Origin of the sequence: Hassallia byssoidea VB512170 (assembly GCF_000817785.2) — a bacterium.
GTDB classification, from domain to species: Bacteria; Cyanobacteriota; Cyanobacteriia; order Cyanobacteriales; family Nostocaceae; genus Hassallia; species Hassallia carrinoi.
The window spans coordinates 1-55072 of sequence record NZ_JTCM02000041.1 but is presented as its reverse complement, the minus strand read 5'-3'; the positions used below and the strand labels follow the sequence as shown (position 1 = coordinate 55072).

The following is a 55072-nucleotide window of genomic DNA, read 5'->3' as shown; positions in this document are numbered from 1 at the left end:
GCGATGCTTTGTCTCCCCTCCCCGCAAGCGGGGAGGGGATTAAGGGGTGGGGTTCTTTTGACTTTGGGAATCATAACTAATTACCCGGACATGATATAACTACTAACTACTAACTACTAACTACTAACTACTAACAACGCTTCTACTAACTACTAACTACTAACTACTAACTAAAAACCATGAGTGAAACTATTTCCCCACCACCTCACAAAATCATTGGTGTTGCCGTAATATCAAACGATCAAGGGCAAATATTAATCGATCGCCGTCGTCCTGAAGGCGCAATGGGCGGTTTGTGGGAATTTCCTGGAGGTAAAATCGAGAAAGGTGAAACCGTCGAAGAGTGTATCAAACGGGAAATTAACGAAGAATTGGGAATACTTATTGAAGTAGGAAAACATCTGATCACTATCGATCATACGTATACCCACTTGCGCGTCACCCTGACTGTACATCATTGCCGCCATCTTACGGGTATTCCTCAACCGCTGGAGTGCGATGAAATTCGCTGGGTGAATTTGGATGAACTCGATCGCTTTGCTTTTCCTCAGGCTAATATTCAAATTATTGCAGCTTTACGTGAAAGCGATCGCTCTCATCCTTAAAGCTTAATTAATTGTGGGTTTTGTTCGTACCAGTGCTTTCTAGTCTAAAGCTGAGGTGCGATCGCAAACAAAATAGTTCCTACTGTTGATATTGCGTGAGTAAGATAACTTATCCTAACCCCACTTACGTTTAGTAAACAACCACAACTGCGCCAGCAAAAAACAAGCAGCTGTAGCTAGAAAACTCCACAGCAAAGATAATACTAGGGGATGAATTGGGTACTTGAAATTTATCTCTGTGAAGGGTTTATCTATGTGTTGGGTGACGACACCGGAAACTATTGCACCGCCACCAAAGGCTATACCTATTTCTTGGATTTTGTTTTCTAAAGAGCGATCGCTCTCAGTTTGTTTTATTTCTACTATACCGCGAATTGTATCAACAAATTGTCCAAACAATTCTTGACCTGGAGTCAGATAGTTAATATCTGTTTGTATTTGTTCTTGCCATTTTTTACAGTCTTTATTAATAAAATCTTGCCAGGATTGGGGACTTTTTCCACTACCAATAGTTTGAATCTTCTCTAAACATATTCTGTAATTAGTAATATTAGTAGTAATTGCTGTGTGGTGTGTTTGTAAATCTTGCAAGCATCTGATGTAATCAAAGTTTTTTTGGGGTATTTCTCTCATTAAGCTTTTTAAGCCAGATAATTGTGTTTGATTTTCAAATATCAGGCTGTTAAATTTTTGGATTTTCTTTTCTAAATTACTATAAATTGTTCTCGCGTCTCGGTAGCGTTGACGCGCTAGTTGATAAATGTAAAGTATTTTATGGTAGCTACATAGTAAATTTAGCAACCAGTTATATGCTTCTGCTGCAAGTGTTGCTGTTGCAGCTTGACTATTATTAATGACTATTAAAATATGGCATTGTTTGGCAGGATTATCTGGTTCATCGGGGTCAAGTGCTTGGTATTCAAATAAAAGACTACCAAACAGTTCTCCTTGTTGCGATCGTATAGGATTTAAATTTGTGCCAGCTACTAAGGCTATGGCTAATTTTTTAGCTAGTGTATCACAATCTTCATTTGGATCGACTTCTCCATAAATCGATAATGTTTGTCCTAAAGATGCTTGAATATTAGATGGTAGTAGGGAACTTAATTTAAAATGTTGCAGTTGTGGTATGTCTATGGAAATGTTTGGTGATTCTGGAAACAGAGTTAAATCAACTGCGTAGGTGTCGTTAAGCAAAAAAGGCTGAAGATTAGCATTAATTTTAAAGCCTTCTGTTGTGGGGAGACTACCCAAATCTAAATCTTGAGCATCAATTAACCGTTCTGGTATTCTTCCTATTTCCCGCTTGGGTTCGTATTTACCATTTTGATAACAAATTAATTTTGAGCGTAAATCTTTCAACCCAACAAAAGTTAGCGAACTTTCACCCACTTTCACCAGATTTTCCCACAAGAGATTAGCATCTGTCACAACTTCACCGGGAAGTTCAGTTAGGGTGTGGCAAAGATGAAAAGCATAGAGGCTGAGGCTGAAATTCTTCACTATTTTGGCTAAGATTTTTATTGTAAATTGTAGCTTGGGTTAAGAGGATGTTTGAAAAGTCATGATTGATGTATAAAATTTTTTTTACCCCACCCTTGGAATGAAGGTGGACAAAAATGGACAGCCTTCTACCTAGATTGTCTGTGATGCCCCATGAATATTTCAAAACAAGGAACCGTCTCATTTTTGTCTATTCTTTGTGAATCCCTAACCCTCCCCTTATAAAGGCTACCGTGTACACACAAATCTTGGCGCATTGTATATGTCGTCCTGCCTCGGAATAAATTCCGAGTCTCATAGCGCAAGTCCTCTAAAGAGGACTCAACAAAAAATTCAATCTAGTCCACTTGAGTGGACTTTCGCTATTAGCCTGGAACTTTAGTTCTAGGCGGGAATAGGTTCAGCATGAAAATTTTCGACTTGTGTGTACACCGTAGCCTTATAAAGGGGAGGGAACTGGATTTTATTGTTTCCCCTCAATATATTGGAGGGATTAATTTTATTGTTTCCCCCCTTTATAAGGGGAGCCACTGCGTTGCGGTGAGTCCACTCGGCGGTGTCGGTTTCCGTCCCGTCGAAGTGGCGAACCCGAAGGGAGGTTCCCTCCGTTGTAGCAAGTGGCGTGGGATTAAGGGGGGTAATAATTTTTTCATGGTTTTGGTTGTGGTTTTTTATCGTCAGACAAAGGAGAGTTGTTTTTTATGGCGTTATCTACAAGTTCCTTTGATGATTCACTAGGTTGATTGACTGGAGTCTGTGATTTACTATTAGCGATTCCTATGTTTGCACTGACATTAATAGGTAATTTATCAGTGATTGATTCTAGGTTTTGCTTGTAAGCTTCTAGAACTTGATTACGGGATTCTGATTGCAACCAATTTTCTAAGATTTCTACAATTTCCTCATTGTCTTCTGGTAACTGACTCGATAGTTGCTGCAATTCATTCCAGTCTTGAGTCGGAATCAAATTTGATTGAGAGTCAAGCACTTGAATAAAAGCTTCGATGCTATTTCTAGAAATTGACATTTTCTAAACTCCTTTACCTATATTACAAAAAGCAGCCCAATAAAAAGGTGATTCAAATGGTTTGGTTAAGGCATTTTCATGATTAGCAGCAAAGTATTTATTTAAATATATTTTGCAACCCCAACTTAATGAGGAGTTAATCAGCCAATTTTGAAAGCCTTTGACTGTGGTATCCCTTAACCAACGTTGTGCTGTATTTAAAGCTAATACAATATTACTTTGCTGCTGTAGTTCTTCGTAAAATTTCATCATCAATAATGCTGTAGCTGTAGCACTGACAGTCCAAAGGCTACTGACTACATTGGTGCTACCAGCTAACAAAAATCCACTGGGTAAACCAATGTATTCATCACTCGTGCTTGTGGAATCTGTAACACCAGTTTCGCAAGCAGAGAGAGTGACTAGGCGACAGTTTTCTAGTTTGAAGTGAGTAATGATATCTGCTAAAGTCAGGTTTCCATCAGCTAACTGTAAACCAGAATCTTGGGGAGAAGCAAAGTTAAAGTATCCATGACAGAAGAAAAAAGCACAGTTAGCTTTCAGCAATTTTTCATGTAATGTGACATTGTGAATATTTTCATTAATGCCGAGCAGAATTGCTGACTTGTTAGCTTGGTCTTGCTTCAAAATCTCACGTTCAGTAAACTGTTTCTTGATGGCTGCAACTGCTCCTAAATCTTTTTCGTATAAATCTTCAGTGGGGTTTTGGATGGCAAATAAAGATTCAAAATTAGGACGTTGACGCAGTTGGACTTTTTGCAGAAGTTGACAACTGGGTGCATAGCCTACGCCGTTGGAGAATAAGTCAATTAAGTATGATTCCTTGACAGGTAAAGCATGGAGAGGAAACAGGTGTAGGTAGCGATGAGGAATGAGGATTAATCTCTCGTATTGTTTGGGTATTTGGTCTAATATTTCCTCAATATGCAGAATTTCTGCTAACTTTTTCAGGCGTTCTTCTAGCTGATTCTGCCATTGGATTTTATTTTCGTCTTCCGGGTTGTAGTAGTCATCTAGATATTCCTTTTTCCAATCGATTAAAGCATCTAAGTCTTGTTGACTAGAATGCCAGATAGCTGGCTTGTTGTTGCTGGTGATAATGAAAGCGCGAAAACAATCATAAAAAAGATACCATTCGATGATTGCAGTTTTGTTGTCTAAGAGGTTTTGAATTTCTCCAAATTGGATACTGCTACCAACCAAAGGCAAATTTTCTGGAGTTGTTAATGCTGCTTTGGTTAACAGTTCTACTAAATTTTGGGTTTTGCTACGTTCAATATATTCTATTGCTTCGGTGTCTCTTGCCAATGCTAGGCAAACTTCCACCATACATCTATAAAGTTGATTCCATTCTTCTGCTTGTTTACGCTTGGCTTCTTCGCCGGAAATAATATCTCCGCGCAAAGCTTCGACTGTAGCAATGGCAGAAACAAAGGTATTGTAAGCTAAATCAAATTGTTTTTCGTCTTGGTATAATCTGCCGAGATTTAACAAAGTTACTGCATTGTTTTGGGGAAAGGCACTGCGGGTTAATACAGACAGTGCTTCAGTATAAGCCTCGATCGCACTTTCAATATTCTCGGCTCGTTCTCCTAATATTCTGTCACCGTAAGCAATCCCCAGATTATTTTGCGTCGTTGCCCAATCAACAGGAAAGGCACTGCGGGTGTAAACAGTTAGGGCGATTTCGTAGCCAGCGATCGCAATTTCCATGTTGTTGGCTTTGCTACCCAAGGGGAACTGCTGAATCCGATTACTAAAAGTAACAATCACTGCGGCGATGGATGTTGCTGTATCTGCTTCTGCCTCTGCTAAGATATTTGTTGCCCAACGACGCAATAATTCAGCAAAAATATCATTAAGTTTATCGGTATTTGCTACCAGCAATGGGTAAATTACTTCAGCATCGCCGTTGCTTTCTGCTGTTGCTTGCAGTATTTCTAGTAAAAGTTGCCCGTAAGTGTCTATATCTTCTTGAGTGATGGGGGTAGTTTTTGGGGTAGTGAGATATGTTGCTAAGTTTCTCAACCACTCGGCAGTATTTTCCTCTCCCTGCTGGGCAAAATACTCTGCTGCTGCTACTACAACCTGCACAAAGTCAGCATCTAGCAATTCTGTATTCGCTGCTAATATCTCTGATTCTTCCCCGCTAGGGCAACTTAGCAGGGTTTGAATTAGCTGATTATAAGCCTGTAAACGCTGTTCGTTCATGAGCAGGTGTGAGTTAGACGCATCTTGATGAAGCTTCAACGATATTATCCTCAATTTCTGAAAAATGAGGTGTAAAAAGTTTTAGATCCTCTTTGTTGATTTGGGGTTCGCATTTATTGATTTGGGGTTCGCATTTATTGATTTGGGGTTCGCCTGAATCGATTTGGCGATCGCAAAAGCTATTTCAGCGAACGCAATTGTGATTTCGGCGATTGCAATTGTGATTTTGGCGATCGCCTGAATCGATTTGGCGAACGCAAAAGCTATTTCAGCGAACGCAATTGTGATTTTGGCGATTGCAATTGTGATTTTGGCGATTGCAATTGTGATTTCGGCGATCGCAATTGTGATTTTGGCGATCGCAATTGTGATTTTGGCGATCGCAATTATAGATTTTGCGAACGCAATTGTGATTTCGGCGTTTGCATTTATCGATATTGAATTTTGAATTATTATACTGCTGTCTGTTCGTCGCAGTTTTCGATGTAACGACGTAAAACAGTGTTGATTAAGGCTTTATATTCTCCGCTTTGAGCTTGAAACCACTTTAATATATCTGGTTCAATCTGTACCAATTGCTGTGCTTGAGGTGCGGGAATTCTGAGAGTAGCCTTCTCAAAAAACTCTTGTGTCAATGGTGGAATGTCAGAGTAATCAATTTCTTCATCGTTCATAGACTCCAGTGCTGTCCAGTTAGTACCAGAGGTATTGCTCAAGTCTTTGTCGTTCATACCGATTTGCCCTTCGTGCTGAAATGATCCGAATCAGATTATTTTTGCGTTCTGTCCAAACTACAACCACTACACCGTTACCGAGGAAACCTATACCGAACCAACGGTCTTCACCGTAATCAAAACGATCATCTAACTCAATTAGCATTGGACTTGCAAACATCTCAGGAATATCGGCGAAATCAATCTCATGTTTGCGAATATTCTCTAAATTTTTCGCCTCATCCCACTCAAACTGCATGAAAATTTAGACACGGTAATTAAACTGTCTCTATTATCCCGCATTATATCCCAATACGCTTGGTGTTAGAGATAAGAACCTGATAAGGTTTCATCTTGGATACATCCATAAAATTGAGGCAGGGGATATTCTGTTATTTCGGTTGGAGTTGCTGGTTGTAGGGACTCAATGAGGGTTTTTAGTAATCGAGTAAAGTCAAATTTTTCGGGTAATTCAGCCACGGTGGATTGACGGAATAATTCTGAGATTTTGCTTGTTTGCACAGGCTGGGTGTTGTTATTGTGTGTAGTCAGGCTTTGTGCCAGGAGTTGGATAATATACAATTTATCGTCAGGTGAAAGCTGAAGGAGTTGTTGTTCGAGTTCTGGGACAACCATGATGTAGCTCAGGTGAAGGATAATTTCATTTTACTTTCATAGTCAAGCGATTTTGTGACTGCAATTATTATTTCGGCGATCGCAATTGTTATTTCAGTGAACGCAATTGTGATTTCGGCAGTCGCCTGAATCGATTTGGCGATCGCAATTGTGATTTCGGTAGTCGCCTGAATCGATTTGGCGATCGCAATTGTGATTTCGGCAGTCGCCTGAATCGATTTGGCGATCGCAATTGTGATTTCGGCAGTCGCCTGAATCGATTTGGCGATCGCAATTGTGATTTTGGCGATCGCCTGAATCGATTTGGCGATCGCAATTGTGATTTCGGCAGTTGCATTTATCGATTTGGCGATCGCAATTGTGATTTCGGCAGTCGCCTGAATCGATTTGGCGACTGCATTTGTGATTTCGGTAGTCGCATTTATCGATTTGGCGATCGCAATTGTGATTTCGGCAGTTGCATTTATCGATTTGGCGATCGCAATTGTGATTTCGGCAGTCGCATTTATCGATTTGACGTTTGCAATTGTCATTTCGGCGATTACTGTTGCTGATTGCACTTATTCTAAAACAACAAATCGATATGAAAAATGAGTAAAAACACAGGCAACCTCGTAATTATTTCGTTGAACTTTTAATGAAATAAATCCACAAAACTACCCATCTCAGGCAAAAGGATATTCCACTATGTTGAAAAAGGAATTATTAAAAAAAAGGATATCTCATGTCTTTAAGAACTCGTGGTTCTGCTGCTGTTGACAAAGCCCAACTTCGTCTCGCCTTGCTTAAATCCATTGATGAAAGTCTGGATTTAGGACATGGGTTAACCATTGAAGCCTACAACCACCTAATCAACACTACCCGTGCTGTACTAGAAGCTCATAATACGCTGGTGTCCAATCTTGAAGAATCGCGTAAAACAATAATCCAGATGGATAAAGCCCTCTCCGAAATGTCTGAACGAATGCTAAGTGGAGTTGCAACTGTCTACGGCAGAAACAGTATAGAGTATTCCAAGGCTGGCGGCTCTAATCGAAAACGAAGTAAACAATCTAGTTCAAAAGTTACTCCAGTTGTAGCGGTTCTTACTACTCAACCTACTCAAGCTGCAATTGCCAATGCGTCAACTAACGGTAATGGCACAACTCCTTTGCTGCAATAATCCACCTGACTTGAAAATGGGAGTAGGGGTGTTAAATCAGTAGACCTCTTGCACTCATTCCCCCAAAACCCCACCACGCCACTTGCTACAACGCGACGCCAGTCCGCTCAACGGAGGGAACCTCCCTTCGGGTTCGCCACTTCGACGGGACGGAAACCGACACCGCCGAGTGGACTCACCGCACGCGGCTGGCTTGGGAACCCGCGCAACGCAGTGGCTCCCCAACCCCTCCCCGCCTGCGGGGAGGGGAGACGTTGACGTAAGTCAACGGCGGGGTGGGGTTCTTCTTTTTGATTAACGAAAAAGCAAACTCCAGTTTGCTTGCTGAATCTACTGAAATGAGAAAGCAATCAAGCATTTTGAGAAAGCAATATGGCTTTTTGCTTACAGAAAACGCCAAGAGGATGTTTAAAAAGTATTATATGAAGCACCCAAAGCCTCAGAACTTAACTAATCAGGTAAAAACTCTTCATCTAAACATTCATCCGCAGTAAACGGATCTACCCCAAAAGTATCAAGCGATAAACCAGTTTCATCACTAGCTTGCTTTCTTGCATCTTGATAACACTGTGGCAAAACTTCCTGGAAATATAATTTTAAACTAGGACTATCTACAAAAGCTTCTTTGAGCCTCCGACGATGTTCTCTAATACTTCCTTTCCAACTTAAGAAGCGTTTTTCTGGCTGATATTTATATTTTAACAAATGAATTAAGACAACTATCAAATTACTTTTTATTGCCTTTTTTTCACTTCTCCCCATGCATTCAATCTCTTCGATAAGATTTTCTAAATCAACTTCAGAAAATCTGCCTTCTTTTAATTGTTTAGCCGTCGTCTCTATCCACAGATAAAAATCTTGCTCGTAAAGATGAGATGTAAAGACTGTTGGTTGAGGCGCTGTCATCTGATTTTTCAACCTCCCAAAATCCAAGCAGTAAACTTAATTTAATCCCGCTCTGACTATGCTTGTTACTTATCTAAATAGATTGCGTTTGGGCGTATTCCAAGTGAAACTTGAGATGCGAGCAAGTAACAGGGTAACTATATAATAACAATTTAGACCAGGGCGAAAGCGCTATTAATATAATAGCTACCTGTATCACAACTATATTAATCTGTCACTGTACAACAAGAATATGTAAAACTTTAACTATTCAACAATACTTTGATTAAAGCCGATGACGGGATTTGAACCCGTGACCGCTCGATTACGAATCGAGTGCTCTACCACTGAGCCACATCGGCAAAAGCGATTCTAAATCATAGCATTAATAAGGTCATGGTACAACAAAATCCTAAAAATCGCGTTAACCCAGAACAATACGCCCGTCTAAAAGCAGAAATGGCAGCCCCCTATCGCGGCTTGCGGCAATTTATATATATTGCTTGCGGTGCTTCTGGTTTCATCGGCGCGATCGTCTTTTTTTCCCAACTGCTTGCTGGACGCGATGTTGATAGCGCTTTGCCTAACTTAGCACTTCAGGTAGGAGTCGTTACCTTAATGGTATTGCTTTGGCGATGGGAACAGCGTAGGCAAAAGCGCTCATAAATAAGTAGAACGAATAGCGGAATTACGGGAGAAATTCTCCCTTTTTGCAAGATTTACCTTTTATATCTGGTGACAGATGTCTTATTTAGTTAACTAACTTAACATAATTCTATAATCAGAAACATATATACAGAAAAAATTAAGAAATTATTAGGAAATCTGAAAACTTGAGATTTTCAGTAGAAACTAATAATACTTCAAACGGGGTCAGCCAATATAAAGACCCTGAATATCAAACCATAAATTTCAGTGGGGTCAACCAAATTTTAAAGACCCCAAAGTTAAAAAACTCAAAATATTTAAAGCGCCAAGACCTAACAATTGTTAAGCCTTGGCGCTTTGATTTATGCAAGGGGGATGGGGAGAGGGGGGAGACAAGGAAGACAAGGGAGAGGGGGGAGACAAGGAAGCCGAGGAGACAAACTCCCCCTTGTCCCCCTTGTCCCCCTTGTCCCCCTTGTCCCCTTGTCCCCTTGTCTCCTGATTACGGAGTTTGCACCAAATAAGGTGAGGGAATAGCTTGAGCACGTCCAGCACTAACTAGCGCTTGGTAAACAAAAGCAGCAACTTCTGCCCTAGTTGCCTCACGATTTGGATTTAGTTGCTTAACGGTAGGATAATTAATTACCAATTTCCTGGAAGTTGCCGCAGCAACAGAACCTGTAGCATATTTGGGAATCTGTGCCGCATCAGTATAGAAACCCAGAGCATTTTGAGTCTCAGCATTTAAACCCAGACCGTTGGCTAAGGATACTAACACCTGCACTCTAGGAATTTGCTGCTGTGGTTTAAACGTACCGTCGGGATAGCCAGAGACATATTGACCCTGGTAAGCAGATTGAATTGCTGCGTAAGCCCAGAAATTGCTTTGCAGATCCTTAAAGTCAATACCTGGGCGTTTGCTTGCTGGCGATAAAGCTTTATTGACGATAGTAGCAAATTGAGCGCGTGTTACAGGTTCATTCGGTCTAAAACTGCCATCGGGGAAGCCCGCAATAATATTCGCAGAGGCTAAAGCTTCAATGTATCCTTTTGCCCAATAACCCGCAGGTACATCTTTGAAAGCAGTTTGACCACCTGCGGGGGGTTCAACGCTGGCAGCAACAAAATCTACCTTGCCAGAAATTCGGGTAGGGTCAATATCATTACCAACAGCGACTATTGTATTTTGAGTGGTTGCATTTAATACGTCAAAAAGCTTTTTAGGGTCTTTTTTACCGTTATTGCGAATCAGATTTTTACCAGGATTTTCCTGAGTTCCCAAGTCTGGTGAAGATTTCTGAAGCGCAACTAATCCGTGATCTCGGTTATCCTGAATTACGTTGTTACGCAGCATCGGTTTGGCGCTACCAGTGACAACAATGCCGCCATAGTTTTGGATAATTTGATTATCAGTAATTAAAGGAGTTGCCAAATCGCTAACTGCAATACCAAAACCAGTTGATTGAAACAAGTTATTGCGAATTTCACCTGTGGCAGATTTAGCGACGGAAACCCCATTGCCCTTGTTTTCAGTAAAGACGTTATTTTCAATTTTAGGATTACCTGTACCCGTAACGAAAATACCTTCTCTTCCACTGTTGACAAATGTACTGTTTGTAATTGTGGGATTAGTCGATTCAACCCACACACCAGTACCGCGTTGATTGGGGTTGGTGACTGTAACGCCAGTGATGGTAGAATCTTTGTCAGCACGAATTGTCATGTTTTGCGCGGCAAAGGTGCGACTAGTATATGAACCACTACCTGTAATTAATATCGCCTGACCTTTGCTGGCATCATCACCGCGCAGTGTCACACCTTGTTGAATGAATAGTGGGAATTTTTCGCCACTTTCACTGTTATAAGTACCACCAGCAAGTTGAATGACGGTACCTGGTTGAGCCTTGCTGAGGGCGAAGGTGATAGTTTTATAGGGTGTTGCTTCAGAATTGCTAGCAGCGCTGTCTGTCCCGGTCGCTGGGTTAACGTAAATTGCTGTTGCTGTTGCTGTTGCAGGAACTTGCGCGGTTAGAGTTGGAGTAATACCTTCAGAGAGGGTAGCACCAGCATTTACTTGACCAAGCGATCGCATTGACCCAGCACAAACCAGTATCAAGGCGCTTAGTCCTGCTCGCAAGGGTAGAGTATATCTAGGGTGACTGCTAGAAAGAAGGCGAAAAGTTTTCGATTGAGGCTTGTGAAAACCCTGACGTTTCATCTTTTTTATATCTGTGATTTGAGTGAATTAAGGTAAGTTGAAAGAGGTGTCGATAGCAGCCATGTAGCTGTAAAACCCATGCAAAACTATACCGGAATAACAGCACCTTATCAGCCAAATTCTTGAATAAAAATCAACGCTAATGCTGTTGTATGTTACACTTTTAAAACTGTCAAGCTGAATTTAAGTTTGACCAAAAAGCCTCTTAAAGTAGTGTTTTTGGGCTGTGATTAAAAGCTATTGTACTTTCTAATACTTTTTATTGAGGTTTTAATGTTTAAGTTTATTATCTAAAAAACTAATAATTTAATATTTTTGTAATAAAAATATACGTTTGCTGTCGATTTGTTGCAAATCTCAAGTCAAATGGTATGACGTGAGGAAGATGTTGCAACTAATAAAAAGCAATTATCGTTAAAAGCACAGCCAAGCTTGGGGAAATGTGGGGAAATGCGTTGCCAGTTTTTGTCTGTGTATCGTGGGTTAGTTTTAGTAATAAGTATTTATTTTATACTTTCCGGTGTTCCTGCTTTTGCTGCGGAATCGGTGGTGTTGAAGTATCGCATCTTCCGAGAATCAGTTTCGGTAGAGGAGTTGTCTACTTTTGCCCAAACTGGTAAACTGTCAACTTCCTTAAGAGTGAATTTAGCTTTGGCTAGACAAAACCCTCAAGCAATTCGTCAGTACTTAACTGAACCTGTGAAAATTAACCCGGTGATTTTAGATAAGGTACTAAATAGCCGGATTGGTAATGTGATTTTAGATCAACTTACTCAGGTTATTCATACGCGATCGCGTAAAGCAGACAAACAAGCTTTACGTGCGGCTTTGGTAGTTTCTGCCAGTAAAGATAGGCAAATTACACTGATAGAAGTTATTCAAAATTATCCCACTCCGGAGATAGAAGTTGAAGGCGATCGCTTAGAAAGTGCCTACCGTCAACTTCGTCGCTTGCAGGGAAATCTACAAGATATTTTCGGTTTTTAAGTACTTTTTTGGTAATAAAACCAACTTATATTTATCCTAGCGCCAAATAGCCAATTGCCTTTGTGATATTAGCAATCAGCTATTCGGATTATTTTTTCTCGTCATTTATACTTAGCTACTTAGTAAGCTAAAGTTTCTAAAGTTTCCCGCAAATAGCGCTGTACTTGTTGCTCGAGCCTAAGCTTTTGTAATTGAGCATCGTGTTCTAGTTGCCAGCTTTGGAAGCCGGAACTTGCGGCGATCGCCGATATAAGATTATTCCAAATTTCCGCATCACTCTTATTTTCAATTCGAGCCATAATTACTCATTCCTCAGTTTTAACTTTGCCAGTCAACTGGGGCAAGATTTGATTAACCCGCACCCCTAAAATTGTAAAATCCTGCTTAATCTTTTCTAAAGATAACGGTTCTAAAGCTGCAAATTCTGTTTCCTTCGTCACCAAAACTCCTGCGACACTCAGGGGAATTTGCAAAAATAAATTACTCGCTAAAAAAAATAAACCAGCAAGCAGCAATGCTAAACCTCTCCATTGAGGTAAAAGCCGAGCAATGTTTGCTACCAGCGGAGTTGCTTGGTAAAGCAGCAGCAATATCAAAACTGATAATACAGCTCCTGCAACTGCTAGCAGGCGATTTAATTTTGTATTAACTAAACAGAGAATTTTACGCTGGGGTTCTGAGAGGATTTCTGGCTTGAGGGCTACTCCCAGAAGGGCAAATGTATAAAAAGGGCGGCGTAACTGCATCCACAACAGCGGTAGAATGCCAATTGCCGCAACTATAAGTAGTTCTAGCCAGGTTGGTAGTGAGCGATCGCCTACTGCCAAAAACAATAAACACAGCGGCAAAAAAATCGGCAGCGTTGCCAATCCAGCGATGTGAATCCACAAAATAGGTTCAGAGCGAAATGAGGACATAGTAAAAGAGTTAGGAGTTATGAGTTGAGAGTTAGGAGTTGAAAACCCATAACTCATAACTCCTAACTCATAGCTATTTTGCACTAGTGCCTTATCTTGTCGGAGTCAAAGTGCGGCGTTTCGTCACCATTTGGTAGGATTCGATGCTGTCACTTTCAGCCCAGTCGTTGAATTTATCAACGCCGATACCGCATTCATAGCCAGCATTCACTTCCTTAACGTCATCTTTCATCCGTTTCAGGGAGTCAAGAACACCTTCATAAATGACTTTGTTATTACGACGCACTCGGATTTTGCAGTTGCGAACTAGCTTGCCAGATTGCACGTAACAACCAGCAACCGCACCGCGTCCCACTGGGAAGACGGCACGCACTTCGGTGATCCCCAAGTGTTCTTCCACCAATTCTGGCTCTAATAGACCTTCCAGGGCTGCCTGGATGTCTTCTAGAAGTTTGTAGATGATGTTGTATTCTCTTACATCCACACCAGCTTCATCGGCGGCTTGTCTGGCACCACTGGCGAAGGTGGTATTGAAGCCAATGATTACGGCGTTACTGGCGGCAGCCAAGTCAATATCTGTCTCGGTGATTTCCCCAGCAGTAGCCAATAACATGCGAATTTGCACTTCGTTTTGCGGGATTTGTTTGAGCGATCCCACAATCGCTTCTACAGAACCTTGTACGTCTCCTTTGAGAATCAAGTTGAGTTCTTTCAACTCGCCTTCTTGTGCCTGAGCGGAAAGGGTTGTCAGGGTGACGCGTCCCTGTAATAGACGGGAGGCGCGTTGTTTGTCTGCCCGGTCTGAGGCGAGTGCGCGTGCTTGTTTTTCGTTCTCGAAAACCTCGAACTCGTCGCCTGCTGCTGGCACATCACTTAGACCCAACACCTCGACGGCAAAACTTGGACTTGCAACTTCAACTCTGGCTCCTCTGTCATCGACCATTGCTCTAACTTTACCAAAGGCAGAGCCAGCTACGAGCATATCGCCGACGTGGAGAGTACCATTCTGAATTAACAAAGTCGCAACTGCTCCCTTTGCTTTATCCAGATGAGCTTCAATCACAGTTCCTTTTGCAGTCCGATTTGGATTGGCAGAGAGTTCGCCTACCTCATCGACAATCAAAATCATTTCTAAGAGCGTATCTAGGTTTTCGCCCTTAATGGCGCTGACGGGAACCATGATTGTGTCACCGCCCCAATCTTCTGCGGTTAAACCATACTGGGTGAGTTCTTGTTTCACCCGCTCTGGCTGTGCCCCTTCTTTGTCAATTTTGTTAATTGCTACGACAATTGGCACTTCAGCGGCTTGGGCATGTCTAATAGCTTCAATGGTTTGGGGACGAACGCCATCATCCGCAGCTACTACTAACACAGCAATGTCTGTCACCCGCGCTCCCCGCGCCCGCATAGCTGTAAAAGCTTCGTGACCGGGGGTGTCAAGGAAGACGATTTGCTGCATCTTGCCTTCATGTTCCACATCGACGTGGTAAGCACCGATGTGTTGGGTAATACCACCAGCTTCCCCGGCTGCCACTTTGGTTTTGCGAATCGAGTCGAGCAGGGTAGTTTTGCCGTGGTCTACGTGACCCATAATTGTCACGACTGGCGGACGGCGCACGAGGTTTTCCAAGTCTTCGGCATCGATCATTTCCGTGACTTTGATTGCCTCGGATTCTAGTTCGGCGGTTTCGACTGGTACTTCTAGCTCGGTTGCGATTAGGGTAATGGTGGGAATATCCAGGTTTTGGGTGATGCTTACCGCCATGCCTTTCATGAACAGGATTTTCACAATCTCTGTATCGGCAATTGCTAAGGCTTCAGACAGTTCTTGCACGGTCATGGGACCTGTTACTACCAGTTTTTCTGGACGTTCGCGCTTTTGCTCTTGCTGCCGTCCGCCTTTTTGATCGCGATCGCGATCGCGATCGCGGCTGCTGGATTTTTTACTACCTTTAGCAGTTGGGATGCTAGTTGTTGGAGCTACTGTAGGTGAGGAAGGTCGGCTTGCCTTGGGTTTGGGAGGACGAGCGATCGAAAGGCTGACCTGAACGGTTGCTAGTGAATCTGAATCTTCATCATCAAGCAAGTCTTCTTCAAATTCATCATCCAGGATCGGCTTAACTCGCTTGCCTTTGGTGACTTGCTTGCCTGCTTTTTCTTTAACTTCGTCAATAATTTCCTCTTCTTGCCACTTTTTACCACCTTTGAGTAGGCGAGGTGGTGTGGGGCGTTTGAGGCCGAGCAAATCGGGTGCTACGGGATCGTCATCCGGAAGGTCTTGTTTTGCGGAAACGCCCGCAAGCCCTCTTGGTGGAGTTGCCACTGGCAGTGAGGCTGCGACTGGCTTTTCACTTGGACGTACCGGTCTTGTGGGTCGTTGCGGATCTCCTGAGGGTGTTGGCGTGCCTTGTCTATTACCTTTTTGCTCGGGTCTGGCTGGTGCGGGAGTGGGTCGTCCTGCTGGACGGGGTGCATCTGGTGCGGGCTGGTCGCTTGTTGGTCTGGCGATTTTCGGTTTTACCTGATCGCGATCGCGCTTCAGGATCGGTTTTTGTGTTTGAGTCAGCGATCGCGCTTCAATCGGCTCTCCCACTTCCACCAGAGGCTGTCCATCTGTAGAAGTCGCTGTTTCCGCAAGTGGTCTTGCGGGTGGCGCTGCTAGTTGCGGTCTCGGCGGTTTTTCCGGTTTTGGTCTCGGCGGTTTTTCCGGTTTTTCTGCGGCTGTTTTTTCTGGTGTTGGAGTACGATCGAGCGTTTGCTCGCCTTCAGTCACAAAAGGTTTTTGTGGGGTCTCAGACTGATTTTTGGGTATTGGTCGAGTTGGTGCCGTCGGCTTCATTGATGATGAGACTGGTGTGGCGAAGGGTCGTGGAGGTGAAGGAGGATTAGCCTCAGAAGAAGCAAATTCTGTACTAATAGCAACTGACGCCTCTTGGGCGTTGGAGGTAGTGTTTCTCAATATTTTGGGTTTGCGAATTTCCAAAATTTGTTGTTTGTGGGGTGCGGTTGGTCGGGAAGGTCCACCAATTTGTGGTGAATTTGCTTTATGACTGGTTGTAAGTTCTTTTTTTGGCATTACATTCGTCGCTGCGAGTTTTTCCGCTGCTGTCCGGATTTGTTCTGCCTCTGTTTCCGAAATTGTACTGCTATGGCTTTTGACCGCAATATCGAGCTGGTCGCAAATTGCTAGTAGCTCTTTGTTATCCAAATTCAATTCCTTTGATAATTCGTAAATTCTCACTTTGCCGTTGTTCATCCACTCTTCCCCAATAAGATTACAGTTTTAGCGGATGGCTGCCTGAAAGTGCGACATCTCCATCCTTTGACTGCTGTGTTTAGGTTGCCCAGATACGATTTTGCCGGTGCCTCCAATCAGGAAAGAGAGATGTTTCGGTTTACTGTTGGCATCTTTCCACCCAAGGATGGTTGATGCCACGCGATCGCGCTACCAGGTTGCCATATTGTTTTTTTTTGTTTTGCTGATTCTGATTCCACAACACAATCGAGTAAAACTTTTGGGAATGTTGCTTAGCCGCTCTGCAATAAAGTTGAGAAGCGAGCAAGCTGCCCTGCCTACACCCATTTACTATTTTGGCATTAACCCAAGCAATCAAGTCAGAATGTGATGATAGCGTATTAGTACGGCTGTCAGTACAATTGTCTGAGTGATTACCCCCAAACCCCGAATATTAGTAGGTATGGCTTTAGGCTAAACGTTGCCACAATGTTTGATACAGTGCTTCTGGCACTGATGCATGTAGCGATCGCCCTAATCTATTTTTTTTTTGAGCAGCACAAAGGCAGCTCGCTTGCGGACAAATGTAGGCAGAACGCCCCATGCCCTCATTTAATTGTACCTGTCTAGATGGAAAGACGCGGACAATCCGCCAAAACTCTTCTTTTAATTTGACTTGGCGGCAACTGATACAACGTCGGTAATTCTTTTTCATCTTGTTTCTCTTTCTTTCAAGGCAGTATTTTTTCTGAAATAACTCCTCAGTACTAATTTTTACATTTTGTTACGTTCTTCATTAAACCTTTATCAACTGGCTTCATGATAAATTAAGGTTTATTAAGTTATTTGTATTTTTACCCGGTTTGTTGCTGTTTTGCAACATTTAAGAATATTTATAGCTTGCGGATGCCAAGGTCAACCGATGCAACGATTTAGGATCGTAGGGCGATCGCGTAGCCGCGTGCCTCTAAAAGAGCGCAGCGTCTCCCTTTGGGAGAAGAGAAGCGTTGCCGTACTCGGCATCGCTTTTTTATTTTTCAAAAAGCTCGTTTGTTGGGTTTGGCTATTGCTCAAGCCAACAAACGATTAAAAAGTGAGCGGATATATGAAGGAATACTCAAACTACCAATAAAGACAAGATGCTTTGAAATGTAGCACCTTTTATTCCTAAAGCGTTAGTAAGTTTGGTTATAGCAAAAGGTGTATCAGAAGCCACAGCTAAATCGGCTAGGCGTTCTAAAAGCTGTTTTAGTGAACTTAAAGAACTTTTCAGCAACAATTGTCTAAAATCGTCTGCTAATTGCGATCTTTCTTCTATGAAATTTTGCAAAGCTACTTTTAAGTCAGATGGAAAATTCTCAACTGACTTCATAACTGTTTCTAACTTGTTTTGACATGCTTCTATTTCTTCATCTTGCTCATCTTGCTCATCTTGCTCATCTTGCTCATCTTGATACTCGTCGTATGTTTCTAATTCCTCGTACTCATCTGCTTGGTCTAGCTGTAGTTGCTCTATTTTTTCGAGTTCCTCAAACTCCCTTTCATCTTCTTCTTGTTGATGTTTTGCTCGGACAGCGACAAATTTTGCATCTTCTGCTGCGGGGTCATACTTCGCTTTGTCTTTGATGTCAATTTTCCAGCCAGTCAGACGAGCAGCTAAACGGACGTTTTGTCCTTCTTTACCAATAGCTAAACTAAGTTGATCTTCAGCTACTAAAACGTGAGTTTGGCGACTTTCGGGATCCATGAGGCGTACTTCATCGACTCGTGCGGGACTCAAGCCGTTAGCAATGTAAGTTGCGGGATCTGGCGACCAACGAATCACATCGATTTTTTCCCCGCGCAATTCATTGACCACCACTTGAATTCGCGATCCTCGCGCTCCAATACAAGCACCAACTGGATCGACATCGCGATCTAAAGTATCAACAGCAATTTTAGTTCGCGGTCCGACGTAACGCGAAGGCGGATTAGCTTCTCTGGCTACAGCAACAATTCGCACAACTTCATCTTCAATTTCCGGCACTTCGTTAGCAAACAAATATACTACTAAACCAGCATCTGCTCTGGAAACTAGTAACTGCGGTCCGCGTTGCTGTCCTTGAGAAACCTTTTTCAGATATACCTTAAATGTAGCATTTGCTCGGTAATTATCGTTGGGCAATTGTTCGCGCTTGGGTAATTCAGCTTCTACCTCTGGTTGACCGAAGCCACTGACAACTGCCATAATCACTGACTGTCTTTCAAAGCGCAGTACTCTTGCTTGCAGCACAGTTCCTTCTAAGTCTTGAAATTCTTCTTGCACCAACTGGCGCTGCTGATCTCGCAGTTTTTGCGCTAAAACTTGCTTGGTTTGCATCGCCGCCATGCGACCAAATTCTTCTTTATCAGGGGTAACATCTAGCACCACAGAGTCACCTAATTGTGCTTCCGGAGCTACTTCTTGAACTTCTTTTAAAGAAATTTGATGATCGGAATTGCTAACTTGTTCAACAATGCTTTTAGTGGAAAGAACGCGAAATCCTTGTTCGTCAACATCAAGTTCTACTTCAAAATTATTAAAGTACTCTTCATCAAATTGTCTTCGCTCTAAATTTTGGGCACGGCGATAACGTTCGTAACCTTTTAGTAGTGCTTCTCTGATAGCTGATTGAACTGCCAGACGCGGTAAATTCCGTTCGCGACTGATATTTTCGATTAAATCTTTTAATCCCGTTAATTTAACTGTAGACATAAATTTATCTCCTTTAATTATTATGCAGACACCCAGCATAAATTAGGAGAACGGAGTTAGGAGTTGTAAGTTATGAGTTAGGAGTTTTAAAAGAACTCAAAACTTAACTCTTAACTTTTAACTCCTAACTCCTAACTCCTAACTCCTAACTCCTAACTCCTAACTCCTAACTTTTATCTGCTCTCATTCAACTGCACCCTACTTATGAGAGTGCGAGGAATTTCGATTACACGACCTTTTTGGTTTAAGTAAACTGATATTTCATCCCGGCGAATCAACTGACCAATCCACTCTTGCTGTCCGTCGTAGGGTTGGGAAGTAAAGACAATTACAGGAAATCCTTTGAACGACAGGTATTCCCTGTCGGTTGTCAGTTGCCGCGAAATACCAGGACTTGACACCTCTAAAACGTAAGCATCTGGAATGATATCCGATCCATCTAAGGAGGCTTCTAAAGCACGGCTCATCCGCTCACAATCATTCAATCCAGTGTCCTGTTGGGGATTGCGGATATCTACCCGCAACACTGGCGGACGTTGGTTAGTATGAAAAACTACCCCAACGACTTCCAATCCCAGTTCTTCTGCTACTGGTGTCGCCAAATCAATAATTTGTGGGACTAAGGGATGAGTCATGCAATAATTCAATAAAAAAAGTGGGCATTGACCCACTTCCTGCGATAAGGATATCTTCCAAGAAGTATTGTGCCGAACCAAAAATGGTTCGACCTAAATTGAGTTTAGCGCATTTCTTTTGGGGGGAGAAGTGAGAAATTAATAATGGGGAGTGGGGAGTGGGGAGTGGGTAATGGGGGAATGGGTAATGGGTAATGGGTAATGGGTAATGGGTAATAGTTATTTTTGTCCTCCTTGTCCTCCTTGTCCTCCTTGTCCTCCTTGTCCCCTTGTCTCCCCATCCCCCCCTCTCCTACTCACCACTTGCCTTATTCCTAGTTTGTAGTAAAGCAGAGCTTTTAGTCACAACTGTGGTGACTGATGTTTGCGATCGCATTTGTCGAGTTTGTTGGATAATTTGCGCTATATCCTCGCGGGATAAGCGTTGGACGTAGTTAATCTTGACTTCTTCCAAAAAGTCAAACACTAAGCTTTGAATTTCTGAAAGTACTTGTTTTTTCTGCATTTCCACTCCCAAGGCTTCGCTAAAGCGTTCCAGTAATTGACTCGAAAGTTTTGCGGCTACTGGATCTTCGACGGCGCTAACTAAAGCGTTGTAAAGGTTTGTGGCGATTTGAGTTGATAATTGTTCGCTCAGTTGAGCCTGCATCTGTGCTACTCCGGGGAGGTTGTGCAGGTTGCGATAGATGGGGGATTGATTGAAGGCACCATCTATATTGTGATGCAATATGGCAACTATCTCTGGTTGGATTTTGGGTAGCACTTCATAAACGATCGCTTTGATAAAGATACCTGCGATCGCTTCCACTTCATTAATATTATTAATATCTACATACTCAGAATGATTCTCTTTTTGCAATAGCCAGCGCGTTAACTCTCCCTGCTTTATCGATCCTTGAATCTGGTTAATTAACCTAACTATGACAATTTCTGTGAGTTCTTCGGCAAAATTGGCGACAACTCCTTGATTAATTTGCTTTCTTACTGGTTGTAGATTCAATAAATGCGCTTTATCGAGGCGAACTAACACAGGTATTATTCGCAACCATCGCCAAAATGGAATCAGCAAAAATAAATCATACCAGCGCCATAAAACTGCATCTAACCAGCTAAAACCTGGATTGCGCCGTCTGATGTAAAAAGTCCGCGCCAGTAATTCTAAAGCAAAAAAAATCACAAATGGTAAATCTATTCGCCAAAAATTATCAGTAAATTCACCGTTTTCGCCAATTGTGCGGTAGTAGTCTGTAGCGATTAAAGGTTGAATTTTCTGGTTGAAAAAAGCAATTTCTTGATTCCACCCATTTTCAGTTAAATAAGCTTGACTCCAAAAAGTGTCAAACGCTTGTTTCGCAGATTTTACAGATGTGCGATCGCGCATTCTATTTTTGATTTTTTCCAGCGTCCCACCCTTATTTACTGCCGCAAAAGGATTACCGTCTATCATCTCAGTGCTAAGACGCCGCAATTCTTCAAGTTGGGTTGCACTTTCTGAGGATTTTAACCCTGTTTGGCTTACCTGTTCTTCTAGTAACTTGACATTTGCTAGATAGTTTTCTGTTTCTCGATGCGGTTCAATACCTTTTACTTTGTCATAAACCTTGGTAATTTGGGGAACTTTTCGCAAGTAGAAATCCCGCCAAGGAATATAACTTAAATCAAACAAACAAATGCATAAATTAATCAAAGCAATAATTGCCATTAAGCGCTCAAACCATAGGTTTCGCCGCTTGTCCAAGTTTATTTGAGCCATTCGCTGATAAGTGGATTTTAGAAATGTTCCTTATGACATAGGACTTACGCACTTCCTTCGTCATCAAAGCTTGAATTTACGTAGGGGCAATTCATGTAGCCGAAGGCTATTGCCTCTACAAAACTTTAGTTTTGCGGCAGTCCTATGACATCTCTAATTTATGTGCTTTATGCTGTTTTCAGTATATATCCACTTTTAATTTAAAATCAGTCTACAGAAAGATGACAAAAATTTATTTATAGTATCCACCTAATTTTATTTAGATATAACTTAATTTAATCAAAAATAATTAATAATGAGGTTAAATAAACTAAAGATCAGCTATTGACCCGAATATATAGCTGATTTAATCAAAAGGAGTTTCAACCATGTGGTGTGGGTTTGGAAAATCAAGCATTCCTGTTGCTGTTGTCTGCCTGATAACAGCTAGTGTAGTAATTTCAGATACAGCTAGTGCTGCTCGCCAACGTAATTATAGTCCACAACAATTCCGTGCAGTATTGCGGGGATTGGGCTATAGCGTTGACTTAACAAATACACCCTTAACGGATGCGAAAACTAAAAAAGCAATTCGTGAATTTCAAACAGGGTACAAATTAACACCAGCTGATGGCATAGCAGGACCAAAAACTCAAGATTTTGCCGCGAATATAATTCAAATTTTACAGGCAAACTTGAATGCAGTATTGAAGCCTAAAAATCCTCTACCCCGCGATCAGTTTTATGGTTCGCGGACGGAAGCAGCGGTTAAAGAAGCTCAAAAAAGATTTCAGTTACAAGAAACTGGAATTGCCGATCTAGCATTTCGCCAGAGATTGAACGAAGAAGCAAAGACAAGCGGAGGTCAGCCGAGTACTCAGCCAAGTCCTGCGCCGACATCTTCACCAACCCCAACAGCGACACCGACAACCAGACCAACTACAAGACCGACAACCAGACCGACAACCAGACCAAGAACAAGAACTACGCCAACACCAACGGCGACACCAACGGCGACACCAACGGCGACACCAACGGCGACACCAACGGCGACACCAACGGCGACACCAACGGCGACACCGACAACTTTACCTGAGGTGGTGCCTTCACCAACAGCTTCACCAACACCTTAGGTACAAGCAAAAAATGATGACATTATTAGCTCATTTCATCTGAGTGGGTTCTTCTAAGGGTCTGCCTTTAGGCACGGGTAGAATTGGGCGGCGATCGCTGTAAGGCATGGGTATGTATTGCACGCTGGGGCGTCCGCCTTGTGGTTGCGGATACATATCCATGAGATCGTAAATTGAACGGGGCAGTCCGACTGTTATGGGCAGCCCCATTTCTGTAGCTTCTTCAACTGTGATCGGATAATCGTGGGTGACGCGTCCTGTAGTCAAGGCATCAATGATAGATTCGATATTTTCTGGCTGAACTTTCTGTGTGGGAATATTGTCTTTCAGTAGAGTCCTGACAAATCGCTGCACTTGCTGGATTGCTTTGCGTGACAAATCCGCCATAATCAGGGTTTGGTCGTCAATTTCACCGATGGGTTTATCTTCCACAACTTTGATGATACTCGCAGCCGGAAAGTTACCTAATTGCGGATCGACTGGTCCCAAAACAGCGTTAGCATCCATGACGATTTCATCAGCAGCCAGAGCAAGCATTGTACCGCCACTCATGGCATAATGAGGTACAAAAACAGTTACTTTTGCCGGATGGCGAATTAAGGCTCTAGCGATTTGTTCGGTTGCTAAAACCAAACCGCCTGGAGTGTGCAAAATTAAGTCAATGGGGACATCTGGGGGGGTGAGACGAATTGCCCGCAGTATCTGTTCTGAGTCTTCGATGGTAATGTAGCGCGAAATAGGAATTCCTAATAAGCTGATAGACTCTTGACGGTGAATCAGCAATATCACTCGGCTTTTGCGTTCTTGCTGGAATTGTTGGAGAGAACTCACCCGACGATATTCAATCTGACGTCTTTGCCAGATAGGTTGCAGGGAAGACAAAAGCAGGAAAATCCAGAATAAATCTCCGATACCAAAGCCCATAATTCAAATTTTCAACTTCAAAATTTACAGCACAATCTTGGCAGACATTCCAGCTGCTTACTTTATGCAAGTAAAAACGTGTCAGCTAAGGATTGACTGCAAAAATAGGCGTTGTCGTCATTATTCTGACAATATTTTGCAAATCGCGAGTCTATCTGAAGGGTTAAAACTGACAGGATTGCAGTTTTGCAACTAGCGCCCGCATTCATCCAAAACGCTGATTGGAGGCAATGCAGGGAAAGTCAGAATTATAAATTATATCAGCTAACAAATTATGAAAAGCGATTATATCTTTATACAAACCGTTGCGTAAGTCCTATTATTTATAAAACTTTCAAAAAATCTGCTATATTTTTATACTACCAGTCTAGTATTATCCCTGAAAAAAGATAAAATATTTTTTCGTGTATCGGCTATGTCTAATAGTAAATCACTACTGCACATGAAGCCGCTGTACGGGCGTTTGTGTGTGGGATAATTTGTGATTTAAATAACATGAAGTTAAAAAAGCGATCGCGCTTCAACAGCACCAGAAAAATTTGGGTGTTTTGAAAAGGCGAATTTGCACAGTATAAGTTCAAAAAGGTAGGCTTAAACTCAGGAGAAGATAATGAGTAATTGGGCACCAGGACATCAACTAAAAGATAGTCGATATATTATTAGAAAAATTCTGGGAAAAGGAGGCTTTGGTATAGCATACTGGGTTTTAGATACAAAATTGAGTCGAGACGTTGTAATCAAAACTCTCAATCCAGAATTAAAAGCTCAAGCATACTTTGAGAAATTACAGCAAGATTTTTATCACGAAGCACGATGTTTAAGTCGATGTTCTCATCCTCATATTGTGCAAATATACGATTTTTTTTCCGAGTCAGGACTAGAATGTATTGTCATGCAATATATTCCCGGTGATAATCTCAACGATAGAGCATTTCGGGGAATAACACAACAGGAAGCATTAAATTATATCCATCAAATTAGTGCAGCCTTACAGGTTGTTCATAAAAATAACCTGGTGCATCGAGATGTGAAGCCAGCAAATATTATTATTCAACCAAGTAACAATGAAGCAGTATTAATTGATTTTGGAATTGCTCGTGAAGTTGATATCAAAATTAAAACTAGAGCCTTAACTGAATGTTTTGCACCTATTGAACAGTATTCTGTAGATGCTCCGCAAGAAGCTTATACAGATATTTATGCGTTGGCTGCAACGCTATATTTTTTGTTAACTAAACAAAAACCAGTAGATTCCCAAACGAGATACTTTCACATTAATCAAAGTGGAAAAGACCCTCTTATATCTCCACAGCAATTAAATCCCCGAATTAGTCCTTACACAAATAATGCCATTCTTCAAGGAATGAAAATCTTTGCTGCTGAACGACCCCAGTCAATTATAGAATGGTTAAATTTGCTTGATAAGGCTCAAAAGAAAGAGGTAAGCCCAATAAATTTAACTTCAGTTCTACAGACAACCTTGCCTCAAACAACAATACGTGAAAATACAACTTTATTTAATAATAGAGACAATCAACAGCAATTTAACTCGACATCCACAAATAGACAAATAACTAATTTGCCGTGGATTATTGCAGGAATTGCTACTTTAGCCCTTGCAGTAATTTTCATTGTACCTGACAAGCCGACAAATTATTGTCAAAAGCGGGGGATTTTAACAATATGTCGTCGCATCGCTGATGTTCCAAATGTTCCCGCACTTACACAAGTTCTCTATGGAGGTTCTACACTTTTTTCATTATTGAATAAGTTAGAAATTGCCCGTCTACAGAAATATCATCCTCAATTTAAATTAGAACATACGGACAAGTTTCCATCTGGAGAAAATCCTGGGTCTAGTACGGGAATAAAATGGTTGATTGAGGGTAAAATTAGTTTTGCCCAGACTGCATTAATGATGACAGAAGAACCAAAATTGTCAGCTAAAAATAAGGGTTTTACACTTCGAGAAGAACCTATTGCTTATGATGCTGAAGCTGTTTGTGTAAATTCGGGATTAACTTCCCAAATGTTGAAAAGTTTAACTTTGGAAGATTTACGGAATATATTTCAGGGTAAAGTCACAAATTGGCAGCAGTTGGGTGGACCCGATCTCAAAATTACTCCTTTTAGACTTAATCGGCAACAAAAACAAAGTTATGTACTAGTAAAATTTCAAGAAACTGTATTAAAGAAACAAGCTTATGGGACAAATGTTCAAGAGTTCGCTAACCCGACAGAACTCATAAAAGCTCTTGCTGAAACTCCTGGCAGTATCACTACGCTGACAGTCTCGCAAACTATCAACAAAAAAGAGATGCGCGTTTTACCTATTGCTAAAGATAAGAATTCTCTTGCGGTGTCTCCTTGCGCTGACGACAAATGTACTGCTGTGAATAAAAACCTGATTCATGAAAATTATTACCCGCAAGAATTAAACGGCAAACTATATGTAGTTATCAAACTTGATTCTGGATTTGATGAGCAGGCAGGTATTGCTTATGCCAACATAATATTAAGCGATGAAGGACAAAAAATGGTAGAAGAAGCGGGATTTGTACCATTTAGAAGAGTGACACGATAGCTTTGAGCGATTTGTATGGCACTTTTCTATTTTTTAATCACGCAAAGGTGTAAAGTGTTTCTTAACGCCTTTGCGCGAAATTTTACTCATCATCTTCATCTGGCATCATGCGATCGCCCAAACTGGCAACAATAGCGATCGCTACTCCCAAATCTATTGACTGCAAAAATAGGCGTTGTCGTCATTATTGTGACAATATTTTGTAAATACCGAGTCTACCTGAAGGTTTAAAAAATTTGTCAGAATAATCGGGAGAGTGTCAAATCTGTGTGTCAATATTATTTTCGTCGCCAAATCTTGATGGTGTCGTCATCACTACCGCTAACTAAGGTTCGCCCATCGGGACTGAAGGCAACGGTTCTGACATAGTTGAGATGACCAGTGAGAGTGCAGATTTCTTTAGCTGTGCTTGCGTGCCAAATTTTGATAGTTTTGTCCCAACTAGCACTAGCAAGAAGTTGCCCATCTGGACTAAAGGCGACTGACCAAACTGAGTCCAAATGCCCAGTGAGAGTGCGAAGTTCTTTACCTGTACTTACTTGCCAGAATTTGATAGTGTTGTCAGCACTACCACTAGCAAGCAATTGTCCATCTGGACTAAAGGCGACAGAGTTAACATAGAAAAAATGACTTGCAAAAGTGCAAATTTCTCTACCTGTGTGTACTTGCCAAAGTTTGATAGTGTAGTCAGCACTGCCACTTGCGAGAATTTCTCCATCTTGGCTAAAGGCGACTGACCCAACTAAGTCCAAATGACCTGTGAGAGTAGAGATTTGTCTGCCTGTCTTTATTTGCCATAATTTGATCGTGTGGTCAGCACTACCACTAGCAAGCATCTGTCCCTCTGGACTAAAGGCGACGGAATTAACCCAGTTAGAATGACCTGTGAAAGTAGAGATTTGTTTGCCTGTATTTACTTGCCATAATTTAATAGTGTCATCCCAACTGCCGCTGGCAAGAAGCTTTCCGTCTGGGCTAAAGGCGAGGGAATCAACCATGCTGGAATGACCGGAAAACCAACGATTAAAATTACGTAATAGTTTGCCGGTTGTTAGTTGCCATAACTTGATATTATTGTCATTACTACCACTGGCAATTAGTTGCCCATCAGGACTAATAGCGATCGCCTGAACCATGCTGGTATGACCTTTGAGGGTATGTACGCATTGCCACTCTAGTGAAGCTACTACAGCAGGTTTTGGGATTTGTGGATTAGGTGTTATCAGTTGGCTCTTAAGTGTTGATGGTACATCTTCTCCAACATCAGCAGCCAATAAATTCAACCACTCCTGCACGGATTGGGGGCGATAATTTGCCTGCAAATCCATAGCCTGCATAATTGCCTGATTTACTCTGTCACTAATATTGCGATTGAAGCGTTGCGGTGGTTGCAGGGGAATATTGTTGCGTCTGTCTTCTGCACTCGTGGGCACAACTCCGGTTAATAAGTTATATAAAGTGGCGGCGAGGGCGTAGATATCAATAAATTCTCCCCGTGGTGCAACTAAATCATACTGTTCTGGAGGGGCAAAACCAGGAGTGCGATATACTGTATGTTTTTGGACAACATTAGGGATAAAATCTCTCGCAATACCAAAGTCAATCAACACTGCTTCTGATTTGCCAGAACGAAGCATAATGTTACGCGGCTTGAGGTCACGATGCAGCAAGCCTTTATTGTGAATTACCATCAACGCATCACCAATTTGTCGAATATATAGTAGGGCTTCTGCTTCTGATAGCAACCTCACCCTTGCCAAACGCTTACCTAAATCTTCTCCTTCGACATACTCCATTACCATGCAAGGAAATTTGCCCTCATCGAAGATAGTTTCTACCTCCACTATATGAGGATGGCGACACACAGCTAAACGAACAGCTTCATCGCGAAAGTCTTGCCGTAATTTGTCGCGGTGCTGTTTCCAAACCGGGTGATTAAGAATTTCTTCTTTGAGGGTTTTAATTACTCGTAGTTCATTGCGTAGGTTTCTGGCAAGATAGGTAATGCCAATTCCACCTTCGCCTAGTTTGCTTTCGATAATGTAGCGCCCTCCAAATAAAGGCTGCCCCGGTTTCCACACCATTGTTAACAATTACCAAATGCTGCTATTTATTTTTGCAATATATCGTAGGGTAGAAAGGTAGATAATTTTTTAATTCTTTGGTATCATTTCACTTTCGGCTTACAATACTTAAATTATTCAATCTCTTTGAGGATAAGGATTTTATAGTCTAAAATCCACACATCCAAAATATCAAATTATATTAACTTTTCCCCCAATCTTAGTTACCGACTTCTCCAGGCATAGTACCGGAATCCTGCATTTCGCTTTTGTAGCTACATAAATTACTAAAAAAGGTAAGATGTAACGGACTGTAACTTCAACCACCTTTGGTAAGAGAAATTTAAATTGCAAGTGAGCCAGAATCATGTTAAAAAATCTCAACTTGAAACAACAATTTACAGCTCTGCTGATTATAATTCTTGCATTAGGTATGAGTTTAAGTGGATTTGCTCTGTCTTCTGTGCTGAAGCAGAATGCGAGGCTTGATATTACTTCAACCGCTCTCATGCTTATGGAAACGATGACTTCTGTACGTGATTACACTAATACTCAAGTTAAGCCACTTTTGGATAATCAACTAGAAGCTGAGTTTTTGCCGCAAAGTGTGCCTGCGTACTCTGCACGGGAGATTTTTGATCATCTGCGAATGAATCCGAAGTACAGGGACTTTTTCTATAAAGAAGCCACGCTTAATCCCACTAATCTTCGAGATAAAGCTGATAATTTTGAAACTACAATTATAAACAATTTCAAAAAGAAACGCGATCTCAAACAATTAAGCGGATTTCGCTCAATGCCAAGTGGGGATATCTTCTATATGGCTCGTCCGCTGACCATTACTGAAGAAAGCTGCCTCAAGTGTCATACCTCACCGGATATGGCACCTAAAAGTATGATTGAGCGTTATGGCACAGCTAATGGATTTGGCTGGCGCATAAATGAAATTATTGGCTCTCAAATTATCTCAATACCAGCAAGTAAAGTAATTAGCAAAGCTAATCAAGCTTCTTTTGTTATTCTCGTAATTATATCAACTGTTTTTCTTACTGTTATCTTTTTAGTCAACCTCTTTTTGAATCAAAAAGTTGTTCGTCCTCTCAAACGGATAACTCGCGTAGCGGAAGAAGTCAGTACGGGGCATATGGATGTAGAATTTGAGCAATTATCTAATGATGAAATCGGTCAACTTGCCAGAGCATTCAGACGGATGCAGTTAAGTTTGGAAATGGCAATGAAAAGAATTAAACGTCGTTCGGAAAATACAGGTAATTAATATAGCAACCCGAAAAAATTTCTGATTTTTAGTGTTTAAACTGTTTTTTCATTGATTATTAATAATCCAAACAAAATGATTGTTTAAATTCAAATGCTGCCTGCAAATCAGGAATTTCTTGAGCTAATAATTTCACAAATTCATCGGGCGAAATATCAGGATTTTCAGCTAATGTCTCTTCTATAATCAAACTTGCTATTGGTCCGATGTGGTAAGCTAGCTGTTGCTGACAACGCCTAATGAATGCAGGTTTGAGTGAGTTTACTGGTCGAATTGGGGAAACTTGTGGAGTAATAGGCATATTAAATTGGCTGACGGTATCTGGGGTTTTTAACTCAGAAGAGTAAAGTTCAGTAACAAATACCTCAGAAGGTAAATTATTCATCGTTCCTTGTAACTCTTCAGGTTTTAAAGACTGCAAATCGGTGAGAACTTCCTTTGCTCTTTGGTATCGCTTCTGAGGCGTATCTGCCAACATCTTATCAAGTACTTGAGCAAAAGCATCGCTGACGTGGCTGTAGAGACGCCATTTCCATTCTAGAGAATACCGATCCATTAGTAGAGATGGATCTCTACCTGTTAGCAGTACAACAGCTGTTACTCCCAAAGCATAAAGGTCGCTACTGGGAGAACACAACCCCAAGCTAATTTGTTCGCGGGGAGCATATCCGACTTTTCCTACAAGAGACATTTTACCAACAAAGGTCGCCTGGTCTGAATTTCTAGTATCGTTCAGTTCCGCAGCAATTTGCTTTCCGACGCCGAAATCAATTAGCACTGGCAGATTTTTCTTGTCAGCTAACATAACGTTGTCAGGAGAAATATCTCGATGGATAATGTTATGTTCGTGAATATATTCCAAAACAAGCAAGAGGTTTTTTAACCAGTTTATAACCTCGTCTTCGGAAAAATTTTGTCCCTGTTTTTGAAGTTTTTGCAACAGGTTTGAATATGTTTGACCCTCAATATATTCTTGTACCAAAAACAGCCGCCCATCTCCTTCAAAACAAGCCAAGAATCGAGGGATTTGAGGGTGTTGTAGCTGATGAAGAATTTTTGCCTCTCTTTTAAATAAATCGCGACATTTTTCTAGCCCATTCTCTCCTGTACCAATGGGTGCAAATTCTTTCAGCACACAAGGTTCGTTAAAGCGACGAGTATCAAACGCTAAGTACGTTCGTCCTAATCCCCCTTGTCCAAGAAGTTTTTGGATGGTATAGCGGTTATCAATTAGAGTTCCAGAACTTATTTCTGGTTTTGTTAAAGGAGATTGTGTCATCTCATCACACTCCTAGCGATTTTTGGGAAAGTAGATATATAAATATTTGTTGTTTAAGTCAGGCAAAAGGAAAGTCCGTAGGGTGTGTTACTGCTGAGGGTACGGCATCTTGAATTGTTGACGGTGCGTTGCGCTGCGCGGCAACACACCCTACTAAATATGTATCAAAATAATTTTGAGGAAAAATGCAAATAAATTGTTAATTTTTATGACGCACTTCTTAGTTGACTTGATTACTGACTAACCTTTGATTTTTCAGATTGTTCTTCAAAGCGTAGAACTGCGGGTGTTTGCTTGACTCGCTCTTCGAGTGGTATAACTTTTTCAACTAATTTAATGAACTGCTGGTAGTTAGGTATTTTAGCAGTAGGAACATAACCAGCATCTGCTGTAATATCTGCTGGTGCTTCACTCATCGCTTTTTGAATTTGCTGTTGTAAATTACGTTCTACAGTTGATCCTAACAGCACAACACCTGAAGGAATCCATCTACTTGTGTGTAAAATTCTAAATTTTATTGTGGGAAATTGATGGCGATAAAGCTCGAAATCGATTTCTGATAAAGCACCAGCATCAACGCTGCCTTCACTAAGCCATTGTAGTATTGTTTTCGGAGTAGGGGCAAAACGGATTTGCGCGAGGGTTAAACCATAAAGGTCATACAAAGGAACGTAGTAACCAGCTGCGGAACCTTTTTGCCCTAAGGCGATGGTCTTATAAGCTAAGTCGCCTATCTTTTGAATTGGTTTATCATCTAAGACTACGAGTAAGGAACGTTGTCGGCTACTGACTCCCCCCATTGAAAATAAAGGAATGTAAAGTTCTTTGTTGATTGCGATCGCTACTAAACCAGGAGGGGCAAATACAATATCCCACTGTTTGCGTTGAATTTGCTCAATTGCCTGCAATTCGTTGTATGCAGGTTCTAGCTCTACAAGTGAATGAGTTTTTTGTGCTATATACTCTTTGAAGCGATTGTACTTGTCTAGAGAAACCGTTCCTTGTTCATAGCTGACCACGCCAATGGTCAGTTTTTTGGGAGTGTCAGTTTCTTGTTCTAAACCACATCCTACCGTAAGTAGCAGAATTAGCACTATCTGTAATAGCAGAAAACGGCGCGAAAGCATAGTTTTTTAACAAAATGAAAACTTCACAGCCACACCGCGCATCGCTGTGTCAATTTCATTATCTCTAGTTTGATGTATTAAATTAACGTGAGTTCGACGAATGTAAAAAACCCCCCTTAATCCCCCCTTAGAAAGGCTACGGTGTACACACAAGTATGACCAGCATAGGTTTCAAGTCTTCTAGTAATTTCTTGGGGTGCGTTATGGACACGCCAAAATAACTTTTGAGTTCGCCAAAATAGCTTTTGAGTTCGCCAAAATAGCTTTTGCGATCGCCAAAATAGCTTTTGAGTTCGCCGAAATAGCTTTTGCGATCGCCAAAATAGCTTTTGAGTTCGCCAAAATAGCTTTTGAGTTCGCCAAAATAGCTTTTGAGTTCGCCAAAATAGCTTTTGCGATCGCCAAAATAGCTTTTGCGATCGCCAAAATAGCTTTTGAGTTCGCCAAAATAACTTTTGCGTTGACGTAGCCCGCCGCAGGTCAATCCTCATCCTCGTCCGGCATCAAATCTTCTTCCGTCAGCCCTTGTTGGGGAATGGCGGCAATAATTGCATCTATTACCTTGGCAACTGGTAAAATTTCAATATCCAGCTCGGGGAATTTTTGCCCTTTGGGAACGATCGCTCTTTTAAACCCCAATTTAGCAGCTTCTTTTAAACGCAGTTCCATTTGTGAAACTGAACGCACTTGTCCCCCTAAACCTACTTCCCCAATCAACACTGTACCTGGATCGACAATGCGATCGCGGAAACTGGCAACAATAGCGATCGCTACTCCCAAATCTACCGCCGGTTCTTCGACATTCAACCCACCGGCAGAAGCGACGTAAGAATCCAACTTCGACATGGGAATCCCCACCCGTTTTTCTAACACCGCAAGTATTTGCACTAAGCGATTGTAATCTACCCCGGTGGTGGAACGACGCGGTGAAGAATAGCTAGTAGGACTTACCAAAGCTTGTAATTCTACCACAATCGGGCGAGTTCCTTCGCAAGCAACGACAATTGCTGTACCCGGTGCGGGATCGTCGCGATTTCCTAAAAATAATTCCGAAGGGTTGGCAACTTCCCGCAACCCTTGTGACACCATTTCAAAGATACCGATTTCGTGAGTTGCACCAAAGCGGTTTTTGACTGTTCTTAATAATCGATGGGAGGCAAAGCGATCGCCTTCAAAGTACAATACTGTATCTACTAAGTGTTCTAATACTTTCGGACCTGCGATCGCTCCTTCTTTGGTGACGTGTCCGACAATTAACATGGTAATATCTTCGTGTTTCGCCACTTTCATCAACGCGGCAGTACATTCCCGTACTTGCGCTACCGAACCCGGTGCTGAAGTTAACGCGGGAACAAATACTGTTTGAATACTATCAATTACTGCCACATTCGGTTTTAGCGAGTCTATCTCGCGTAAAATTTCTTCTAAATCTGTTTCTGGCAATACATATAAATCTGCACCGATACTTTCGGAATTTTTTGGTTGTGGTGCTTCTTCTACTAATACTACTTTGCCATTTTCCTCGCCTAATTCACTTTGGTCTTTTGATACACCTAAGCGAGAAGCTCTCAATTTAATCTGCTGTCCTGATTCTTCCCCAGAAATGTAGAGAATGCGATATCTTTGTGCTAAGGCATTTGATACTTGCAGCAGTAACGTAGATTTACCGATGCCCGGATCGCCGCCAATTAACACCATAGAACCGGGAACTACACCACCACCAAGCACTCGATCTAGTTCTCCGTAGCCAGATTCCCAGCGCATTACTTGGCGATCGCTAATTTGGTTAAAAGTTAAAGATGCTCGTGCTTTTGGTGTTTTAACACCAGACTTACCATTGTTCTGACTGGCTTGCCAACCACTGACTCCCCCACGACTGGGCACATCCACCGAAGATTGTTTAATAATCTCCTCCTCCAAAGAGTTGTAAGTACCGCAAGCTGGACACTTACCAAACCACTGAGGTGATTCTGACCCACATTCGTTACAAACAAAAAAGGTTTTTGGCTTAGGCATTCTTATATATTATTAATTAATCTTAATTATTTATTAATTTTTTACCCGATTAAAGTCCCAGAAAAGTAGTAGTTACAGCTTTTTCCCAATGAATTCATAGAATGATATCTTAATATTATGGTATTAAAAATTAATCTGAAAAATTTTAGTTAAGGAGCGTCGAGAAACTTGGAAAGTCATAAAGAAAAAATTCTAGTAGTAGACGATGAAGCTAGTATTCGCCGAATTTTGGAAACGCGCCTTTCGATGATTGGCTACGATGTGGTGACAGCAGGCGACGGTGAAGAAGCTTTGGATACTTTTCGCAAAGCAGAACCTGACTTGGTTGTTTTGGATGTGATGATGCCAAAGCTGGATGGCTACGGTGTATGTCAAGAATTACGTAAAGAATCTGATGTACCCATTATTATGCTAACAGCTTTGGGTGATGTCGCCGATCGCATCACCGGGTTAGAGTTGGGTGCAGACGACTATGTAGTTAAACCATTTTCCCCCAAAGAACTAGAAGCTCGCATTCGCTCAGTGCTGCGACGAGTAGACAAAACAGGTGCTTCGGGAATTCCCAGTTCTGGGGTGATACATGTTGCCAATATCAGAATCGATACCAACAAGCGACAAGTATACAAGGGTGATGAGCGCATTCGCTTGACAGGTATGGAGTTTAGCTTGCTGGAGTTGTTAGTCAGTCGCTCTGGAGAAGCTTTTTCTCGTTCAGAAATTTTACAGGAAGTGTGGGGATACACACCAGAACGCCATGTAGATACGCGTGTGGTTGATGTGCATATATCCCGTTTGCGGGCAAAATTGGAAGATGACCCCAGTAATCCAGAGTTGATTCTCACCGCACGAGGTACTGGTTATTTGTTTCAACGGATAATTGAACCGGGAGAGGAGTGAGATGGGGGGATGGGGGGATGGGGGGATGGGGGATGGGGGGACAGGGGGACAGGGGGACAAGGGGACAAGGGGACAAGGGGACAAGGGGACAAGGGGACAAGGAAGCTAACTTTTGAATGCGTGACTGTTGACTTTTTGACTTTTTGACCAATGACTACCGATCCGAATCGAGTTCTGCGGCGTCTACCCATCGTTGTTGGTGGATTAGGCGCTGTACTTTTGTTGATTAACCGTTTGTTGACGCCAGAACTAACTCAGTCTCAATCGCGTGGGGATGTGCTGGGTGTGATTTTGAGTGCGGTTTTGATTTTAACGGGTTTAATTTGGCAGCAGGTACAGCCGCGATCGCCTGATACTGTAGAATTAATCGGCGAATCAGGTTTTATACTTGCGCCCGATTTACCTGAAGCTGTCAAAACCGAATTAGCTTGGGCATCTCATTTATTGTTGACTAATACAGTCACGCGATCGCTTATAGTTTTTTATCAAGGTAAAGTTTTGTTGCGTCGCGGCATTCTCGCTACTAAATCGTCAGTTACACTAGGACCAATTTTAAAACGGGTGCTAGAAACGCAAAAAGCAATTTATCTAGTTGCTTTAAAAGTATACCCAGGAAAAATTGAATTTGATTATTTGCCAGAAAACACTCAAGGTGTAATTTGTCAACCAATCGGCAATCAAGGAGTTTTGATTTTAGCAGCAAATGCTCCTCGCAGTTATACCAAACAAGATGAAAAATGGATTGCCGGTATTGCTGACAAATTAGCTGTTACAATAAGCTCTAATTTATAAATTGGAAGTCACCAAGAAGTCAAAAAATTCCACCCTTCGATTTCTTCTGGTGTCTTTAAACTTTTCTGTTGAATTAAATTATCATATTCACCGGAATCTACCCATTTCAATAATTCGCCAGTCCGCATAACTACCCAGGAAAGCCCGTTTTCTGAATAGCTTAATATTTTTGTTACCTGATCCACACTATCAAAGCTAGTGGACGCAAACTCGCGAGCTTGGGCGAGGAACTCTTCGATTACAGTAGCACTCAAGTATTCCGAAGGCAAACCCGCAAGTTTCATCAGTGCAGTGGTTGCCACCTCAATATCCTGACAAGCAAGCAAACCAGCGCGATCGGCAGTAAACTTAGCCATCATTCGCCAATTATACAAAGCCAGTTCCATTCCACTAGCTACCAAGCCCCCAACCCCTAATGTGGTACTGCTTAACAAATTTTTCAAACTTGGCATAACAATTGCCATTTGGTGATAAACCATATGCTGACTTTTGATGCGAGCGACTTCGTGTCCCAAAATGTAAAGCAACTCATCCTCATTAAGCCACTCCATTGCATCTATATTGATACCGATAATCGGTTTTTCCACTCCAACAATGTAGGTTTGAATGTGACCTGTGCCTCGAAACAGATACAGCTCAGGAAGTAGAGCAACATCAATAATTTGGCAAGTTTCTACAAGTGACTGATGCAAATGGGGAAAATTACGGGGTGTGATTCTTATTTCACTGCCAAGACATTGCAGCCTAAGTAAGCGGTCAATGCCGTACTCGTTAATTTTTTTGAGCAGCAGAGAGACACCAGGCATACTTTTTAAAGAAGCCAAGGCTTTGCGATCAAAGGGGTGTTCATAGGTTTGCGATCTCAGTCCAGTTAATATTTTTCTCGTCATGGATTTTGAGCTTTCAGCAAGAGTGTTTGGGAAGTTCAGGCTGTCCATTTTTGTCTATCGTTTGTGAAACCCCCTGCTGCCCATGTATAGCAACCTGAAAATGAAATGGTATTAGTTTTTACAACTGGCAATTAGCAAGATGAGTAAGAGCGATCGCAGTCATATTATACCAGATTGAGGTGGAAAATTCTAATTTGGTTCAATTTAAAAGTCTCGGCGGCTATTATCGTCTTTTTTAAAAAATCAAAAAATGCGGTAAATTTACTTTATAAATCCGCTCGCTAACTCGGAAGTTGAAAACTTTATGCAAATTATTTATTGGCTATTGGTTGCGGTGATGATTTTCGGTGTCATAGGCGCTGTGGTTCCGGCAATTCCCGGAACTAGTTTAATTTTAATTTCGATTATTATTTGGGGATTTGTTAGTGGTTCGTTTGCAGCTATTAAGATACCACTAATTGTCACAGTTTTTGTTTTGATTTTAAGTATTGGAGTAGATTTTTTAGGAGGCTATTTAGGTGCGAAGCAAGCAGGTGCTAGTAAATACGGACAAATTGGCGCGGTAGTTGGTTTATTGCTGGGATTTTTTGGATTATTGCCGACTTTGCCTTTTGGAGGTCCGTTGTTGGGGATATTACTAGGACCGTTGTTAGGTGCAATTATCGGTGAGTATATATACCAACGTAACTTTAAATTAGCAGTGAAAGCTGGTATAGGGATTGTAGCAGGAACGTTAATTGGAAATTTGATTCAGGGAATATTAGCGATCGCTGCGGTTGCCGTTTTTTTATTCACAACTTGGTCGCAGGTCTTTGGTGCGTAGAATTCAACTGGGGACTGGGGACTGGGGACTGATAAAAATTGATTTGCTTATCAAGAAAAAATGAGTATACGAGAGTAATTAATTGCTATAATTACTTCTTATACTCATTTAAAAGACATTGGAAAACGACTTGTTTGAATAAAATAAAAATGCAATACCCTGATAACTTAATTAGAAAATCATGTAACTAATATATTTTAATATTGTCGCCTCACTTGTAGATAAAATGAAAAAGCTAAAACTGGTAATTGAAAGCTGTAAGGCATGATTTATTGCGTTGACGCAAGTCAAACATGCCAGCCACAGCCAAAGCACCCAAACTCACACAATTGGTAATTAAGATTGGATAGCTTTACGACGACGAGTTGCTAGCAGCAATCCACCAACTAAACCTAGACCAGCGATCGCAGTTGGTTCGGGAACTGCTGTTGCATGAGACAGAGCAAAGTCACTGTTAGCACTACTATTGTACGCCACTGAATCATAGGTAACAGGAGTCAGGGTTAGGAAATCAAATCTGGCATTTGCGAAAGGATTTGTAATATCGTAATAACCGCCACCATTACCCTTAGAAGGGCTGAGATTTGTAACTGTACCACCTAGACTCCAGCTAGCAGTGTCTTTACCTGTTACTTTAAGAATGCCCTCAAGCCCAGTATTAGTTGTGATTCTCGCAGCCTCCCACACTTGGTCTGCAAACACACCGGGTCGGTATAAAAAGCTTAAACCAATACTTTTGAGAACATCTCCAGGATTCGGAAGAGTTAATACAATCGACTCACCGTAGTCAATTTCACCACCAACAACATCGCGAACAGGTTTTTTACCGGATACACCTACACCAACGATTCCACCAACTTTTTTACCTTGAAGTTCTTTACCTTCAGGATTAGGTGTGATGGTGAAACCGTCAGCGGTTTTGCAGTTTGGCTTGATAGTGGTGGAACTTAACCCGCTGCTGGTAAAAGGACCTGCCAGAGCAGAACAGCTTCCCAAATCAGTACTTGTGTTGAAATTAAAAGCTTGAGCGGGATTAGAAGAAAGAGCCAGAGCGCTGCTTGTGATTAAACCGATAAAAGCGAAGGATTTTTTGTAATTCATCATTTCTTTGGCGAGGTTGGATACTGTTAGTGAAATAGCTGTCGCGGTAAATTGTTTGTTTAATTTCATGATTGTGTCTCTTAATTAGTGGTGCTTTTTAATGCTTGAGGTAACTGATTTGTTGTGCCTCTTCTGCGTGTATATTCGTATGTTAGTCCGCATTCACCGAGGTGTCATCTGGTAGACTGACACATTCATCTAAACTTTATTAGTCAATTTACTTATGTAAACCCTGATAGAAGAAATACTGTTATCAAACAAAAAACAATTACATTAATATACGGTTGTCGGGTAAAAATTATGCATGATAGTTTTCAGCTTTTTGCAGACTCTTTACAAATAAATCAAAAGCTTTTCATGAAAAATTGGCACTCCAACATTAAGCCTCAAGCAAACATTCCCTGTAAGCTATTACAAAAGCGCATTTGAACTAATTTTCAGTATTTCAGGACTCACACGAACGTAGTGGGCAACAACAGTGCCCTCCCGAATACAAGCGTTAAAACGCTTACTACAAAAAATCCCCATCTATTTAGACGGGGAGTTGAAAGTGCTGTATTAGCAATTGATTATCTAAACGGCAGTCTTAAGCTGACTGCAAAGATTTTTTGGCTTCAATAGCGATCGCCTCTACTTCATCGTCAGCCAAAGTTTCTAATATAGATTTGGCATCCGCACCACCGAGAAGATTCAAAGATTGCACTAGTCTATAGCGCACTTGCCAATCTGGATTGCTTGCATAGGGGGCTAATAAGGGAATCGCTCGTGCGTCTCCCAATTCGCCAAAAGAACTAATGGCAGCAGTTTTTACTAAGTCGTTGTCTGAGGAAAGGGCTTCTTTGAGTAGTTCAAACGCTCGCGGATCGCCTAACTCTCCTAATGTGGCAACGATGCTAAATTTTACCAGCCATTCCGGGGTTGTGCGATAAACTTGCTGCATGTCTTCAAAAGCTGCATGTAATTTTAAAGCACCTAAACAGTCAGCAGCGGCAGCTTGAACATCAGGTTCAGGATCGTTGAGCAAGCGATCGCGCAATATATTCAAAGATGCGTCTAAATTCTGTTTGCCCAAAGTATCAAACAAACTCACCGCACTATAGCGCACGCGGGAATTACTGTCAGTAACCGCACTTTCAGCCAACTCAAAACCAATCGCAGGTTCCAAATCGCGAATTTGATTAACCGCACGCAAGCGATCGCCCAAATCCTCAGAACTAAGCATTTCCTTAACAGACTCAGAATTAACACTCATTTATTTATTTATCCTACTTTTGAATGATGTTTTAAAAACAACGGTAATTAGATATTGGTCTAGTGGATAGTGGATAGTGGATAGTGGATGGTGGATGGTGGATAGTGGATGGTGGATGGTGGATGGTAGATAGTGGATAGTGGATGGTGGATGGTGGATAGTGGATGGTGGATGGTGGATAGTGAATAGTGGTTAATTGTCAATCAATAGCAAACAACCACCAACCACCAACAACCCTTCGGGTTCACCACTTGCTACAACGGGGGGAACCCCCGCAACGCAGTGGTTCACCAACAACCCTTCGGGTTCACCACTTGCTACAACGGGGGGAACCCCCGCAACGCAGTGGTTCACCAACAACTAATCTTGACTTGCAGCCATTGCCCTAACAATATCACCACGAGTAAGGATACCAATTACTTGACCGGATTCGTCAAGCACTGGCAAGCGGTGAACGTTCTTATCGTGCATAACTCTGGCTGCTTCTGTTAAAGTTTTTTCCGGGGAAATAGTGATGGGGTCTTTGCTCATAACTTCCCCAACAGTTTGTCCCAGTGCTTTATGCAGGTCACGTTCGTAGGTGGCAGGATTTTGTAAATAGATGACGCTATCAAGAAACATGATGTATGCCGGTGGAGTTACACCAGTTTCTTGCCACATCAAATCCGTTTCCGAGATAATACCCACCAGCTTACCTGCATCATCTACAACAGGTAATCCACTAATGCGACGTTCTGCCAGAATTTGGATCGCTTCATTTAAGGAAGTTTCTGACCGGACGACAATCGGGTCACGGCTCATCACATCGGCAACGGTTTTCGGCATTTGCGCTTGTTAACCTTTTTTCAACCTCTTTGGTTCATTGTAGAAAATTACGGGTATCAACCGGACGGGGTTCGTAACTCTTCACTCAAATTCTGATTCGCAAAAGGCTTGTAATAAATCGATACAATTAGCGATCGCTCCCAAATGAGCAATTTCATAGCCGTGTGTATTTTGGGTGGGAAACGCCAAACAAGCTGCACGTCCGACATGACCAAATTTCATCGCTATCGAAGCATCACTACCAAACTGACTCAGTGTCGCTAGCTGCACCGACATATCTAGTTGCTTGGCACTATGACGCAATTGCCCATTCAGCGTTTCATCATAGATGCCATACGCATCCTGAGAAAGTATCACAGGACTTTCACCGTCTTCAATTGGGTATTCTTTCGATAGCGGACAAATTTCTAAAGCAATCATTGCATCTAATTGCTGGTTTTGACTAAAAAATAATGCCCCAATTGCCCCGACTTCTTCTTTTGCTGATGCTACCAAATATACATCGACGGCTGGCTGTTTAACTCTTTCTGCCAAAGCTAGCAAAATCGCTACAGAGGCTTTGTTATCTAAAGTATAACTGGCAATGTGATTTTTTAAACGCACTGGATGCTTGCGATGCTTGCCGATAACCATTCTCGTTCCCGGTCGAATACCCGCTGCTTCTAGTTCCTCAGCACTGCATTTCGTTTCAATCCAGGCATTTTCCCATTTTACAGGTGTATCTTCTTGCTGGACTTTTTGTGGCGACTCGTGGGAAACATGGCGAGAACCAAAGCTGAGAATACCGCTGATAGTTTGCGTGTCTCCGAGTAAATCTACAACACCTTCGCCGTAAACCCACGGAAAAGAACCGCCTAACCTGCGGACTTCCACGCGACCTTCATCGCCGATAGTCTTGACAATTGCGCCAATTTCGTCTTTATGTCCGGTGATAGCGATCGCTCGCTCTGGATTTTTCCCCGGAATTTTGGCAATAATATTATCGGCGCGATCGCCCCAAACTTCCACACCCAAGCTTGCAAAGCGCTGCATTAAAAATCGGTTAATTTCTGCTTCTACACCACTAGGGGAATGGTGCATCACCAATTCTTCAATTATTTTAAATAAATTGTCGTAATCCGACATCGATAGTCTGATTTTGATTTGCGTATAATCCTAGCATCAACGCAAACCGAAAGGATAAAGTAAACTAAAAATCCTTAAAAAAGACAATTATTGTGGGATGGGCATCCTTGCCCGTCCCTATGTGCAAGTTAAAACCGCAACAGCTTATTTATCTGATTTTAGACGGTTCTGCCTCAACAACCCGATTTGCTGAAGTTACTTTCTGCTTCAACACTCCCGCTGCACCCAAAGCACCAAGCGCTAACATCCCTAACGCTGCCGAAGGTTCGGGAATGGTTTTACCATTAACTGCTGCCAGTGCAGCTTGTGCGATTAAGTTATGAGTCCGTGAGGAAGGATGGACGCTATCAAAGAACAAGAAATCATCTGGCTTATCACAGATGTTTGTGACTTGCTGAAAGTTACCTGTTACACAAGGATTTGTTACATCCTTGAAACCAAATTTAGCTGGAGTAGCTCTTATTGTATTAAAGAGAGTATTAATGTCAACAGAATAGATATTTAAATCAGGATTGCTGGTGCGAAGACTGTTGATAGCTGATGCTAATTGTCTATTATGGGCTTGTGTCAATTCATTTAATTGATCGGAAAAGCCTGATCTTTTTCCAAAAGGACTTTCGCCCAAATTAGGTAAGTTAAATACTAGGAAATTTTTCGCTCCTCCTTGAGCCAGAGAGCCGATTGAATCAGTTAAATTTTGAACTACTTGATTAACGTTTGTATTACCATTGAAATAATCATTTGCACCACCAAAGACTGAGTAAAGAGCATTTGGGTCAACTGGCAAATTTTGCCTCAGCAAACCAACTTGTCCCAGCACTCCAGGTATATTATCTTGAAAACCAGGAAAATCGCTAACTTCACCTGTTTGAGCACCACCGACAGCGAAATTAACCCCATCTGTAGGAATAGTATTCGGATTGGCTAGGAGAGTAACAAAAGGTGTGGGTGTTAATCCTGGTTGATTTATCTGAGAACCGAAATAATCCACCCAAATTTTACCGTTAGAAAAACGTCCGTCAACATAAGCTGGACGGTTTGAATTATTGACTCTAGGGACGGGTATTGTTCCTCGTGTAGCTGCGAAAGTATTACCCGTATCAGAGAGGCTATCACCGAATACATAAAGCGCATCAAATTTGGCAGCGATCGCTCTTTGCGGTAAGGTGAAACAGAAAACAATAAATCCTGTAGCGACAAGTTCTTTTTTCATATTTATTTAATATTTTGTATTATTTTGTAACTATAAATAACCAGAGAAAAACAACGATGAAATTAAGGCTTGTATTTCTGCAATGTTGAGCGCTCTAACGACACAACTAAGTCTTTTTGCGTAATTTTACGTTCACTATTGCTTTATAGAATACCTCCTAGCAGACCAAATACAATTACTACCCAAGTTGATTTCAAGAGTTTTTTATAATTTAGCGCTATTTTGCAAAGGAATTGTAAAGCCGACAATATACAGTCTCAGGGAAACGCATCTACAAAACAATCAGAAAACATGCATTGAAAAATAATCTGAACATTATAATACATTCAACAACGCCTGCTTAAATTCGACTGCATTCTTAAAGTAAAGTTCTGGCTTCTCCACCAATGCCAAATCAATAACCTTTGCCAAATGTGGGGGAATTAGTGGATTTCGCGCTTTAATTGGCACGGGGTCATTTTGCAACACTGCCAAAAACGGATCGCCGTTTGTAAAGTTGCGGGGAAAAGTTCCCGTGAGCATATAATAGAGACAAGCAGCAGTAGCCCAAATATCTACATCTGGTTGGGCATATTTGAAGTTCAGCACCTGCTGTCGAGGCATAAAAACGGGAGTACCAGCTTTAGTACCAGTGAGAGTTTGACCGCTTAAACCAGCTATGTCAAATGCCTTAGATAAACCATAATCGCCGATTTTGGCAACAAGTTTATCCGAAATCCAAGCAAGAAAGATATTACTAGGTTTGAGGTCGCGGTGAACTAAACCGCTACCTTTACCAAAGCCACCATCACCGAGTTTTACATAGGGAATTTCGGCGTTGTGAGTGTATTGCAAACCGTCGAGAACTTGTAGAACAATCGGCACTGCTATATGAATAGATAATCGTCCACCAGAAAGACGCATTAAATCAGATACAGTGCCACCTTCGCAATACTCCATTGTAAAGAAGAAAACGTTTTCGGAGTATCCATAATCTATTAGTTGCACGACATTGGGATGTTGTAAAACCTTAGTATTTTCTGTCTCTCTGAGAAACATCTGCACAGCGCGATCGCTTTTCACCACTGCTGGTAACATCATCTTTAGTGCTACCATTTTTCCAGATTGATTGTGTTGTACTAAATAAACTTCTCCGAATCCACCTTTTCCTAGCAGTTTAACAATTTGATAACCGCGAATTGCAATTAAATTCTTATCACCACCTTCAGCTAACCCCAACAAGCGTTTAATCATTGCCAAAAAATTTGGCGATTGTGTTGGGTCGTTGTTCACATAAATAGTGCTAGGAAAAAAGCTGGAAATATTTATCTCCTGTGGGTTCAGTTCGATACCAATTTTCAAAACAGTATTATCTAGTTTTATTTCATCTCCATTCTGCAAATCATACTCTGGGAATTGCATTTTTGCGCCTTCTTCTGGGGTTTGGTCGGCTTGGCGCTGTCCGATTTTTTTATCATTGACGTAAGTACCATTTTTACTACCAAAGTCCCGCACACGGATAGCAGGAGGGTTTATATCTAGCAAGCAATGATAGCGGGAGATGGTGCGATGGTCTTGATCATCAGGCAATTGAGGATTGCAATCTGCATTTCTGCCAAGGATACAAGTAGTGCGACAGTCAAAGATAAATTGTTGTCCTTGGAGTTTACCTTGGGTGACAGTGAGGGTGATTTTGGCTGGCATAAGATAATAATAAGTATGCTACGGACAGGCAAGACACCTATCCTACAGTAGGCATTTATTTGTTGGAGTTTTCTAACCTTGAGGCAGTGCTGTTGATGTAGATGAATCTAATCTTTGATTTGCTTGGTGTGTCGTTGATAAACTATTATTTGAATTAATGGTAGTAGTTTTCAGAGTCCTCAATACCTGAGGCATTATTGCATCGATTAATCCAGAACCGCCATCATGAGAATTACTAACCCAGACCTCTGGAAGTTTAAGTTTGACTAATTCCTTGAGTTTTTCGATATCTAGCCAGCCTTCACGACCGATAATATCAATAGTTTTTTCCAAAACTACTATTTCTACTTCACGTAGTAGTTGAACTCGTTCTACTTCAACCTCAATTCCGTATTTCGCTGCGATCGCGTTAAGTTCTGCAATCTTCACATCCTCTTGAGCTTTAACCCTATCTGCTTGCTTGTTCGTCACCGCTTTTTCGTATGCAAGATTTTGGCGTTCTTTTTCTGTTTCTCGTTCAGCTTCTATGGTTTTGCGCTGTTCCTGTGCAATTTTGCGATCGGTTAAAATCTTTTCCAGTTGTTCGGGTAAGTCAATCTCTCCAATTAACGTATCAAGCGCTTCAACAGCAAAATCATTGAGTGCTGATTTGATATAATCTTTTGCTTGTCTTTGTTGGTCGCTGCGTTTGTCGAGAAAGTCTAGCGCTTCCGAATTTTGAGCGGAATTGCAGAAGTAATTGCTAACAGCTGGCTGTAGTACTTTGACGATCAGAGCTTTTATGGAGTTACTAGCAGAGCCACCAATAGTGTTACCAACACGATAAATCATCGTCGGAGCATTTTCTTCAGCTATGCCAATAACTTGTGTTACTTCTATATCAAAACAAAATCCATCCTTAGAGCGTACCTGTAAAGGATGAAGGTTGGCATCGTAGTTTGTAGGCAATTTTATTTTGTTTGACCAATCCAGTGTAATCGGTTGAGTTGGGACTATCTCCACATTCATCACTTTTGTGTTGATTACGTGCTTACCAGGACGCAAAGAAGTATTCCAAACTCCTTTGTATCCAGGTTCAACTACACCCGCTTTATTCTCAGAAGGTTTGCCAACATGAGAGATGACAACCCCAACCGCCCCAACCGGAACATCAGTCAATTCTACTTGCTCAACCTTGACAAACCAGGGATTAAGATTCCAAGATCCAGGAGGTAAAATCTCTTGTTGTAAACCTTTGCATCCGCCTACATCAATAAATTTTTGCCCGTTTTGGAAGTTACCATGACCCGGAACAGGCGAACCAGCAATTTCATCTGGTTTAATTGAAATACCATCGTAAGTGGTAACAATACCAATTTTGCCAGCTTCTACTGTATACACCTGTAAATCTTTGGAATTCATGTTATATCGGGTGGCATTAGCAGCAGTAATTACAGTAAATAAATCAGTATTAATTTGATAAGTTCCAGTAGTAAGAATTGCTAGTTGTCTGCCCTTTTGACCACCATTTGTAATAAACTTACATGAATCTTGAAAATTACTGCAATCGACAACTTTACCTAACAGTTGTTCTGGTGGCATATTAGCACCATCTTTGGCAACTACTAACCCAATTTGTCCTTGGGTAATATTAATTACTAACTTCTTGCTAATCTCAAACAATTCTGTGTTAATTTGGTAAGTACCAGCAGTTAAAATTGCTAGCTGTTGACCCTTCTGACCGCCATTTGTAATAAACGCATCGGCATCTTGAAAGTTGTTACATTCAACAAACTTACCAAAATTTTGTCCTGATGGCATATTAGCACCGTCTTTGGCAACTACTAGTCCAATTTCTTCGGGATAAATATTAATCACTGCTTGCTTGCGAATGATATACATCTGAGGAAAATAACCCCAATGCATACCGGGGGTAAGTATTTTTGCTTGGGAACCAGCTTCTCCTTTTAAGGCTATCAGTTGACCAGCAGGGAGTTTAGGGAAAAAAGGATTAAGGTTATATTTTTTAATTACAATCCCAACTTCATTATTACCAATTACCACAATTCCTTTAAGCGCGATCGCACTCAACCCAATAACTCCCAATCCCAAGAAAATACCACCCACCCAACCTAAAGATATCCCCGCAGTTGTCACCGGTTGATCGATTGGCTTGGTTAAGTTGGTTTGTAGTGATATCGTAGTTGAATGACTAGACAGATGTGGAGGGTTTTCTGCTGAAGCAGTTGTTAATCGAGGATTCAACGAATCAATAGACTGACTAATAATAGCAATGCTACCTAGAGCTACTGAACTCTTCACTAGCTTGCTGATAAATAGCTTCGTTGTCATAATGACGCTATCCTTACGGGTAACAAAAAATTAATGCCAACTACATCTTCTAAATCTACAATTCCAGAATTTTAAACAGGACAAACACATTTAAATTTAATTTGCACATATCATTGACAAAAACGCCAATTTATGTATTTAAAAACAGGAAATTTTTTATTTATAAAATAAAATTAAAAAATTTTGCTATTCAGTATTAGACATGATTACAAATTATGGCGTTGCATAATTTTACGATGAATCGTAGAGACGTTCCGATGGAACGTCTCGCTCAATAGTCAAATCATCCCCACAATCTGCAACGCCTAATCTTCATTTTAAACTTCTTGCTACAGACAATTATTAATGCGAGGGAACAAATGCCAACAACTGCTTTGCCATTCATCCCAACGCTGGACACCATATCCAAATGATGGAAGGTGTCCTTTTTGAGACTCTAAGCTAAAGGTAAAGTTATCATATTTTAACCATTTATCATTTTTACGCCAGCCCACGCAGTTGCCAAACTCACAGAAGGTTGCAATATCCAAATTTACAGAGGAACTGTTAATTTTACGCCAGATTTGCTGTTGAATACTTAAACCAAATTTACCATCGCTGTACACCTTCCAGAGTTGGTCAATTTTGCGAAGAACAGCACAGGGAAAGTTAGATAATTCTTGCGCTTTCATCCAACCTTGCTTGTGACGATCAACTGCTTGCAGCATCACTAAATAGGTTTGACGATCTGCTTGTTTCCACTGTTTAGCTTTCAACAAGTCCTCTAGTTGAGCGAAATCAACGTTTGAAGGTAATATATCTAATTGAGTTGGTTGAATTTTATCTGATAATTCAATAGTGGCAATGCCAAGCAATTCTCTAAACTCGCGTATTGTCTGCGATCGCTCTTGAGGTTCTAATGCCATCCCCTTGACAATCGCATCATTTACGAAGTTGCTAATTTTGTCATTATGCTGCAATGGCTGTGGTAATTGTGCATATTTTCGGAAAGCAGCAGGTATTGGCACAACACCAGTAAGTAAAGTATACAGTGTTGCGGCTAAAGCATAAACATCTGTATAAGTACCATTACCTCGTCTTTCATACTGTTCAATCGGTGCATAACCTTCGGTTCTGGCATTGGTCATGCTTTTTATTTGACCAATGATAAATTCTCGTGCCAAACCGAAATCAATTAATACAGCTTCTTGTGTATCACGGCGTAGTAGAATATTATTCGGCTTGATATCTCGATGTAAAAATCCTTGTTGGTGGACATATTCTAGGGCTTTCCCTACCTGGTCAATGTAGCGTAATGCCTCATTTTCTGGCAACTGCCCGCGCTCATCAACATAAACCTCTAAAGAAAGCCCATCAATATATTCCATCACTATACCCCAGAGTTCATCTTCCTGGATGACTTCATGAACTTTGACAATATGGGGATGACTGCATTGTGCTAACCGCAACGCTTCATTGACAAACTTTACCTGTCGTTGTTGAAAATCAACTTGAGTTTGTTGCTGCTGGTTGAGGGTTTTGATGACAAATATTTTGCCAGTTTGCTTTTCTTGTGCGCTATAGGTGACACCAAAACCTCCACTTGCGAGGACTTGTTTAATTATGAATCTTTTGTTTTGCAGTGGTTGATTTGGTGTCCAAAGTTGCATCACAAATGTATGGGGGCAATTTTTGAGATGAAGTCTCTTAATATTGTCGTATCAGAAGGCGCTGATTCGATGAAATTATTAACTTAGACGCGCACCGCCAAATTTTGTTATTGTTGAGGCGTAGACGCCCAGCGGACCTGAGTCAGACATCGCTTTAACTTCGCTTTAACTTCAAAGCATCAGCAGCCGATACCCCATCGCCCTGAGTACCAAAATACCACAAAGCCGCCGCCGCCTCAGCCCGCGTTACTGGCTTTTTCGGCTGAAACAGCGTTGTATAACCAAATACCCGCCGAATATTCGATTGTTCGCCACTTTGGAAATCTGCCAACACAGCGCGTAAAGCTTTCGGGTCAATTTTCCCCACATCTTGAAAACCCCAAGTTTGCTTCACCGCTTCTAAATTTGCCCCAGGTAAAGCTTGACGGGTATCTAGGGGTAACTTCCACAAAATTAACTGTTCCCGCGTCAAAGGTGCATCAGGACGGAATAAAACTTCTGTAGAATCTCCAGATAAAGGACTCGGAATTAAACCAGCTTCCGCTAAACCTTGAATTTGTCCAAAATCAGGATTAGTTTTCGCCACATCACTAAAAGCTGATTGTCCGCTTTCCGATGCCAAGCGAATCTGTTTTGCCGGATTATTAGCATACATCGCATTGTTCGTCGCTACTAACCAACGAGCATATTCTTTGCGAGTAATGATTTTATTCGGTTCAAACTGATTTGTCGCCGTATTGCTTTTAGCTGCATTTGATTCTAGAGACAAAACGCCTAATGCAGCCAAATCTTGGATGTGTTGTCGCAATTCTGGCGATACTTTATTTAAATCGCTAAATTCCGACGTTGTTTTGCTATCATCCGGCGTAGTTGCTGATGATGCTACATTTGCAGGTGGTATCGGTCCAACAAACTGCGAATCGCCAGGTTGAGGAACGTTATTATTAGTTTCGCTCTTGTTTGTTGTTGGCGTAGGTTGTGCCGTTGCAGTAACATTACCTCCATACTCAATTAACAATTCAGTTGCTGTCTGCGGTTGATTGGGTGCTGGGTTGGTGACAGATTTTGGCTGTATGGAAACTTTAAGCTGTAAATCATTGCGTCGCGCTGCAAAAACATTAGATTGGTCTGTAGGTTGTTGTAAAATCTGCCAGTTATTCGCTTGAAACTGATTGCGATAAAAGTCTTCAATTATATTACTGGGGTCAGAACTCAGCCAACGAGTTGATACACCATTGCTTGAGGGTGTAACTTCTTGTAATTGGGCATTGGTATAAAGCGGAATATCTGAGGGAAAATCAGCAGGTAACTGAACTGTAGATTGGGGAAGTTGTTGCGCTTCGGTTTGCTTGGCTTTGTCAAAAATAACAGAGTTGTTTTCCAGTCTGGGATCTGCTGCCAAAGAGTCCTCAAGATTTTTGGCAACAGGACTGTTAGCACAAGCTGTTAACGACGAGAGTAAAACAGCCAAACTCAGAAATACAGCTGGACGTTTACAAAGCACCACAGGAAATCACAAAACAAGTGTCAATTCCTACCCTAGCGCAGACTGCCGAGAATTTATCAACAAAGCCTCGTAGGGTGCGTTATGCCTTCGGCTAACGCACCCTACTGCTAGTATTATTTATGGATCGGATGTTGTTACCAATGCTTTGGGAGTAAGTTCACGGCAAATTTCCAGCAGTCGAGTAGCAGCGATCGCTGCCGAAAATTTTTCCGCAACGTATTGACTCGACAAAAAACCCCGGTTAATTGCTTCATCCGGATTATCTAAACAATATCGCATACATTTGGCTAATCCTTCGACATCTTCATTTTCAAAAAATATTCCGTGCGGTCCTGCCACTTCTGGCAATCCTCCCATTTTTGAGACAATGGAACAGGTTTGAACGCTAGAGGCTTCTTGCACTACATAAGGTGCTGGATCTTGCCAACGAGAAGGAGCAATTAAAGCTAAAGCATCTTGAACTTGTAGAAGTACTTCTTTTTGAGGAAGTTTACCTAAAAAATTAACTTTGTTGGCAATTTCTAAATCAGACGTTAGCTGTTTTAATTCCTCAAATTGTCCGCCATCGCCAATTATGGTAATTTGAAATTCTTTATTTTCATCTTGTAAAATCCGCGCTGCTTTTAATAAAATATCTACGCCTTTATCTTTAGCTAATCTACCGACAAAAATAAACTTATATGGATTAGATAAATTTTCTTTAGTTTTCAGTTGGTTTTTCAACTTGATTTCAATCGGATTATATATAGTATCAACTGACCAAGGAAAGGCAGAAGATTCTCCCAAAAAATTGCTGCAAGCTGTATGATAATCGGCTAAGAGTGCCGTAGAAAGGCGAGTTAATAGGCGTGCCCATTTGACAAAAGTGTGTAATTTCCACTTCAATGGATAGTTACCTTTGGGTAATGTCTGTTTAAATTCGGTTTTCAACCGTTGTGTCAACTTCATCGGCTCGTAATTAGTATGAGTAGATTGATAAAGACAATAATGGTATTTAATAATTATCTTTTTCTGCAAAGCTTTACATAGCAAGGTAAAAGATAAGTCATTTGAATTCATATGGACTATATCTGCCCAAGCAATATAACTAAACCATTTGGCAATATTGTCTTGTTTTGTAGATATAGTTTTGACTTCGATTCCTCTGGCTTCGAGTTCGGGAATAATTGAATTAATATAAGTTAAAACACCACTGATTTCGTTTTTATAATGACGGTGTTGAATTAATATTTTCATACATCAGGTATTGGAAATTTTGTATTTATGGTAACTGGGGGAGCAGAACTATGAAACAAGTGTTTCACTTTGCTCAAAATCAACTTGGTGTCTATATCCCTCACGATGCCTAGAAACCCGGTTTCTCCCAGAAACTGGGTTTCTAGTTATACAGTTACCGGAAATGCTGCTAAAGTAACATTTTCGCGAAAAAAACATCAAAATGTTTAACTTATGACCCGACGACTTCAGTCGCGGCTAAACAAACGCTCGTCCGCCTACTACGCGGACTCAAAATTAAAAAGCCTACGTAGGTAGGGTTTGTACGCACATGAAGTCGCGGCTAAACAAACGCTCGTCCGCCTACTACGCGGACTCAAAATTAAAAAGCCTACGTAGGTAGGCTTTGTTCCTATAGCCACAGGCAGATCGCGCCTGTAGGTTAAAATTTCAGGTAGTTCTCTAAATCTTCAATTTGCGGTGCGGGTAATTGATTAAGAACTCGCCAGAGAACTGTGTAGCTGCCATCAGAACGACGACGAACTGGACGGAAGGCGAAAATGATGTCACTGCTGTGCATTTGTTGTAATTGGTCAAGGTGATGCCGCTGTGCCGGGGTTAGAGGCTGACCAGTTACAATAATTTCTGGTAATTGGAATTGTAGCGATCGCACTAAATAAGTACGGTTCAATTCTGATTTCGCACCCGCTAAAATTACTTGATGATTAAATTGTTGGTTTTTCCCAGTTACAAACCGTCGTTGCTCTACTTCCAATGCCTGCAATTGGTTGGGAGGTTGATAGTTAAGAAAAAATTTCCGCGTTTGCGGTGAAATAACTTGCAACTTTGCATCCAATTTTTCTAGGGGAATATCGCCGACATTCACCATAAAGTTGTAATCTAGTCCTTGTTGCTTTAACTGAAAGTTATCGCCAACCATCACAAGTGCTAGACTAGGGGTAAATCCGCCTTTAGCCTCACCCAAGGACGGAAATGGATAGCGATCGCTGACGCTAGGTTGCAATCGATTCTGGAGTGTATTCAGTGGACGATTGTAAGCTGTATGCGGCAAGACGCGAAAAATACCAGTATTAGGTGAAGTGAGAAACTTTGCGTAAATCTGCGGCTCTTGAGGGTCGAGATCGTAGGCAAAACGATCAAGTTTAGTAAAATTTTCCCTCGGATTGTTAAATTTTATGTCTGGGGGAAATGCTGCTTGTGCTGTTGCTAAGAGTTGCTTGGCAGCTTCTATAGTAGTCAACGCTTCTGCTGGAGGTGCGATCGCTGGTTGCCGTGGCGGTACATAATCAGCTATGGCTGTTTTCGCAGTTATACCGATTAAAAGTGGCGGATTTGGTGGTATCGGCTCCCATGTGGAAAAAGGTATCGCTGGTTTTCTCAAGTTGGGATACTGCGTTTTGGCGATAGAAAGCACTGGATCTGATTGTCGTTCACCAGATACTAGTGGTAACTCTCTTACTAACGCCAACTCTCCCCGTCGAGATAACAACCTATCTAATAATGGAGCAAGGTTTGACAATTTGGAGCTGGAAGCGTACAAAGAACAATATATTTGTATTTGTTGGACTGTTAACTGCGAATTGGGCAATATCGTAGAAGAATCCGTTGGAGTACATAAAGCTTTCGGGCTATTGTACTGATATTTGAGAAAACCTTCTGTTGCCTTAACTTGAATTGTTAATTGCCCCCGAACAGCTCGCATCCGATTCGCATCAGGTTGAGATAATGCTTGCTCAATGCGAGCAATCAAGTTGATCTGCTGCTGCACTAACAAACTGGCAGATTTATAAAAGCGATCGCTCGCTGGCTGTAATGCAGAATTTTGACTTTGGGCAGATTCTGGCTTATATTCAGCAGCTAACGTGTTTCTAGGAACAGAAATTAACCAAAAAAGAAGCAAAAAGCTGAAAAATATGTGTCTCATCTTAAAAACGCAGATCGAATGGGAGTATGAAAAATCTAAAATAGATATTAAATTGAGAAAAACGAAGCACCATCGACAATTGTCCGTTAATTCTAATTTCTCTCAAGCGTCGCCGGGTTGTTACCAGTGCTGAAACACGATTACATGCAAGTTTCCCAGGATCAGCCTATTTACTCTGAGGCTCCACTCCAGCTGTTACTATTTGTCGATGGACGTCCAAAGTCCCGACAGCAAGTACTGCGAATACGCGCCTTTCTCAAAGAATTACAGGCTGAGTATAAATTTGAACTTCAAATTGTCGATGTTGAGCAACAACCCTATTTGGCGGAACACTTTAAATTAGTAGCAACGCCAGCGTTAATTAAAATCCGTCCTGACCCCAGGCAGATACTCGCTGGCAGTAATATCATCGCCCAACTGAAAACCTGGTGGCCCCGGTGGCAAGCGGTAATCACCGAAGCTTATTTAAAATTAGAGAACCAGCTGCAAGAAACCATTGACGACAACGCTCATGTGGCATCAAGCATAACTTCTATTTCTTCAGTTGTCGATAAAGCTGAACTAATTCAACTCTCGGATGAAATTTTTCGCTTGAAACAGGAAAAAGAAAAACTCCAAGAGCAAATACAGTTTAAAGACCGAGTAATCGCTATGTTAGCTCATGACCTCCGCAATCCGCTAACTGCTTGTGCGATCGCTTTAGAAACTTTGCAATCTGATTACAATCCCGATATCAATCAATTCCAGCGGCTCAAACCAGCTATGGCTGTACATTTATTAAAGCAAGCCCGCAGTCAAACTCGCACAATTGACCGGATGATAGCTGACCTTTTGGAAGTTGGTCGAGGAACTGAAACAGAACTGCCAGTTATACCACAAAAGACAAACATTGGCAAGCTTTGTTTAGATGTATTAGAGGAATTAGGCGATCGCTACATTGCCAAATCGCAACAGGTAGAAATAGATATCCCCAAAGACTTGCCTTATGTGTATGCCGATCCAGAACGCATCCGCCAAGTGTTGGTAAATCTTTTAGATAATGCCATTAAATATACCCCAGATAATGGTAAGATTAGCGTTTGTGGACTGCACCGCACCACTCAAAAAGTGCAGTTTAGTATTGGCGATACTGGTCCTGGTATTCCTGAAGAAAACCGCGATCGCATCTTTGAAAACCACTTTCGGCTAAAACGCGATGAAGCCACAGAAGGTTATGGCATTGGACTATGTTTGTGCCAACGCATCGTCCGTGCACACTACGGTCAGATTTGGGTAGATTCTGCCCCTACCGGCGGAGCATGGTTCCATTTCACTTTGCCAGTTTATCCTTCTTAGGGCATTGGGCAATGGGCAAGCGGGCATCGGGCATGGGGCATCGGGCATGGGGCATCGGGCATGGGGCATCGGGCATGGGGCATCGGGCATGGGGCATGGAAAGAAAGGAAACTTCTTTTTATTCCCATTGCCCATTGCCCATTGCCCTTGCAAAAACCCACGACAAATGGGGACAGGCTTGTTTTGTAGATCCGCAATTACCCACGACTATTTTTGATGAAGCCTGTCCCCATTTGTCT

At 41.5% G+C, this 55072-nt stretch carries 48 protein-coding genes, 1 tRNA gene and 2 pseudogenes; 13 read left to right on the top strand and 38 right to left on the bottom strand.

What is annotated here, in order from left to right; all coding sequences use genetic code 11:
- Positions 1 to 179: 179 nt before the first annotated feature.
- Positions 180 to 605 carry an 8-oxo-dGTP diphosphatase MutT gene (mutT, locus tag PI95_RS18220; protein ID WP_039742183.1) on the top strand — a complete coding sequence of 142 codons (426 nt, stop codon included), beginning with the start codon at positions 180 to 182 and terminating at the stop codon, positions 603 to 605.
- 114 nt (positions 606 to 719) lie between these two features.
- Here mutT and PI95_RS18215 read toward each other — a convergent pair whose 3' ends face one another.
- The 3 genes from PI95_RS18215 to PI95_RS18205 all read right to left on the bottom strand — a co-directional run bounded on the left by PI95_RS18215 (position 720) and on the right by PI95_RS18205 (position 5346).
- The gene (locus PI95_RS18215; protein ID WP_039742186.1) at positions 720 to 2108 is read right to left on the bottom strand and encodes a hypothetical protein; all 1389 of its coding nucleotides are present in this window, start codon (positions 2106 to 2108) and stop codon (positions 720 to 722) included.
- 649 nt (positions 2109 to 2757) lie between these two features.
- Positions 2758 to 3135: a hypothetical protein gene (locus tag PI95_RS18210; RefSeq protein WP_039742198.1), complete on the bottom strand. Its 378-nt coding sequence runs from the start codon at positions 3133 to 3135 to the stop codon at positions 2758 to 2760.
- Between the two features lie 3 nt (positions 3136 to 3138).
- On the bottom strand, positions 3139 to 5346 hold the full coding sequence (locus PI95_RS18205; protein WP_163518987.1) for a CHAT domain-containing protein: 2208 nt from the start codon (positions 5344 to 5346) through the stop codon (positions 3139 to 3141).
- Between the two features lie 247 nt (positions 5347 to 5593).
- On the opposite strand from PI95_RS18205, the gene PI95_RS18200 reads away from it, so the two are divergent.
- A complete protein-coding gene (locus PI95_RS18200; RefSeq protein WP_039742208.1) occupies positions 5594 to 5794 on the top strand; it encodes a hypothetical protein in 201 nt (66 codons plus the stop codon).
- 4 nt (positions 5795 to 5798) lie between these two features.
- Here the strand turns inward: PI95_RS18200 and PI95_RS18195 are convergent, their stop codons facing one another.
- The 4 genes from PI95_RS18195 to PI95_RS18180 form a co-directional block, all read right to left on the bottom strand.
- Complete coding sequence (locus tag PI95_RS18195; RefSeq protein ID WP_039742211.1) at positions 5799 to 6077, bottom strand: BrnA antitoxin family protein; 279 nt, start codon at positions 6075 to 6077, stop codon at positions 5799 to 5801.
- Positions 6040 to 6318 (bottom strand): BrnT family toxin, encoded by a 279-nt coding sequence (locus PI95_RS18190; protein ID WP_039742214.1) that lies wholly within the window; start codon positions 6316 to 6318, stop codon positions 6040 to 6042. The genes PI95_RS18195 and PI95_RS18190 overlap by 38 nt, the downstream gene beginning before the upstream one ends.
- A 65-nt stretch (positions 6319 to 6383) precedes the next feature.
- Positions 6384 to 6695: a hypothetical protein gene (locus PI95_RS18185; protein WP_039742218.1), complete on the bottom strand. Its 312-nt coding sequence runs from the start codon at positions 6693 to 6695 to the stop codon at positions 6384 to 6386.
- 8 nt (positions 6696 to 6703) lie between these two features.
- Positions 6704 to 7255 (bottom strand): hypothetical protein, encoded by a 552-nt coding sequence (locus PI95_RS18180; RefSeq protein WP_163518985.1) that lies wholly within the window; start codon positions 7253 to 7255, stop codon positions 6704 to 6706.
- 164 nt (positions 7256 to 7419) lie between these two features.
- Between PI95_RS18180 and PI95_RS18175 the strand changes: the two genes are divergently transcribed.
- Positions 7420 to 7857, top strand: coding sequence for a hypothetical protein (locus PI95_RS18175; protein ID WP_039742231.1), 438 nt, complete (start codon positions 7420 to 7422; stop codon positions 7855 to 7857).
- A gap of 450 nt (positions 7858 to 8307) precedes the next feature.
- On the opposite strand, the gene PI95_RS18170 is transcribed toward PI95_RS18175, so the two are convergent.
- The gene (locus PI95_RS18170) at positions 8308 to 8763 is read right to left on the bottom strand and encodes a DUF29 domain-containing protein (protein ID WP_039742235.1); all 456 of its coding nucleotides are present in this window, start codon (positions 8761 to 8763) and stop codon (positions 8308 to 8310) included.
- A gap of 269 nt (positions 8764 to 9032) precedes the next feature.
- Positions 9033 to 9104, bottom strand: a tRNA-Thr gene (locus PI95_RS18165).
- Between the two features lie 34 nt (positions 9105 to 9138).
- Between PI95_RS18165 and PI95_RS18160 the strand changes: the two genes are divergently transcribed.
- On the top strand, positions 9139 to 9408 hold the full coding sequence (locus tag PI95_RS18160; RefSeq protein ID WP_039742237.1) for a DUF3493 domain-containing protein: 270 nt from the start codon (positions 9139 to 9141) through the stop codon (positions 9406 to 9408).
- Positions 9409 to 9732: 324 nt separating this feature from the next.
- Here the strand turns inward: PI95_RS18160 and PI95_RS18155 are convergent, their stop codons facing one another.
- Complete coding sequence (locus PI95_RS18155; RefSeq protein WP_163518984.1) at positions 9733 to 9936, bottom strand: hypothetical protein; 204 nt, start codon at positions 9934 to 9936, stop codon at positions 9733 to 9735.
- Complete coding sequence (locus PI95_RS18150; RefSeq protein ID WP_039742240.1) at positions 9893 to 11608, bottom strand: DUF1565 domain-containing protein; 1716 nt, start codon at positions 11606 to 11608, stop codon at positions 9893 to 9895. Before PI95_RS18150 ends, PI95_RS18155 begins: the two co-directional genes overlap by 44 nt.
- 450 nt (positions 11609 to 12058) lie before the next feature.
- On the opposite strand from PI95_RS18150, the gene PI95_RS18145 reads away from it, so the two are divergent.
- Positions 12059 to 12595, top strand: coding sequence for an alpha/beta hydrolase (locus PI95_RS18145; RefSeq protein ID WP_039742243.1), 537 nt, complete (start codon positions 12059 to 12061; stop codon positions 12593 to 12595).
- A 119-nt stretch (positions 12596 to 12714) separates the two neighbouring features.
- On the opposite strand, the gene PI95_RS18140 is transcribed toward PI95_RS18145, so the two are convergent.
- From PI95_RS18140 to PI95_RS18100, 9 genes and pseudogenes are all read right to left on the bottom strand, one after another.
- Positions 12715 to 12894 carry a hypothetical protein gene (locus tag PI95_RS18140; protein ID WP_039742247.1) on the bottom strand — a complete coding sequence of 60 codons (180 nt, stop codon included), beginning with the start codon at positions 12892 to 12894 and terminating at the stop codon, positions 12715 to 12717.
- A 6-nt stretch (positions 12895 to 12900) separates the two neighbouring features.
- Positions 12901 to 13512: a low-complexity tail membrane protein gene (locus tag PI95_RS18135; protein WP_039742250.1), complete on the bottom strand. Its 612-nt coding sequence runs from the start codon at positions 13510 to 13512 to the stop codon at positions 12901 to 12903.
- Positions 13513 to 13603: 91 nt separating this feature from the next.
- Positions 13604 to 16768, bottom strand: coding sequence for a translation initiation factor IF-2 (infB, locus tag PI95_RS18130; protein ID WP_039742263.1), 3165 nt, complete (start codon positions 16766 to 16768; stop codon positions 13604 to 13606).
- Between the two features lie 139 nt (positions 16769 to 16907).
- The gene (locus PI95_RS36025) at positions 16908 to 17126 is read right to left on the bottom strand and encodes a hypothetical protein (RefSeq protein WP_236117099.1); all 219 of its coding nucleotides are present in this window, start codon (positions 17124 to 17126) and stop codon (positions 16908 to 16910) included.
- Positions 17127 to 17216: 90 nt separating this feature from the next.
- Positions 17217 to 17462, bottom strand: a complete 246-nt coding sequence (locus tag PI95_RS18120; protein WP_163518983.1) for a YlxR family protein — start codon at positions 17460 to 17462, stop codon at positions 17217 to 17219.
- A 729-nt stretch (positions 17463 to 18191) separates the two neighbouring features.
- Positions 18192 to 19481, bottom strand: a pseudogene (gene nusA / locus PI95_RS18115) (transcription termination factor NusA); the annotation flags it as partial.
- 173 nt (positions 19482 to 19654) lie between these two features.
- Positions 19655 to 20116: a ribosome maturation factor RimP gene (gene rimP / locus PI95_RS18110; protein ID WP_039742270.1), complete on the bottom strand. Its 462-nt coding sequence runs from the start codon at positions 20114 to 20116 to the stop codon at positions 19655 to 19657.
- Between the two features lie 104 nt (positions 20117 to 20220).
- Positions 20221 to 20397 carry a histidine kinase gene (locus PI95_RS18105; RefSeq protein ID WP_163518982.1) on the bottom strand — a complete coding sequence of 59 codons (177 nt, stop codon included), beginning with the start codon at positions 20395 to 20397 and terminating at the stop codon, positions 20221 to 20223.
- 11 nt (positions 20398 to 20408) lie between these two features.
- The gene (locus PI95_RS18100) at positions 20409 to 21869 is read right to left on the bottom strand and encodes a hypothetical protein (RefSeq protein WP_236117098.1); all 1461 of its coding nucleotides are present in this window, start codon (positions 21867 to 21869) and stop codon (positions 20409 to 20411) included.
- A 368-nt stretch (positions 21870 to 22237) separates the two neighbouring features.
- Here PI95_RS18100 and PI95_RS18095 point away from each other — a divergent pair, with 368 nt between their 5' ends.
- Complete coding sequence (locus PI95_RS18095) at positions 22238 to 22981, top strand: peptidoglycan-binding domain-containing protein (protein ID WP_039742273.1); 744 nt, start codon at positions 22238 to 22240, stop codon at positions 22979 to 22981.
- Between the two features lie 30 nt (positions 22982 to 23011).
- On the opposite strand, the gene PI95_RS18090 is transcribed toward PI95_RS18095, so the two are convergent.
- Positions 23012 to 23905 (bottom strand): SDH family Clp fold serine proteinase, encoded by an 894-nt coding sequence (locus tag PI95_RS18090; RefSeq protein WP_039742277.1) that lies wholly within the window; start codon positions 23903 to 23905, stop codon positions 23012 to 23014.
- Between the two features lie 610 nt (positions 23906 to 24515).
- On the opposite strand from PI95_RS18090, the gene PI95_RS18085 reads away from it, so the two are divergent.
- A complete protein-coding gene (locus PI95_RS18085) occupies positions 24516 to 26489 on the top strand; it encodes a serine/threonine-protein kinase (protein WP_052324861.1) in 1974 nt (657 codons plus the stop codon).
- Positions 26490 to 26767: 278 nt separating this feature from the next.
- Here the strand turns inward: PI95_RS18085 and PI95_RS18080 are convergent, their stop codons facing one another.
- Complete coding sequence (locus PI95_RS18080; protein ID WP_039742279.1) at positions 26768 to 28573, bottom strand: serine/threonine-protein kinase; 1806 nt, start codon at positions 28571 to 28573, stop codon at positions 26768 to 26770.
- Positions 28574 to 28919: 346 nt separating this feature from the next.
- Here PI95_RS18080 and PI95_RS18075 point away from each other — a divergent pair, with 346 nt between their 5' ends.
- The gene (locus tag PI95_RS18075) at positions 28920 to 29828 is read left to right on the top strand and encodes a Tll0287-like and HAMP domain-containing protein (RefSeq protein ID WP_039742282.1); all 909 of its coding nucleotides are present in this window, start codon (positions 28920 to 28922) and stop codon (positions 29826 to 29828) included.
- A 58-nt stretch (positions 29829 to 29886) separates the two neighbouring features.
- Here the strand turns inward: PI95_RS18075 and PI95_RS18070 are convergent, their stop codons facing one another.
- The 4 genes from PI95_RS18070 to radA all read right to left on the bottom strand — a co-directional run bounded on the left by PI95_RS18070 (position 29887) and on the right by radA (position 34250).
- On the bottom strand, positions 29887 to 31107 hold the full coding sequence (locus PI95_RS18070; protein WP_039742285.1) for a serine/threonine-protein kinase: 1221 nt from the start codon (positions 31105 to 31107) through the stop codon (positions 29887 to 29889).
- A gap of 233 nt (positions 31108 to 31340) precedes the next feature.
- Positions 31341 to 32234, bottom strand: a complete 894-nt coding sequence (locus PI95_RS18065) for a phosphate/phosphite/phosphonate ABC transporter substrate-binding protein (RefSeq protein WP_039742314.1) — start codon at positions 32232 to 32234, stop codon at positions 31341 to 31343.
- A gap of 116 nt (positions 32235 to 32350) precedes the next feature.
- Positions 32351 to 32725 (bottom strand): hypothetical protein, encoded by a 375-nt coding sequence (locus PI95_RS18060; protein ID WP_163518981.1) that lies wholly within the window; start codon positions 32723 to 32725, stop codon positions 32351 to 32353.
- Positions 32715 to 34250, bottom strand: a complete 1536-nt coding sequence (gene radA / locus PI95_RS18055; RefSeq protein ID WP_039742322.1) for a DNA repair protein RadA — start codon at positions 34248 to 34250, stop codon at positions 32715 to 32717. The genes PI95_RS18060 and radA overlap by 11 nt, the downstream gene beginning before the upstream one ends.
- A 168-nt stretch (positions 34251 to 34418) precedes the next feature.
- Here radA and rpaB point away from each other — a divergent pair, with 168 nt between their 5' ends.
- The gene (rpaB, locus tag PI95_RS18050; protein WP_039742325.1) at positions 34419 to 35147 is read left to right on the top strand and encodes a response regulator transcription factor RpaB; all 729 of its coding nucleotides are present in this window, start codon (positions 34419 to 34421) and stop codon (positions 35145 to 35147) included.
- Between the two features lie 150 nt (positions 35148 to 35297).
- Positions 35298 to 35939 (top strand): cofactor assembly of complex C subunit B, encoded by a 642-nt coding sequence (locus PI95_RS18045; protein WP_039742329.1) that lies wholly within the window; start codon positions 35298 to 35300, stop codon positions 35937 to 35939.
- Between the two features lie 8 nt (positions 35940 to 35947).
- Here the strand turns inward: PI95_RS18045 and PI95_RS18040 are convergent, their stop codons facing one another.
- Positions 35948 to 36829 carry a M48 family metallopeptidase gene (locus tag PI95_RS18040; RefSeq protein ID WP_039742333.1) on the bottom strand — a complete coding sequence of 294 codons (882 nt, stop codon included), beginning with the start codon at positions 36827 to 36829 and terminating at the stop codon, positions 35948 to 35950.
- A gap of 304 nt (positions 36830 to 37133) precedes the next feature.
- Here PI95_RS18040 and PI95_RS18035 point away from each other — a divergent pair, with 304 nt between their 5' ends.
- A complete protein-coding gene (locus tag PI95_RS18035) occupies positions 37134 to 37652 on the top strand; it encodes a DUF456 domain-containing protein (RefSeq protein WP_039742336.1) in 519 nt (172 codons plus the stop codon).
- Positions 37653 to 37988: 336 nt separating this feature from the next.
- On the opposite strand, the gene PI95_RS18030 is transcribed toward PI95_RS18035, so the two are convergent.
- From PI95_RS18030 to PI95_RS17980, 11 genes are all read right to left on the bottom strand, one after another.
- Positions 37989 to 38822 carry a PEP-CTERM sorting domain-containing protein gene (locus PI95_RS18030; RefSeq protein ID WP_039742339.1) on the bottom strand — a complete coding sequence of 278 codons (834 nt, stop codon included), beginning with the start codon at positions 38820 to 38822 and terminating at the stop codon, positions 37989 to 37991.
- 517 nt (positions 38823 to 39339) lie between these two features.
- Entirely contained in the window at positions 39340 to 40005 is a 666-nt protein-coding gene (gene nblB, locus PI95_RS18025; protein WP_039742342.1) for a phycobilisome degradation protein NblB, read from the bottom strand.
- Positions 40006 to 40365: 360 nt separating this feature from the next.
- A complete protein-coding gene (locus PI95_RS18020; RefSeq protein ID WP_201280505.1) occupies positions 40366 to 40830 on the bottom strand; it encodes a CBS domain-containing protein in 465 nt (154 codons plus the stop codon).
- An 81-nt stretch (positions 40831 to 40911) separates the two neighbouring features.
- Positions 40912 to 41955 (bottom strand): M42 family metallopeptidase, encoded by a 1044-nt coding sequence (locus PI95_RS18015; RefSeq protein WP_039742345.1) that lies wholly within the window; start codon positions 41953 to 41955, stop codon positions 40912 to 40914.
- Between the two features lie 148 nt (positions 41956 to 42103).
- Entirely contained in the window at positions 42104 to 43168 is a 1065-nt protein-coding gene (locus tag PI95_RS18010; protein ID WP_039742348.1) for an SGNH/GDSL hydrolase family protein, read from the bottom strand.
- 315 nt (positions 43169 to 43483) lie between these two features.
- Positions 43484 to 44851, bottom strand: coding sequence for a protein kinase domain-containing protein (locus PI95_RS18005; protein ID WP_039742351.1), 1368 nt, complete (start codon positions 44849 to 44851; stop codon positions 43484 to 43486).
- Positions 44852 to 44923: 72 nt separating this feature from the next.
- Positions 44924 to 47182, bottom strand: coding sequence for an SPFH domain-containing protein (locus tag PI95_RS18000; RefSeq protein WP_052324862.1), 2259 nt, complete (start codon positions 47180 to 47182; stop codon positions 44924 to 44926).
- 329 nt (positions 47183 to 47511) lie between these two features.
- Complete coding sequence (locus PI95_RS17995) at positions 47512 to 48831, bottom strand: serine/threonine-protein kinase (RefSeq protein ID WP_063842323.1); 1320 nt, start codon at positions 48829 to 48831, stop codon at positions 47512 to 47514.
- Positions 48832 to 48985: 154 nt separating this feature from the next.
- Positions 48986 to 50338, bottom strand: a complete 1353-nt coding sequence (locus tag PI95_RS17990; protein WP_039742354.1) for an S-layer homology domain-containing protein — start codon at positions 50336 to 50338, stop codon at positions 48986 to 48988.
- Positions 50339 to 50455: 117 nt separating this feature from the next.
- Positions 50456 to 51574 (bottom strand): glycosyltransferase family 4 protein, encoded by a 1119-nt coding sequence (locus PI95_RS17985; RefSeq protein ID WP_039742357.1) that lies wholly within the window; start codon positions 51572 to 51574, stop codon positions 50456 to 50458.
- 421 nt (positions 51575 to 51995) lie between these two features.
- A complete protein-coding gene (locus tag PI95_RS17980) occupies positions 51996 to 53498 on the bottom strand; it encodes a hypothetical protein (protein ID WP_039742360.1) in 1503 nt (500 codons plus the stop codon).
- Positions 53499 to 53624: 126 nt separating this feature from the next.
- Here PI95_RS17980 and PI95_RS17975 point away from each other — a divergent pair, with 126 nt between their 5' ends.
- Both PI95_RS17975 and PI95_RS17970 read left to right on the top strand, forming a co-directional pair.
- Complete coding sequence (locus PI95_RS17975) at positions 53625 to 54833, top strand: histidine kinase (RefSeq protein WP_336507245.1); 1209 nt, start codon at positions 53625 to 53627, stop codon at positions 54831 to 54833.
- A pseudogene (locus tag PI95_RS17970) lies at positions 54797 to 55072 on the top strand (hypothetical protein); the annotation flags it as partial. The gene PI95_RS17975 and the pseudogene PI95_RS17970, both read left to right, overlap by 37 nt.

Excerpts from the sequence above, each read along its gene's own strand:
- mutT (WP_039742183.1), top strand. The coding sequence starts at position 180 with ATGAGTGAAACTATTTCCCCACCACCTCACAAAATCATTGGTGTTGCC.
- PI95_RS18210 (WP_039742198.1), bottom strand. The coding sequence starts at position 3,135 with ATGTCAATTTCTAGAAATAGCATCGAAGCTTTTATTCAAGTGCTTGAC.
- PI95_RS18205 (WP_163518987.1), bottom strand. The coding sequence starts at position 5,346 with ATGAACGAACAGCGTTTACAGGCTTATAATCAGCTAATTCAAACCCTG.
- PI95_RS18195 (WP_039742211.1), bottom strand. The coding sequence starts at position 6,077 with ATGAACGACAAAGACTTGAGCAATACCTCTGGTACTAACTGGACAGCA.
- PI95_RS18190 (WP_039742214.1), bottom strand. The coding sequence starts at position 6,318 with ATGCAGTTTGAGTGGGATGAGGCGAAAAATTTAGAGAATATTCGCAAA.
- PI95_RS18185 (WP_039742218.1), bottom strand. The coding sequence starts at position 6,695 with ATGGTTGTCCCAGAACTCGAACAACAACTCCTTCAGCTTTCACCTGAC.
- PI95_RS18175 (WP_039742231.1), top strand. The coding sequence starts at position 7,420 with ATGTCTTTAAGAACTCGTGGTTCTGCTGCTGTTGACAAAGCCCAACTT.
- PI95_RS18170 (WP_039742235.1), bottom strand. The coding sequence starts at position 8,763 with ATGACAGCGCCTCAACCAACAGTCTTTACATCTCATCTTTACGAGCAA.
- PI95_RS18160 (WP_039742237.1), top strand. The coding sequence starts at position 9,139 with ATGGTACAACAAAATCCTAAAAATCGCGTTAACCCAGAACAATACGCC.
- PI95_RS18150 (WP_039742240.1), bottom strand. The coding sequence starts at position 11,608 with ATGAAACGTCAGGGTTTTCACAAGCCTCAATCGAAAACTTTTCGCCTT.
- PI95_RS18145 (WP_039742243.1), top strand. The coding sequence starts at position 12,059 with ATGCGTTGCCAGTTTTTGTCTGTGTATCGTGGGTTAGTTTTAGTAATA.
- PI95_RS18140 (WP_039742247.1), bottom strand. The coding sequence starts at position 12,894 with ATGGCTCGAATTGAAAATAAGAGTGATGCGGAAATTTGGAATAATCTT.
- PI95_RS18135 (WP_039742250.1), bottom strand. The coding sequence starts at position 13,512 with ATGTCCTCATTTCGCTCTGAACCTATTTTGTGGATTCACATCGCTGGA.
- infB (WP_039742263.1), bottom strand. The coding sequence starts at position 16,768 with ATGAACAACGGCAAAGTGAGAATTTACGAATTATCAAAGGAATTGAAT.
- PI95_RS18120 (WP_163518983.1), bottom strand. The coding sequence starts at position 17,462 with ATGAAAAAGAATTACCGACGTTGTATCAGTTGCCGCCAAGTCAAATTA.
- rimP (WP_039742270.1), bottom strand. The coding sequence starts at position 20,116 with ATGACTCATCCCTTAGTCCCACAAATTATTGATTTGGCGACACCAGTA.
- PI95_RS18105 (WP_163518982.1), bottom strand. The coding sequence starts at position 20,397 with ATGGGGAGACAAGGGGACAAGGAGGACAAGGAGGACAAGGAGGACAAG.
- PI95_RS18100 (WP_236117098.1), bottom strand. The coding sequence starts at position 21,869 with ATGGCTCAAATAAACTTGGACAAGCGGCGAAACCTATGGTTTGAGCGC.
- PI95_RS18095 (WP_039742273.1), top strand. The coding sequence starts at position 22,238 with ATGTGGTGTGGGTTTGGAAAATCAAGCATTCCTGTTGCTGTTGTCTGC.
- PI95_RS18090 (WP_039742277.1), bottom strand. The coding sequence starts at position 23,905 with ATGGGCTTTGGTATCGGAGATTTATTCTGGATTTTCCTGCTTTTGTCT.
- PI95_RS18085 (WP_052324861.1), top strand. The coding sequence starts at position 24,516 with ATGAGTAATTGGGCACCAGGACATCAACTAAAAGATAGTCGATATATT.
- PI95_RS18080 (WP_039742279.1), bottom strand. The coding sequence starts at position 28,573 with ATGGTGTGGAAACCGGGGCAGCCTTTATTTGGAGGGCGCTACATTATC.
- PI95_RS18075 (WP_039742282.1), top strand. The coding sequence starts at position 28,920 with ATGTTAAAAAATCTCAACTTGAAACAACAATTTACAGCTCTGCTGATT.
- PI95_RS18070 (WP_039742285.1), bottom strand. The coding sequence starts at position 31,107 with ATGACACAATCTCCTTTAACAAAACCAGAAATAAGTTCTGGAACTCTA.
- PI95_RS18065 (WP_039742314.1), bottom strand. The coding sequence starts at position 32,234 with ATGCTTTCGCGCCGTTTTCTGCTATTACAGATAGTGCTAATTCTGCTA.
- PI95_RS18060 (WP_163518981.1), bottom strand. The coding sequence starts at position 32,725 with ATGAGGATTGACCTGCGGCGGGCTACGTCAACGCAAAAGTTATTTTGG.
- radA (WP_039742322.1), bottom strand. The coding sequence starts at position 34,250 with ATGCCTAAGCCAAAAACCTTTTTTGTTTGTAACGAATGTGGGTCAGAA.
- PI95_RS18045 (WP_039742329.1), top strand. The coding sequence starts at position 35,298 with ATGACTACCGATCCGAATCGAGTTCTGCGGCGTCTACCCATCGTTGTT.
- PI95_RS18040 (WP_039742333.1), bottom strand. The coding sequence starts at position 36,829 with ATGACGAGAAAAATATTAACTGGACTGAGATCGCAAACCTATGAACAC.
- PI95_RS18035 (WP_039742336.1), top strand. The coding sequence starts at position 37,134 with ATGCAAATTATTTATTGGCTATTGGTTGCGGTGATGATTTTCGGTGTC.
- PI95_RS18030 (WP_039742339.1), bottom strand. The coding sequence starts at position 38,822 with ATGAAATTAAACAAACAATTTACCGCGACAGCTATTTCACTAACAGTA.
- nblB (WP_039742342.1), bottom strand. The coding sequence starts at position 40,005 with ATGAGTGTTAATTCTGAGTCTGTTAAGGAAATGCTTAGTTCTGAGGAT.
- PI95_RS18020 (WP_201280505.1), bottom strand. The coding sequence starts at position 40,830 with ATGCCGAAAACCGTTGCCGATGTGATGAGCCGTGACCCGATTGTCGTC.
- PI95_RS18015 (WP_039742345.1), bottom strand. The coding sequence starts at position 41,955 with ATGTCGGATTACGACAATTTATTTAAAATAATTGAAGAATTGGTGATG.
- PI95_RS18010 (WP_039742348.1), bottom strand. The coding sequence starts at position 43,168 with ATGAAAAAAGAACTTGTCGCTACAGGATTTATTGTTTTCTGTTTCACC.
- PI95_RS18005 (WP_039742351.1), bottom strand. The coding sequence starts at position 44,851 with ATGCCAGCCAAAATCACCCTCACTGTCACCCAAGGTAAACTCCAAGGA.
- PI95_RS18000 (WP_052324862.1), bottom strand. The coding sequence starts at position 47,182 with ATGACAACGAAGCTATTTATCAGCAAGCTAGTGAAGAGTTCAGTAGCT.
- PI95_RS17995 (WP_063842323.1), bottom strand. The coding sequence starts at position 48,831 with ATGCAACTTTGGACACCAAATCAACCACTGCAAAACAAAAGATTCATA.
- PI95_RS17985 (WP_039742357.1), bottom strand. The coding sequence starts at position 51,574 with ATGAAAATATTAATTCAACACCGTCATTATAAAAACGAAATCAGTGGT.
- PI95_RS17980 (WP_039742360.1), bottom strand. The coding sequence starts at position 53,498 with ATGAGACACATATTTTTCAGCTTTTTGCTTCTTTTTTGGTTAATTTCT.